This window comes from Streptomyces sp. CNT360 (assembly GCF_000424785.1).
This window is the reverse complement of sequence record NZ_AUKO01000001.1, coordinates 288,356-344,934: the sequence shown is the minus strand read 5'-3', so window position 1 is coordinate 344,934 and position 56,579 is coordinate 288,356. Positions and strand designations below refer to the sequence as shown.

The following is a 56,579-nucleotide window of genomic DNA, read 5'->3' as shown; positions in this document are numbered from 1 at the left end:
CGGTCACGCTACTTGACGGGCGCACCGGCGCGCGATTCGCCCCCGGATGCGGCGTTCGACAGTGGCGCGAGTATTCCCATTCCCGTCCTCTTCCCACCCCGGGAGCCGTACCGTGAAGCTGGGCGTCGCCGTCCGAGGTTGCGCGACTACACGGTGATGTCCTTTCACCCCCAAGAGATCCGGCTCCCCGGCCGGGTCGCGAGAGGAGAAACCCATGTCGCTCGACGTCCCACCTGCGCTGTTGGAACAGGCTGAACGTGGCGAGGTGGATGAGGCGGCGTTCGTCGACTGCGTCCGCACGTCCCTCCCTTACGCGTGGGAGATGGTCAGCTCGCTCGTCGCGCAGTTGAAGGTCGACGGCGGCGAGTTCGCCGACAACCAGACTCCGCCCCCTGACGAGCAGCACCGTGGCCAGTTGCTCCGTGCGCTGGCGAGCGATGCGATACGGGGCGCACTGGAACGCCACTTCGGGGTGCGGCTCGCGTTCCAGAACTGCCACCGGGTCGCCGTCTTCCCGCTCGACTCGTCGGTGGACGAGCGCCTCGCCCGCTTCACGTCCGTGCGCGGCCAGTTGCTCAACCAGTCCCCGGAACTGCGTGACTGCTGACCGCCACCCCGTCGCCTGACGCGAACGGGACGGCGGACGGGGCATGCATCGTTGCGGCGGTGGGCGGGCCACCGCCGCAACGGCTTGCGGCCTCTTGCGGCGGTTTTCAGCCTTTACCCGTCGCCCCCGTGAACCGCACGGCGGCTCCCCGGCGAGCGGAAGAACCCTGTCTCACCGGACGAGCGGAAGCACCTCGTCGCCCAGCCGGTGGATGTTGCGCACCGTGGCGTCGCGGTCCCCGGTGCCCTCCACCAGCAGAGCGAAGCTTGCGATGCCCGTGCGCTCCGCGGTCGCCGCGAGCCGGTCCGCGCACAACCGGGGCGCACCGACCGGATGCAGCTCGCACAACAGCTCCGTGTAACCCATCGGATCACGCATCCGGCGCGGTCGCCCGTCGACCGTCACATGCTGCCCCAGCCCCTCGCGCAGCCAGCCGGGCATGGCTTTGACCAGCGCCTCCTGTGCCTCGCTGGAGGAGTCCCCCACCTGCACCACGCCGGCCGAGACGTGCTGCGCCGCGGCGGCCTCGACCTCCTCGTACGCATGGCCCGCCGCGAGTGCCTCCCGCCGCCACATGCGCACCATCTCCGCCTTCTCCTCGTCCCCGGCGTGCATGCCCAGCAGCATGGGCAGCAGCCGGGCCGCAGCCAACCGCACCGTGCCCGGCGAGGTACAGGCCACCACCACCCCGGGGGCGCCCGCCTCCGGGGCCTCGCCACCACTCGCCGCGACGGCGCAGTCGGGGCGCGGCACCACCGGCACCTCACGGAACCGGTACCGCCCGCCGTCCGCGCCCACCCGCGGCTCGCGCAGCCACCGCAGCAACAGATCGAGAGCCTCGGGGAAACCCTCCTCGAACGCCTCCAGCCCGCCGCCGAACACCTCCAGGTCCACCCACGGTCCACCCCGGCCCACCCCGAGGGTGAAGCGCCCCTCGGACAGCAGGTGCAACAGCGCGGTCTGCTCACCGAGAGCGACCGGATGCGCGGTGGGCAGCACGCTCACGGCCGTGCCGACGCCGATCCGCCGTGTGCGCCCCAGCAGCAGAGCCGCGAGCGTCACCGCCGAGGGGCACACGCCGTACGAGACGAAGTGGTGCTCGGCCAGCCAGACGTCCGACAGCCCCGCCGCCTCCGCCTCCTCGCCGGCCCGCAGCGCCCGCTCCAGCGCCTCTCCCTGCCCCTGACCCGGGAACTGCGCACCCAGGACGAAAGCTCCAACTCGCATTGCCCACCGCTTCCGTGTCCGCCCGCGGCCGACGGCCTGGCCCGGGACGAGGCGCCCCGCGGAGCCGGACACCTCCTCACCCGGCACTAACGCGTGACACGTGCCGAAGGCACGGCCCGCCTCCCTGTTCATGTGATGAACGCCAATCAGCGCCCTCCTGTGGACAACCCGGACCGGCCCCCTCACCCATGCGTAGGCTGGAACGCACACAGCCACCGCCGCGCCCGCCACCCGGCGTCCGCACGGCGCCGCGAGCGGCTGCCACCTTGTCCACTGCCGCCGACCCCTCCCGAGGTGACCACGTGTCCCCGCGCCGTAACCGCTCCCGCAGCGGTGCCGCCCCCTCAGCCAAGGCCGCCCGCACCGGCACCGCGGCGTCCCGTGACGGGGACGGCCGCGACGGTCGCCCGCGCTACGGCCTGGAGCGCACCGAGGAGTGGCGGGGCGAGGAGTGGGCGGTCCGCCAGATAAGCGGCGGAGCGGCACTCAAGCACTACCGGTGTCCCGGCTGCGACCAGGAGATCGCCCCCGGCGTGCCGCATGTCGTCGTCTGGCCTCTGACAGGGGACGTCGCCGACCGGCGCCACTGGCACCGCGCCTGCTGGAACGCCCGCGACCGCCGCAGCGCCAGACTCCAGCGGTCCCGCAACGCCCCCCGCTACTGAGGGGCGTTGCGGCGAGGGCGACATCGGGGAGGGGCGGGAGGGGGAGGGGGAGGGGGAGGCCCCGGAACCTAGACGTCCCGCTTGCTCAGCAGGGCGTATGCCGCGCCCAGAACGACCAGGGTGACGAGCGCCAGACCGCTTAGCAGGGGCCAGCCCGTGGCGTCCTGGTCCGTGGACATCGGGATGCGGTAGAGGGAGGCCAGGCCGTTCAGCGGGGAGTACTCGATGAGCATCTCCCGGATGTCCCGCAGGGCCTCGCCCGCCATGAACACCGCCATCAGCAGCGGCAGCAACACGATGCCCATCATGGTGGTGATGGCGCCCGCCGAGTGCCGCAGCAGCGCGCCGACCGCCAGCGACAACAGACCCAGCAGCGCCACGTACAGGCCCGCGCCGATCGTCGCACCGAGCCATTCACCGCCGGAGGCGACGAGCTTCCCTCCTTCGAAGGAATCGGCGAGCCGGCCGTGGGACCCGTACGAGGGAGGCGTCTGGTCGCTCAGCAGCACGGAGTTGAGCAGCGCCGTCAGGGTGCAGGCCAGCGTCGTCGTCACGAACGCCAGCACGAAGAAGACCGCGGACTTGGCCAGCAGGACCCGGCCCCGCTGCGGGCAGGCGGTCAACGTCGAGCGGATCATGCCGGTGCCGTACTCGGAGGAGATCGCCAGCACGCCGAGCGTGATCACACAGATCTGTCCGAGCATCAGGCCGAACAGTCCGCTGGAGAGCAACGGCATCCCGGTGTAGTCCTCACCGCTGAGGGCGAGAGCGGTCAGCAGGCCGACGCCCACGACGAGCGCGAACATCACGCCGAGCGTCCACACCGTGGAGCGGACCGTACGGATCTTCGTCCACTCCGAGAGGAGCGCGTGGCCGAGGTGGGTGCGCGCCATTGGAATGGGGGAGCTGTACGGGGCGATGCCGCCCGGCCAGTCGGCCGCGGGGTTCGGCTGCCCGGCGGCCACACCGGTGCCCGTTCCCGTGCCGGGGCCCGCGCCGGGTGCGGCGGGCGGGGCGGGGGTTGCCTGGCCGTTGTGGTGCTGGGTGCTCATCAGGCGTCCTCGCCTTCGTTCTTCGCGTCGCTGGGCGTGCCGGGAGTCGCGCCCGGTGCGGTGCCGGGCTGGGCGCCTTGGCCGTCGCCGGGCGGCTGCGGGCCGGTCCAGGGTGCGGTGGGTGGCGGGACGGGAGCGTCTGTGGCGTACGGGTTGGCGCCCGGCTGCGGCGCCCGCATCTGCATCGTGCCGCCCTCCGGCCTGCTCGGCGGGGGCGCGTCCTGCGGCGCCGCGGGGTACCCGTGCGGTGCCGCGGCGTAGCCCTGCGGGGCGGGGGCGCCCTGCGCTGCCGGCCCCTGGGGCGTCGGCATGCCGTACGGGGCGGGACCCTGGCCGGCGGACGGGGCCGGCCCGGCAGGCGGCATCTGGGGGGCGGCGGCCATGCCGGGCACGGCCGCGGCCTGCGGGGCGGGTGCGCCCATCGCGGGGGCCGACGCCGGTGCCCCTTGCATGGCACCGCCGCCCGGCCCTGCGGGGGTGCCGGGCTGCTGGAGGCCCGTCCGCAGGTCGGTCGTCGAGCGGTAGTCGACGGAACCCTGGGTCAGGCGCATGTATGCCTCTTCCAGCGAGGCCTGGTGCGGGGAGAGCTCCCACAGCCGCACGTCCGCGCCGTGCGCCAGGTCGCTGATGCGGGGGAGCGGCAGCCCGGTGACGCGGAGCGCACCGTCCTCCTCCGGCTGGGCCTGGCCGCCCGCCTCGTGCAGGGCGGTGAGCAGCTTCTCGCGCTGCTCGGGCTCACCGTCGGGTGTCCGCACGCGGGCGAACCCTATGGAGTTGCGCTCGATGAACTCCCGTACGGACATGTCGGCCATCAACTGGCCGCGCCCGATGACGATGAGATGGTCGGCGGTCTGCGCCATCTCGCTCATCAGATGGCTGGAGACGAAGACGGTGCGGCCCTCGCTCGCCAGGCGCTTCATCAGGTTGCGGACCCACAGGATGCCCTCGGGGTCCAGGCCGTTGACCGGTTCGTCGAAGAGCAGGACCTGCGGGTCGCCGAGCAGCGCTGCGGCGATGCCCAGGCGCTGGCCCATGCCGAGCGAGAACCCTTTCGAGCGCTTCTTGCCGACGTCCTGCAGCCCGACGACGCCCAGCACCTCGTCGACGCGGCGGGCCGGGATGCCCGACAGCTGTGCCAGCGAGAGCAGGTGGTTGCGTGCGCTGCGGCCGCCGTGCACGGCCTTGGCGTCGAGCAGTGCGCCGACCTGGCGGGGTGCGTTGGGCAGCCCGCGGAAGGAGTGCCCGCCCACGGTGACCTGCCCGGACGTCGGTGCGTCCAGCCCCAGGATCATGCGCATCGTGGTCGATTTCCCGGAGCCGTTCGGCCCCAGGAACCCGGTCACGGCCCCCGGCCGCACCTGGAAGGACAGGTTGTACACGGCCGTCTTGGCGCCGTAGCGCTTCGTCAGGCCGTATGCCTCGATCATCCGTTGTCCCTGGACGCAGTTCGGGGCTTGCGTGCCCCCGGACATGGCCTAGGAGGTTACGAGGCCGCGGATCGGTTCCATGAGGCGGCCCCCGGGTGGGCGCACGTCGCCGCTTCCCGGGGGCCGGGGGTGTCAGGCGTCGCGTTTCTTGAGGACGACGAACCCCGCGATCAGCGCCGCCGCCGTCCACGCCGCCATGATCAGCAGCCCTTCCCAGGGCCCGTAGGGGCGGTCCAGCGTGCCGGGGACCACGGACATCACCGTCGTACCCGCTTGGTCGGGGAGGTACTGGCCGACCTTCTTGGTGGCGTCGACCGTGCCGAGGATGTTGGAGACGAGGAAGAAGAACGGCATCAGGATGGCGAAGGCCAGCAGGGGGCTGCGCAGTACGAAGGTGATGCCCACGGCGAACAGGGCGATCAGTGCCATGTAGATGCCGCCGCCGACCACGGCGCGCAGCACGCCGGGGTCGCTGATGCTCACCCCGTGGTCGCCCAGCAGCGCCTGCCCCAGGTAGAACGCACAGAAGCTGGTGATCAGGCCGATGACCAGCACGAGTGGCCCGGCGATCAGTACCTTGCACCACAGGAACGTGCCGCGTTGCGGTACGGCGGCCAGCGAGTTGCGGATCATGCCGGTGCTGTACTCGGCGGAGACGACGAGCACGCCGAAGGCGATCATCGCGAGCTGGCCGAGGCCCATCCCGGCGAAGCTGGTGTAGGTGGCGTCGAAGGTGCGCTGGTCGACGGTCGACATGTCGCCGAAGGTCGACGCGGTCACCGCACAGATCAGGGCGCCGAGACCGACGGACACGAGCACGGCTGCGGCGAGTGTCCACAGGGTGGAGCGGACGGAGCGGACCTTGGTCCACTCGGACTTGAGTACGCGGGTGGTGTGACTCATCGGCGGCGCCCCCTCTGCTTCCAGCTCTCACCCCAGGCGGACGGCTGCTGCGTACCTGGTGCCGGCGCCTGTCCGCCGCCGGGCGGCGCCTGTCCGCCCGGCGGTGGCTCCGCTCCCGGCGGCGCCTGTCCGCCCGGCGGCTGCGTACCGGGCGGCATCTGTCCGCCACCGGGCGGCTGCGTGCCCGGCGGGACCTGGCTGCCGGGAGGGGCCCCGGCTCCGGGAGGCACCTGGGCGCCGGGCGGGACCTGGGGTCCGGGAGGGGGCTGTGCGGCGCTCGGAGCGGCGCCGTGGTACTCGACGCTCTGTGCCGTCAGCCGCATGAACGCCTCCTCCAACGAGGCCCGCTGCGGGCTCAGCTCGTGCAGCACGAGGCGGTGTGCGGTGGCGAGCTCACCGATGCGGGCAGCCTCGTCACCGTCCACCTCGATGACCCCCTCCGCACCGCCGGCCGGGCGCAGCCCCTCGCGGGTCAGGAGGTCCAGCAGCCGTTCGGGCTCAGGCGTGCGGACGCGTACCCGGGTACGGGAGTTCTCCGCGATGAACTGGGACATCGAGGTGTCCGCCAGCAGCTTGCCCTGCCCGATGACCACGAGGTGTTCCGCGGTCTGCGCCATCTCGCTCATCAGATGGCTGGAGACGAAGACCGTCCTGCCCTCGCGGGCCAGATGCTGCATCAGGGTGCGGATCCAGTGGATGCCCTCGGGGTCGAGACCGTTGACCGGCTCGTCGAACATCAGGATGCGCGGGTCGCCCAGCAGGGCCGCGGCGATACCGAGGCGCTGGCCCATGCCGAGCGAGAAACCCTTGGGCCGCTTGCGGGCCACCTCGCGCAGGCCCACCATCTCCAGCACCTCGCTGACGCGGCGTTCCGAGATGCCGTTGGACTGCGCCATGCACAGCAGGTGGTTGTAGGCGCTGCGCCCGCCGTGCACCCCCTTGGCTTCGAGGAGGGCGCCGATGCTGTTGAGCGGTTCTTTCAGTTCGCCGTAGTGCTTGCCCTCGATGCGTACGTCGCCACGGGTGGGGGCGTCGAGGCCCAGCACCATCCGCATGGTGGTCGACTTCCCGGCACCGTTCGGCCCCAGGAAGCCGGTGACCATGCCGGGGCGTACGGTGAAACTGAGACCGTCGACGGCGGTCTTGTCGCCGTACCGTTTGGTGAGGTCCCGCAGCTCGATCATTCTTCGACGCTAAGCGGCCCGTGTCTCCCCCGCCACTCGTGCGCATTATCCGCACACCACTCACACATGTGAGATTCCGGATGCCGCTGCGCGTCCCGCGCGCAGTCCCTGCCGCCCCCCTTCGCCTGCTGCACGGAACTTCGCTGTACGTCTGTACGGACTCCGTGCGGACCCCCGAGGCGGCAGCCCCGGCCCCGCACAGGCGCCCGCCCCGCGCACGCGCCGACTCCGCACGCGCGGCGCACACCCCCGTACCCGGCCTCGCCCCCCGTCCCGGCGCGCCCCCGGTACAGGCGAACGCCCCCGCACCGCGAAGGGCGGGGGCGTTCCACAAGCAGCCGCACCGGGCCGCAGCGCACCGGGACCGCGTAGGCGGCCCCGCAGCTGCACCGGCGGGCCACGGCCTGCCGGAAGGGCGGCGAGGCGGCCCGGTGACGGCGAGGGACCTGCGGGGAGCCGTCAGCGGGACTGCTGGGCGGGCACCGAGCGGCCGGCCGCCTCCTCGTCGGCCGCCTCGTCCCCGGCCTGCCCACCGGCCGCCACGGCGGCACCGGTGAGGGTGGCCAGCATCTCGCGCACGTTGGTGAGCTGTGCGTTGATGCTGTCGCGGCGGTTGGTCAGGGCGGCCAGCTCGCGCTCGGACTCGCTGCGCACCCGGTCGGCCTTGGCGTTGGCGTCGGCGACGATGTCCTCCGCCTGGCGCTGTGCCGTCTCGACGGTCTGGCGGGCGCGGCGCTCCGCGTCCGTCCGCAGCTTCTCGGCCTCCAGCCGGAGCTGCTCGGCGCGGTGCTCGATCTCTGCGAGCCGCTTCTCGGCCTTGGCCTGACGGGAGGCCAGGTCCCGCTCGGACTGCTCGCGCCGCTTGGCGAGGTTGGTCTCGAAGTCGGCAGCCGCCTGAGCGGCCTTGGCCCGGGTGTCCTCGAAGAGCGAGTCGGCTTCCTCGCGCTTGGACTGGGCGTCCTTCTCGGCCTCGCTGCGCAGCGAGGCCGCCTCACCCTTGGCCTTCTCGACGATGCGGGAGCCCTCGTCGTCGGCCTTCTGCTTGCGCTCGGCGGCGAACTGCTCCGCGTCGTTGCGCACCTGCTGGGCGGCGCCCTCGGCGAGCTCACGGTGCTGCTCGGCGGCGCGTCGGGCCTCCTCGCGCAGGTCCTTGGCCTCCTCCTCGGCGAGGCGGAGGATCTTCTCGACACGGGCGCCGAGGCCGGCGTACGACGGCTCCGCGTCGTTGACCTGAGCCTGGGCGTTCTGCGTTTCGAGGTGGAGCTCCTCGATGCGCTTTTCCAGAGACGTGATCCGGGCCAGTGCGCTGTCACGGTCGGCGACCAGCTTCGCGATGCGGTCGTCAACCTGTCCGCGGTCGTAGCCACGCCGCACGAGCTCGAAGCCGTAGGGGGAGGAAGTGTCGCTCATGGGGTTCCTGTCGAGTCAGACGGGTTATCAGACGGGGAGTGATAGAAGGAATCCTAGGGGTCCAAGCGGCGTGTCATCGAGCTTATGCGCGTTTGATCTGGAGAATGTGCCCTCGTTCGAGTGGCTAAGCCTCCGAACCCTTGCCATTCGAACGAGTGGTACCCGCGCCAACTCCCGCTGCCACGCCACTGTTCGCGCCGGAGGCGCGGGCGCCCTTCTTGCCGGACCCCGACCCCCGTCCGGAGCCCCCGCCGGACCCGGAGCCCGGTCCGGAGCCCGAACCGGAACCGGAAGCGGAATCCGATCCGGAGTCGGAATCGCCGCCGTCCTTGCCGCCTGACGCGGCGGCACCCGGCGTCTCGAACGACTCCAGCGCCTCCAACACGTCCTGCACGCGGGAGATCTCCGCGTTGATGTCCTCCTGGCGGCGCATCAGAAGGTCGAGCTCGTGCTGCCCGGCCTCGACCGTGCGCTGCGCCTCCTCGGCGGCCTCCTCGCGCAACTGCTCGGCCTCGCGCAGCATGGCGGCCTTCTTCTGCTCGGCCTCCTTCAGCAGGCCCTCCGCCTTCTTGACGGCGGCGATCCGCACCTTGCCCGCCTCCGCGTCGGCGTCCGCGCGCAGTTCCTCGGCCTTCTTCCGCGCCTCGGCCAACTGCTCCTCGGCGGCCTGCACCAGCTTGTCGCAGCGTTCACCGGCGGACTGCATGGCCTCGGCCGCCTCCCGGCGGGCCCGCTCGTGCAGTTCCTCGACCTCCGCCTCGATGCGGGTGCGCAGCTCCTCGGTGCGCTCCCGGATCGCGCTGGAGTCGCTGCGGGCCTCCTCCAGCAGGGTGTCGGCGTCGGCACGGGCGGCTTCGACCAGTTCGCGGCCCTCGTCCCGCGCCTCCTCGACCAGTCGTTCGGACTCGGTGCGCGCGGCGCCGACCATGGCGTCCACCCGCTCCTCGGTCTCCGCCTGGGTGCGCAGGGCCTCCTCCTGGGCCTTGGCGAGGAGTTGGTCGGCCTGCTCGGCGGCCTCGGTGCGTTTGGCGGCCGCGTCCTCCCGGGCCTGGTCGCGCAACTGTTCGGCCTCGGCGCGCAGTTCCTCGCTGTACCGCTCGGCGGCCGCACGGGTGTCCCGGTCGTACTGGTCGGCAGCCGCACGGGTCTCCTGGTCGAACTGTTCGGCGGCGGCACGCACTTCCCGGTCGTACTGCTCGGCCTCCGTGCGGATCAGACCGGCGGCACGCTCGGCCTCCGCCCGCGTCTCGGCGCCGGCCGCCTCGGCCTGGGCGCGGGTCCGCTCGCCGAACTCCTCGGCCTCCGCGCGGGTGTGCCGGCTGTACTCGTCGGCCGCGCCCCGTACCTCCTGGTCGTAGCCGAGTGCCTGGGCCCGCGTCTCCTGGTCGAACAGCTCGGCGGCCGCGCGGGTTTCCTGGTCGTAGCTCTGGGCGGCGGCCCGGGTCTCCTGGTCGAACAGTTCGGCGGCCGCGCGGGTCTCCCGGTCGAACCGCTGGGCCTCGGCGCGGACGTCCTGGCCCGCCTGCTCGGCCTCCTCGCGGGTGCGGTCCGCCTCCTCCTGGGCCTTCGCCATGAGCTGGTCGGCCTGCTCGGCGGCCTCGGTACGTTTCTGCGCCGCCGCCTCGCGGGCCTCGTCCACCAGCCGGTCGGCCTCCGCGCGGGACTCCTCGGCGCTGCGCTGCGCGTCGGCGCGGGTCCGCTCCGCCTCCGCCGTCGCCTCCGCGACGGCCTGCTCCGCCAGCGACCTGGCCGCCTCCGCCTCCTCCTGGGCCTCGCGGCGCACCGTCTGCGCGGCGTGCTCGGCGGCCGACCGGAGCCCGGCGATCTCGGTCTCGGCCTCCTCGCGCAGGCCGGACACCGAGTCCCGCACCTGCTGTGCCGTCTCCTCGGCGGCGGCCACCAGCTCCGCGGAGCGGCGCTCGGCCTCCTCCGTCAGCTGCTCGGCCTCGTGCTGGGCCTCGGCGACGCGCTTGCGGGCCGAGGCCAGCAGCTCCTCGCTCTGCTCGCGGGCCTGCGTGCGCTCCTGGTGGCTCTCCTCCCGCGCGGCGGCCAGCAGCTCCTCGGCCTCCCGGCGCCGCCGTGCCGCCTCCTCCTGCGCGGCGGTGAGCGCCTGGGCGGCCTCCGTGCTGGTCCGCTCGGCCGCCGCGTCGGCCTCCGCGCGCACCCGGTCGGCCGTCGCCTGGGCCTCCTCGCGCAGCTGCTCGGCTTCGGCGGTGGCCTCGCTGCGCAGCTGGACGGCGAGCGACTCGCCCTCCGCGCGGGCCTGCGAGGCGTCCGCCGCGGCCTCCGCGCGCAGCCGCTCGGCCTCCTCCTCGGCCTGCTCCCGCAGGGCGCGCACCCGCTCGGCGGTCTCGGTGCGGAGCTGCTCCGCCTCCGACCTGGCCTCGTCGCGGAGCTGCTCCGCCTCGGTACGCGCCCGGGTCAGCCCCGACTCGGCCTCGGCGAGCTTGGCCTCGGCCTCCTCGCGGAGCCGCGTCAGCTCCGCCTCGGCCTCGGCCTTCCGTGCGCGGGCGGCCTCCTCGGCCTCCTCGCGCGTCGTACGGGCCGCCTCCTCGGCCTCGGAGCGGGTCTTGTCCGCCGCCTCCTCGGCCAGCGAGTGCAGCGCCTCGGCCTCCGTGCGGGCCCGCTCCAGCGCCTCCTCGGCCTGTTTGCGCAACGACGTGGCGCGCTCGATGGCCTCCGTGCGCACCCGCTCGCTCTCCGTGGTGGCGTCGGTGCGGGTCTCCTCGGCGTCGGCCTTGGCCTTGCCCAGCAGCTCCTCGGCGCGGCTGGCGGCCTCCTCGATCTGCTGGACGGCGTCGCGGCGGGCCTCGCCGCGGATCTTCTCGCCCTCCTCGACGGCCTCGGCCCGCAGCTGCTCGGCCTCGCCGCGCAGCCGGCGCGCCTCCTCCTGGAGCTCGACCGTCTTGGCCCGGTACTCCTTGGTGTCGTCCTTGGCGGCGCCCTTGAGCTCCGTGGCCACGTCGTGGGCCTCGGCGCGCAGCCGGTCGGCCTCCTCCTCGGCCTCCCGGCGCAGCCGCTCGGCCTCCTCGCTGGCGGACCGTGTGGTGGCCTTGGCCTCCTCCGAGGCCTTGGTCAGCACGTCCTCGGCGGTGCGGGCGGCCTGCGCGAGCTGGTTGGCCGACTCCTCGGCCGTGGTGGTGCGCGCCTTCTCGCGGGCCTCGGCGACCAGCCGCTCGCCCTCGGTCCTGGCCTCCTCGCGGGCCTGCTCGGCCTCGGCCCTGATCGCCTCCGCCTCGGTGGTGGCCTGGCCCACCAGCCGCGCCACCTCCGCCTTGGCGGTACGGGTGCGCTGCTCGTTCTCCGACTCGGCGTCCGTGAGCCGCTTGCCGGCCTCCTCCTCGGCCTCCGCGAGCTTGCCGGCCGCCTCCTCGCGGGCCGTCCGCAGGGCCTCCTCGGCCTCCCGCATCCGCTCCTCGGCGCGGCGGGTCAGCTCGGCGGCCTCCCGGCGGCTGGTCTCGGCCTCGTCGGCGGTGGAGGTACGCAGCTGCTCGGCGTGGTCGGTGGCCTCCTGGGCCTGCGTGGAGGCCGCATTCAGCAGCCGCTCGGCGTCCGCCCTGGCCCGGCGGAGGATCGACTCGGCCTCGCTGCGGGCGTTCTCCGCCTCGGTGCTGAGCCGCTGCCGGGCCTCCTCCGTCAGCCGCTGGGCCTCGGCGCGGGCCCGGCTCAGCGACTGCTCCGACTCGGCCCGGGTCTCCTCCATCAGCCGGCGGGCCTGCTGCTCGGTGCGGGAGCGCAGCTGCTCGGCCCAGGCGATGTTGTCGTTGACGTGGCTCTCGACCGTGGAACGGCGCTCGGCCAGCTCCTGGTCGAGCTGCTGGCGGCGGCGCACCGCCTCGGCGTGCAGCTCGGACTCCAGGCGGGCCTGTGCCTCGGTCTGCTCCTGGAGGAGCCGCTGCGTCTGGGCGCGCGCCTCGCGCAGCTCCCGCTCCGCGTCGGCGCGCATCTGGTCGGCCTGGAGCTGGGCGTTGCGGAGCAACTGCTCGGCCTGGTGGGAGAGGTTGTCGTACCCCGCCGGGCGCGTGGCCAGCGCGCGGCGCGCCTCGTGCAGCTTGGCGCGCAACACTTCGACCTGGTAGCCGAGGTCGTCGGCGTGCTCGACGGCCTTCTCCCGCTCCTTCTTCAGCCGATCCATCTCGGCCTCGAACTGCGAGAGGTGATCGTCAGCCTCGTAGCGGTCGTAGCCCCGCACTGCGCGGTCCCATCCGTCCCCTGGTAGTCGTGGAGATGATCCGAACCCTCTCCCCGGACTTGATGACACGTCCCGACGGAAATGGTGTCAGATCGTCGGCGGAACGTGGACCGAGCCCCCAGTCCGGAGACCTCCTCGGGTGGGGAGGGCCCGCCCCGGCCGAAAGGCCACTCTACCGGGCGCGGAAGCGGACGTCAGTGGTCCGTTGGTGCGGCCGGGATTTCCCGGGGTGAGGGGCCGGGCACAGCCGGTCGCCCGCGGGGTCAGTGCGCGTCGCCGTGCCGGGGGGCGGCCGTGACCAGTTCGGTGAGCACCCCGTGGCAGTCCTTGGGGTGCAGGAAGGTGATGCGGGAGTCCATGGAGCCGCGGCGGGGCTCGTCGTAGAGCACGCGGACGCCCTTGTCGCGGACCGCTGCGGAGTCACCGTCCACATCGGCGGTGCCGAAGGCGATGTGGTGGACGCCCTCACCGTTCTTGGCGAGCCACTTGGCGACCGCGGAGTCGTCCCGGATGGGCTCCAGGAGCTGGAGGTAGGAGGAGCCGCCGTCGTCCGTCCCGTTGATCCGCAGCATGGCCTCGCGGACGCCCTGTTCCTGGTTGACCTCGGTGTGGAACACCGTGAAGCCGTACGTGCGAGAGTAGAAGCCGACCGTGGCTTCCAGGTCCCGGCAGGCGATTCCGATGTGGTCGATTCGCGTCAGCATGGGCAACAGTGCAGCGTTCCTCGCCCGGTTACGCAACGTGCGCACGGTCACACTCATCGACCGGTGACCAAGACAGGTACCGCTCAGTATCTTGAGTGATAACCCTCGTTAACTTCCCGCCGGAAGGGAACCTCATGACTGCCACTCCCAGCAGCACCACCTCCGTGATCGTCGCCGGCGCCCGTACGCCCATGGGGCGGCTGCTCGGCTCGCTGAAGTCCTTCTCGGGGGCCGACTTGGGCGCGTTCGCCATCAAGGCCGCGCTGGAGCGGGCCGGTATCGGCGGCTCCCAGGTCGAGTACGTGATCATGGGTCAGGTGCTGCAGGCCGGCGCCGGCCAGATCCCGGCCCGCCAGGCGGCGGTCAAGGCGGGCATCCCGATGAACGTCCCCGCGCTGACGGTCAACAAGGTCTGCCTGTCGGGGCTGGACGCGATCGCGCTGGCCGACCAGCTCGTCCGTGCGGGGGAGTTCGACATCGTCGTGGCCGGCGGCCAGGAGTCGATGACCAACGCCCCGCACCTGCTGCCGAAGTCCCGGGAGGGCTACAAGTACGGCTCCCTGGAGGTGCTGGACGCCATGGCGCACGACGGGCTGACCGACTCCTTCGAGGGCATCGCCATGGGGGCCTCCACCGAGAAGCACAACACCCGGCTGGGCATCCCCAGGGACGCCCAGGACGAGATCGCCGCCCGCTCCCATCAGCGCGCCGCCGCCGCCCAGCGGGACGGGCTCTTCGCGGCGGAGATCGCCCCGGTGGAGGTCCCGCAGCGCAAGGGCGACCCGGTGCTGGTCTCCGAGGACGAGGGCATCCGTGGCGACTCGACGGCGGAGTCCCTGGGCAAGCTGCGGCCCGCGTTCGCCAAGGACGGGACGATCACGGCGGGTTCGTCCTCGCAGATCTCCGACGGCGCCGCGGCCGTCGTCGTGATGAGCAAGGCCAAGGCCCAGGAGCTGGGCGTGGAGTGGCTCGCCGAGATCGGGGCGCACGGGAACGTCGCCGGGCCCGACAACTCGCTCCAGTCGCAGCCCTCCCACGCGATCGAGCACGCGCTGAAGAAGGAAGGCCGCGCCGTGGCCGATCTCGACCTGATCGAGATCAACGAGGCCTTCGCCGCCGTCGCCCACCAGTCGATGAAGGACCTCGGCGTGGGCCCCGAAAAGGTGAACGTGAACGGTGGCGCCATCGCTCTGGGCCACCCGATCGGGATGTCCGGGGCGCGGATCGTGCTGCACCTCGCGCTGGAGCTCAAGCGCAGGGGCGGCGGACTCGGCGCGGCGGCGCTGTGCGGTGGCGGCGGCCAGGGCGACGCCCTGATCGTCCGTGTCCCGTAGGAGCGAGCCGCCGAAGAGAGCTCACCGGCAGGGAGCTCGCCCGCGACAGGGAAGGGAACCGTAGGAGCAATGGTGGATGTCGCAGCGCTGGTGGCGGCGGCCCGTGAGGGGGCGCCGCGCGCGGTGGCGCGTCTGATCTCCCTGGTGGAGGGCGCCTCGCCGCACCTGCGCGAGGTCATGGCCGCCCTCGCCCCCCACTGCGGCAACGCCTGTGTGATCGGCCTGACGGGGTCCCCGGGGGTGGGCAAGTCGACGACGACCTCCGCGCTGGTGACCGCGTTCCGCGCGGCGGACCGGCGGGTGGGGGTGCTGGCGGTGGACCCGTCCTCGCCGTTCTCCGGCGGGGCGCTGCTCGGCGACCGCGTCCGGATGGGTGAGCACGCCTCCGATCCGGGGGTCTACATCCGTTCCATGGCCACCCGCGGTCACCTGGGGGGCCTGGCCTGGGCGGCGCCGCAGGCGATCCGGGTGCTGGATGCGGCGGGGTGCGACGTGGTGCTCGTCGAGACCGTGGGCGTGGGCCAGTCGGAGGTGGAGATCGCCGCGCAGGCCGACACCAGCGTGGTCCTGCTGGCGCCCGGCATGGGGGACGGCATCCAGGCGGCGAAGGCCGGAATTCTGGAGATCGGCGACGTGTACGTCGTGAACAAGGCCGACCGGGACGGCGCGGACGCGACCGTGCGGGAGCTGAACCACATGCTGGGCCTGGGCGAGGCCCGCCGCCCGGGCGACTGGCGGCCCCCGGTGGTCAAGGCGGTGGCGGCCCGCGGCCAGGGCGTGGAGGACGTGGTCGCGGCCCTCGACAAGCACCGCTCCTGGATGGAGGAGCACGGGGTCCTCGCCCAGCGCCGTGCGGCTCGGGCCGCGAAGGAGATCGAGACCATCGCGGTGACCGCACTGCGGGAGCGGATGGACGAGCTGCGGGGCGGCAAGCGGCTGGACGCGCTGGCCGGGCGGGTGTGCGAGGGGGAGCTGGACCCGTACACGGCCGCCGACGAACTGGTGGAGGGCGTCACCGAGGGGTGACGCCCTCCCGTCCGTCCGCAGGAGCGGGGGAGCGGAGGCCGAGGGGGACCGTCCGGCCCCGCCCTCCCCGGTAGCACGCGAGTTCAGTCGTCGTCGTGCTCGGTCTCCTGGTGCACGACCTTGCCGGAGGTGCCGTCCAGGACGAGCTCGTGCTCGGTGCCCTGCTTGGTCACGGTCTCGGCCTCCCAGGTGCCCTGGCCGGCGCCGTCGTCGGAGTCGGCCTCCAGGCTGACGGAGGTGACGGTGCCCTTGCTCGCGGCCGCGGCCTTCTTGCCCACCTCCGCGGCGTCGAGCTTGGCGGAGCGCACCACGGAGCGGTCGTCGTCCTTGTGGCTGTCCACCCGGTTGCCCAGGACGTTCCCCTTGGTGGCGTCCAGGGTCACCTCGTGCCACTTGTTGTCCTTGCCGAGGACGTCGGCCTCCCACACGAGCTTGTTGTTGTCGGTGTCCAGCTCCAGCTCGGTGATGCTGCCGGGGACCTCCTTGAGGACGGAGCGGGCCGCCTGGCCGAAGGAGACCTCGCTGCCGCCGTTGCTCTCGGCCTTGTCGGCGCGGTCACCGTCCTTGCCGTCGTCGTCGTGGTCCCCGCGGTCGTCGTGGTCGGCGGTCCGGACCTGCGACGAGGAGGCGGAGGCCGGCTGGGCGTCCGCGCCGCTGCCGCTGTTCGCGATCCCGAACGCCGTCGCCGTACCGCCTCCGATCAGGGCGGCGGCGGTGACGGTGGCGATGGTGATCTTGCGCTTCATGGCGTTCGACTCCTCGGGTCTGTCGGTGCTTGCGCTTGCGATGACTCCAAGGTGGCCGACCGCTGCTGAACGTGAGCTGAAGCTGCCTGAAGCCCTCTTCAGGCGCGATTTGGCATGGTGGGCGCATGCGCCTGTTGATCGTGGAGGACGAACGGCGACTGGCCCGGTCGCTCGCCGGTGGCCTGGCGGCCGAGGGCTTCGCCGTGGACGTCGTGCACGACGGCGCGGAGGGCCTGCACCGGGCGGTGGAGAACGCGTACGACCTGATCGTGCTGGACATCATGCTTCCCGGCATGAACGGCTACCGGGTCTGCGCGGCGCTGCGGGCGGCGGGCGACGAGACGCCGGTGCTGATGCTCACCGCCAAGGACGGCGAGTACGACGAGGCCGAGGGCCTGGACACCGGCGCCGACGACTACCTCACCAAGCCCTTCTCCTACGTCGTGCTGCTCGCCCGGGTGCGCGCCCTGCTGCGCCGCCGCACCCGGGGGGCCCAGGCCGCGCTGCGCGTCGGCGAGTTGACCGTCGACCCGGCGGCCCAGCGGGTGACCGTGGGCGAGCGGGAGGTCGAGCTGACGACCAAGGAGTTCGCCGTACTCGAACACCTGGCCGTGCGGGCCGGCGAGGTCGTCTCCAAGACGGACATCCTCGAACACGTCTGGGACTTCGCCTACGAGGGCGACGTCAACATCGTCGAGGTGTACGTGAGCGCCCTGCGCCGGAAGCTGGGCGCCGAGTGGATCGCCACCGTGCGTGGCGCCGGGTACCGGCTGGCGGGCGGCCCCCGGGGCGAGCGCGGCACGGGCGGGCACGGTGCGTAGGGCCTCGGTACGGGTACGGGCCGCGCTCGGCGCCACGGTCGTGGTGGCCCTCGCCCTCGTCGCCGCGGGCTTCTTCGTCGTCGCCACCCTGCGTGGCGGCCTCGCCGACACCGCCCGCCTGAACGCCGAGAACGCCGCCCGCTCCACGGCCGCGCAGCTCGCCGACGTGTCCGACGCCGCGGTCCCCGACGTCGACGGGCTGGACGGCGACGACCCCGTCCAGGTCGTCGACGCGCGGGGCCGGGTGCTCGGCGCGAGCGACCCCCTCCAGGGCCGCGCCCCCGTCGCCGACTTCTCCCGCCCGGACGAGCCCGACCACGACGCCGACGACGGCGGGGACGCCGACGACCCCGATGACCTCGACACCGACAGCGAGGACCGGACCCGCGCCCTCCCCGTCGACGACGACGGCGAGGTCACCTACGACAAGGACGACATCACCGGCACCCAGGACTTCAGCCTGGCCGCCGTCCAGGGCCGCACCCACGACGGCACCCCGGTGACCGTGTACGCCGGTGCCTCGCTCGACGCCCAGCAGAAGGCCGTCTCCACGGTGACCCGCTCCATGCTGTTCGGGCTGCCCGCACTGCTGGTCGTCGTCGGCGGCGTCACCTGGCTGGTGACGCGGCGTGCGCTGCGGCCCGTGGAGGGCATCCGACGGGAGATGGGCGCCATCACCGCCAGCACCGATCTGACGCGACGGGTGCCGGAGCCGGACGCGCGGGACGAGGTCGCCCGGCTGGCCCGCACCACCAACCAGACCCTCGCCGCGCTGGAGGCGTCCGTGGAGCGGCAGCGCCGCTTCGTCGCGGACGCCTCCCACGAACTGCGCAGCCCCATCGCCTCGCTCCGCACCCAGCTGGAGGTCGCCGCCGCCCACCCCGAGCTCCTGGACGTGGACGGTGCCGTCGAGGACACCGTGCGGCTCCAGGCGCTCGCCGCCGACCTGCTGCTGCTCGCCCGGCTCGACGCGGGGGAACGGCCCGCCGATACGCGGGTGTCCCTGGCCGCGCTGGTCCGCGAACAGGCCGGCCAGCGTACGGGCGACCGGCACCCGGTGCGGGTGCTCTCCCTCGACGAGGGCGAAGTGCGCGGCTCGGCGAACCAGTTGGGCCGCGTGCTGGGCAACCTGCTGGACAACGGCCAGCGGCACGCGGACTCCCGCGTCACGGTCCAGGTCCGCCGGCAGGGCGAGGCGTTGGAGCTGATCGTCGGCGACGACGGGGAGGGCGTGCCGGAAGGGGAGCGGGAGCGGATCTTCGAGCGGTTCGTCCGGCTGGACGCGGCGCGCTCCCGCGACGAGGGCGGGGCCGGTCTGGGCCTGGCCATCGCCCGTGACGTCGCTCAGCGGCACGGCGGCACGCTCCGCGTCCACGACGCCGAGGGGGGCGGCGCCTGCTTCGTCCTGCGGCTCCCGCAGGCGCGGGACTGACCCCGGCTCTCCCCGGGTGCGCGCCCCTCCCGGAAGCGGGCCGGGCTGCGCCGCGCGGCCCGCACCGGCCGCCCTCACACCCGGCCGCGCTCCGCCCGCAGCTTCTCGGCGACCGGCCGGAGCGTGCGCTCCAGCCGGTCGAGGTCCTGGGGGCTCATGCCGTCGATGAAGTGGCGCCGTACGGAGGCGACATGGTGCGGTGCGACGTGCCGCATGGTGTCCCAGCCGTGCTCGGTCAGGACGGCGAACAGTCCGCGCTTGTCGGACTCGCACGACTCGCGGCGCACCAGCCCCGCCTTCTCCATCCGGGTGATCTGGTGGGACAGCCGGCTCTTGGACTGGAGGGTGGCTGCGGCGAGGTCGGTCATCCGCATCCGGTGCTCCGCCGATTCCGACAGGTTGACGAGTATCTCGTAGTCGTTGAGCGTCAGCCCGAACGGCTGGAGGTCCCGTTCGAGCTGGTGGCCGAGCAGCCTGCTGACGTCCAGGTGGGTGCGCCAGGCGCGCTGCTCGTCCTCGGTGAGCCAACGGGTGCCGTCGTCGGTGTCCATGTGGTGAGACTTTACCGACCGTCGTACAGGCGTGCTCACGCGGTGTGGTGTGAAGGTGCCGCTCTGTCGTCGGCGGGACCGTCCGCCCCTCGCGGGCGCGCGGTCAGAGGCCGAACCGCCGCTGGAGACCGCCGAACTGGCCGGGCGACTGCGGCGTCTGCTGTCCGCCGTGGCTTCCGGGACCGCCCCCGGGCACTCCGGCCTGCTCCGGGACCTGGCCGGTGGCCCGTTCGTCCATCAGCACCTCGGACGACTGGAGCAGTATGGTCCCGGCCCCGACGAACTCGAACTGGTGCTCCTCGCCGGACGCGCCTCCCAGCCCCGTCAGAGCCCGTACGCCGCCCAGGACGCCCTTCATGTACTGGTGGTCGTAGTGGTGGCAGGGCGAGGGGCAGTCCGCCCAGCCGACCAGCGCCTGCGGGTCGACCCGCACCGGCGGCTCCACGAAGTGGACCTCGCCGTTGGAGGCCGCCACGAACTTGCCCGTGCCGATCAGGGTGAGGAAGCCGGGGATGATCGACTGCTTCAGCGAGAGCGCCGGATCGAAGGCCAGCAGGTTGCCGGAGCGGACGGTCAGATTGCCGTCCTCCAGGTCGAAGGAGTTGACGTGGAACGCCCGGTCGGCCAGCAGCAGCTTGCCCCGCCCCTCGGCGACGACCCAGTCGGCGGCGTGCAGCGGCGAGTGGAAGCTGGAGGCCACCAGGTGGTCGAACCGGCCGTGCCCGACGCCCTGGAAGTCGATCTGCCCGTAGTAGGCGACCATCTTGCCCTTCTGCAGGAACCAGCGGCCGTCCAGGTCGACGGAGAAGGCGTACGGGTTGGCGTTGTCGTTCGAAGGCAGCGTCGCGGCATCGAACACCTGGTAGTCGACAGAGCCCTGGGACGTCACAGCTTCTCCTCACTGGCCTGCACGAACACGGCCCCGCTGCCGGACAGTTCGAGCTGGAACGCCTCGCCCGAGCCGCGGCCGACCATGTCGCGCCAGCCCAGGGCGGAGGACAGTTTGTTGCGTACGTCACCGTAGTGGGCGACATACGCCTGCGGATCGACATGCACCGGGTGGCCGGGGGACACGGGTAGCTGGACGATCCCGCCGTGCGCCATCACGGCCACCGAGCCCTTGCCGGTCAGCGTCGTGGTGAACAGCCCCTGCCCGGAGACCTGGCCGCGGACCATGCCCATCACCCCGCCGTCCCGGCCCAGGAAGAGAGTGCCCTGCTGGAGACTGCCGTCGAAGGCGAGCAGGCGGTCGGCCTCCACGCACAGGGTGTCGCCGTCCAGCTCGATCACCTCGACGTGGTGGCCGCCGTGCCCGAACATGACCAGTCCGTCGCCTTCGACCGTCATCAGCGGCGCGGCCTCGCCCGCCACCCGTCGGCCGATCATGGACATCATCCCGCCCTGGCCGCCCTGGATGTTGGGCGTGAAGGTGACCTCGCCGCGGTAACCGATCATGGCGCCGCGCTGGCTGTAGAGCCGCTGCCCCGGCGCCACCCGCGCCTCGACGAGCTTGTCGGAGATCTCCCGGAACGGCATCAGACGTCCCCTCCCAGGGTGTTGCGCTCGCTCGGCTGCACGTACACCAGGCCCTCGCCCTCGAAGCGGATCTGGAACGACTCGCCCGATCCCTCGCCCATCAGCGTGCGGAAGTTCACACCGGACTGGAAGCTCTGCCGTAGCCGGCCCTGGTGGGCGACGTAGGCGCCCGGATCGACCTGGAGCGGGGTGTCGCGGGTCACGCGCAGCAGCACCGCGGGGCCGTCCGACATGAGCGCCGCCCACCCGGTGCCCTCGACCGAGGTGGTGAACAGGCCGTTGCCCTGCGAGGCACCGCGCAGCCCGGTGAACGTCGTGCCGGTACGCAGGCCGCTGTCCGTGCACAGCAGGTTGCTGGCCTCGACGTACAGGGTCTCGCCCGTCAGCCGGACGAGGTTGATGTCGCTGGCGCGGTCGGCGAAGTAGCAGGTGCCCTGCCCCTTCACCTCCATCACCGTCATCTGCTCGCCGGTCAGCCGGCGGGTGACCATGCCGCGCAGGCCGTCACCGCCGCCGGTCAACTTCTTGAACGTCATCTCGCCGTCGTAGGCGACCATCGAGCCGTTCTTCGCCTTGACCGCGTCGCCGCCCCCGCCCAGCGTGGCGGCCAGCACCTTGGTGCCCTGAAGTCCGAACTGAGCCACGCTCCGAACCTACCCTGTGGCCGGGGAGAGTCGGCAGTGCTGCCACAATGGAGGAGCTTGTGCTTCCCTTCACAAACGATGACGCAAACGATCTGAGGACCTGCCGTGGCCATACTGGAAACTCCTAGCGGCCTGCCGCCCAAGTCGGTCTCCGCACTGCGCCGCCTGCGACTCACCTCGGTGCCCGAGGGAGTCTCCTTCCTCCTCCTGCTGGTCTGCTCGGTGCTCAAGCGGACCAGCGACTTCAATGCCGTACCCGTCATGGGGGCCGTGCACGGCATCCTCTTCATCCTGTACGTGCTCTTCTGGGCGGACGCCTGGAACCGCACCAAGTGGCCGCTGCGCCGCGCGGCCCTCTACTTCGTGCTCTCCGTGCTGCCGACCGGCGGCTTCTTCGCGGACCGGATGCTCCGCGAGGAGGAGAAGGCCGGCGTCATCGCCGCCCGCGCCCGCAAGGAGCGGGCCGGTACCGTGACCAGCAGCGGCGGCAGCGCGGTGCGCTCATGATCGTCGCCTTCTCCGTCACTCCGCTCGGCGTCGGCGAGGACGTGGGGGAGTACGTGGCCGATGCGGTACGGGTGGTCCGCGAGTCGGGGCTGCCGCACCGCACGGACGCCATGTTCACCTCGCTGGAGGGCGAATGGGACGCGTGCATGGACGTCGTGCGCCGCGCCGTCGCCGCCGTCGAGGCACGGGCCCCGCGCGTCTCGCTCGTCCTCAAGGCGGACATCCGGCCCGGTGTCGAGGACGGCCTGACCGCCAAGGTCGCCACCGTCGAGCGCTACCTCGACGGGAACTGACCCCTTCCGGAGGGGACGGCCCGGGCGCGGCGGCTCCCTCCGGGGCACGGTGCCCGGGAGGGGGCCCGGAACGTGAGACGGCTTCGGTCCGTGTCCGACCGGCCGATAGGGTCGAGGTGTGCCGAAGCCTCTCAGTCTGTCGTTCGACCCGATCGCCCGCGCCGATGAGCACTGGAAGCAGCGATGGGGTTCGGTGCCGTCCATGGCCGCCATCACCTCGATCATGCGGGCCCAGCAGATCCTGCTGGCCGAGGTCGACGCGGTGGTCAAGCCCTACGGGCTGACCTTCGCGCGGTACGAGGCGCTGGTGCTGCTGACCTTCTCGCAGAGGGGCGAGCTGCCGATGTCCAAGATCGGCGAGCGGCTGATGGTGCACCCGACCTCGGTGACCAACACCGTCGACCGGCTCCAGACCGCGGGCCTCGTCGAGAAGCGGCCCAACCCCAACGACGGCCGCGGCACCCTGGCCGCCATCACCGACAAGGGCCGCGAGGTGTGCGACGCCGCGACCCAGGAGCTGATGGCCATGGACTTCGGCCTCGGTGCCTACGACGCCGGGGAACTGGACGAGATCTTCACCATGCTGCGCCCGCTGCGGGTCTCCGCCGGCGACTTCGCCCAGGACCCTGACGCCGCTGACCGCTGACCGCTGACCGCTGACCGCTGACCGTCCGCGGGCCGCCGCCCGTGCGTGGCGGGATCAGGCCGCGGCCCGCACCCGGCGCCCGGACAGCGCCAGGTAGACGGCGGCCGCCACGAGGATCGGCAGGAACCACGACAGGTCGGCGCCGCCGAGCCGGACGCTGAGCCAGCTGTGCAGCAGGGGCGAGTTGATGGTGAGCAGGCCGGTCGCCATGCTGCAGGCCAGCGCGAGGATGCCCCGCGGATTGACGCCGCCGGTGCCCCAGTACGGGCTGCTCGGTCCCGTGGTGTGGACGGCGTGGGCGTCGTACCGCCAGCGCCGCAGCACCCCGTCGGTGATCCAGACGGCGGCGAACGGCCCGGCCCACACGTTGACCAGGGACAGGAAGTCGTTCAGGGCCGTCTCGAAGTCGTAGACGAACAGGATCAGCAGCACGGCCGCGAGCGCGAGGACGGCGTCCAGCGCGGTGGCCAGCCAGCGGCGCAGGGGGATGCCGACGGCCTGGACCGCCAGGCCCGAGGAGTAGAAGACCGAGGCGTTGTTGGAGATGGAGCCCAGGAAGCAGGCCGCGATGTAGAGGACGAACACCCAGCCGGGCACCAGCGGCTCCACCCCGGCGACCGGGTCGGACAGGTCGGTGCGGGTGGCGACGACGACGCCGGTCAGTCCCAGGTACACCGCCATGCCCGCCCCGCCGCCCAGCACGCGCGGGAACACCTTGCGCACCGGTGTGTCCGAGGGCAGATAGCGGGCGTAGTCGGGGGAGACCACCAGGTACGACAGCGATCCGGAGGCCACCAGCGCGGCGGCGGACAGGATCAGCGCCGTGCCGCCCGTACCGCCGCTGTGCGCGGGCCGCCAGCTCCAGTCCACCTCGCCGACGGTCCAGGCCAGCAGCAGGGCGAAGACCACGGCGACGGCCACCGCGAAGTACGGCTGCACCCTGATCAGCAGCCGGTGCCCGGTGACGGCGATGACGATGGCCGAGCCGAGCACGAGCACCGTGGCCAGCACCTTGCCCGCGGCGCCCGGACGGTGCCAGCCGAGCTGCTGGAAGAACGCCAGCACGGCGAAGACGCCCAGCAGCCCGTTGACGGTCTTGAAGCCCAGCGACATGGCCCAGGTGAACAGGGCGTTGACCCGGTTGCCCAGCACACCGAACGGTGCCCGGCTCAGCGTCAGCGCGGGCAGCCCGGCGCGCGGCCCGGCGATCGAGCTGTAGGCGACGAGGGCGAACAGCGCGTTGCCGAGCACCACCGCCACCACCGCCTGCACCAGGGAGAGGCCCAGCCCGACGGCGCCCGCGCCCAGCACGAAGAAGAACTGGTAGGAGTTGATGCCCGCCCAGAAGAAGCCGAGCTGCCGCAGGCTCATGTACCGCTCGGACTCCGGAATGAAGTCGTAGCCGTGCTGTTCGAGCGTGCCGCCCGCCGAGGACGTACCGCCCGCCGAGGAGGCGACCTGGGCGCCGTCGGGCGCCGTGCCGGCGCCCATCAGCCGTGCTCCTTCGCGCCCGACGCGTCCCACACGCGGTCGCCGCCGATCCACGTCTCGCTGACCTGGAGAGCGGCGAGCCGGTCGGTGTCCTCGATGCCGAAGGGGTCCTCGGCCACGAGGACGAAGTCGGCCAGCGCGCCGGGGAACAGGGCGCCGACGGCGTGCTCGCGGTGCAGCGCGGTGGCCCCGCCGACGGTGTGTGCCCGCAGCCCGTCGGCCACGCTCAGCCGCATCTCCTCGGTGCCCAGCCGGGTGCCCAGCACGGTGCGGCGGCTCGCGGCGGCGGCCACGGCCTCGAAGGGGCGCGGCGGTGCGACGGGCGCGTCCGAGCTGAGGGCGAAGGCGGTTCGGGCGCGCTGGAGGAGGCCACAGGGGTTGTACCGGTGGCCGAGCTCGCCGATCGCGGTGAGCGTGCCGTCGCCGGTCCGCAGGTGGTGCTGCGGCTGGAGGACCGCGTGCACCCCCAATTCCCGCATGCGGGCGATCTCCTCGTCGGTGGGCAGTCCGCAGTGCTCGACGCGGTGGCGCCGGTCGGCGGCGGGGGTCTCGGACAGCGCCTTGTCCACGGCGTCGAGCATCATGCCGATGGCGTACGGGGACTGGGCGTGGGTCGCCGTCTGGAGGCCCGCGCGGTGGGCGCGCACCAGCAGTTCCTCGTACTCCTCGGGGGAGTGGTAGAGCTGCCCGTGGTGGCAGCAGTCGGCGGCGTAGCCGTCGGGGAAGTAGGCGGTCCAGCCGCCGAGGGTGCCGTCCGCGTACAGCTTGACGCCCTGCACCCGCAGCAGGTCGTCGCCCAGCGGCCGGGTCAGGCCGAGGGCGAGCGCGTCGTCGAGCAGCGCGGAGGTGAGGTAGACGGAGGTGCGCATGCGCAGGTCGCCGCTGTCGCGGGCCCGCAGGTAGGTGTCCAGCTCGCGGCGGGAGGCCTGGGCGTCGCCGATGGTGGTGACCCCGGCGGCCAGGAACCTGGCCTGGGCGCGCAGCAGGTGGCCGCGCATCACGTCCTCGGGGTCGTCGAGGTGGAAGTTGGGGCCGTGATTGGTGATCTTGACGCCGTCGGGGCCGGTCAGCAGGTCGCAGGCGCCGTCCCACAGTTCGCCGTTGGGCTGTCCGGACGCGTCCCGCCCGATGCGGCCGCCTACCGGGTCGGGGGTGTCGGCGCTGATGCCGTACCGGCGCAGGGTGTGGCTGTTGACGACGCCGCCGTGTCCGGAGGCGTTCATCACGTAGACCTCGCGGTCGGCGGCGACGCGGTCGAGATCGTGCCGGTCGGGGTGGCGGCCCTCGGCCAGCCGCCGGTGCTCGTAGCCGAATCCCCGCACCGGGGCGTCGGCGTGCAGACCCTCGGCGTGGGTGCGCAGGGCCGCCACCATGTCGTCGATACCGGCCACCGCCTCGGGGCGTACGTCGGCCCAGGCGAGGTTCTGGCCGTACATCACCGGATGGCAGTGGGCGTCCACGAAGCCGGGCAGCATGTGCTGCCCCGCCAGGTCGTGGACCGCGTCCACCCGGCCGTCGAGCGCCGCCCGGCAGTCCGCCTCCGCTCCCGCGTGCACCACGCGGCCCGAGCGGACCGCGAGCGCCGGTACGGCGCCCGCCGCGGTGAGGGTGTGGACGGTGCCGCCGGTGACGAGGAGGGTGCGGTCGGCGCCCGTCGGGGAGGTGCTGGGCATGGGGGACTCCTGTGATGCGCAAGAAGGAGGATGTCGCCGACGTATCGATGGTCCGATGCGTCATGCACAACTGTTTCGCTCGCACAGAGTCTAAGAAGCAAGCGAACGGATGGCCAGAGGTGCGAGGAAGTGAGTATGCGTCGGCCTGAGCAGGGCTGTGCGAACGATGCGTCGGCCGGACCGCTTCCGGGCCGCCGTGTACAGCGGACGGCTCAGCGCGTCGCGGAGTCGTACCGCTCCTGCACCAGCTCCAGGTGCAGCCAGCTCTCCAGTGCGTGCACCCCCGCGCTCGCGCGCAGCTTCTCCAGTGCCGTCAGCACCTGACCCAGGGTCGCCCCGCCCACGGTGCCGATCACATCGGCCCGGCCCACGCACTCCGCCGCGAACTGCACCGAGTCGGCGGCCACCAGCTCCGCCACGTCCGGTCCCGTCCCGTCCCGGCGCAGCGCGAAGCCCGCGAGGTGGCCGAGACCCACCGCGCCGGGCCGGGTCAGCGCCACCACCCGGAAGACCCCCGCCTCCAGCAGCCGCAGGGACCTCGCCCGCGTCGCCGCCGGGGACATGCCGATCTGTTCGGCCAGTACGGCGTACGACATCCGGCCGTCCGACTGGAGAGCCCGCAGGATCGCGTGGTCCGTGTCGTCCAGCTCCAGCGGCTGCGGCGGCTCGGTCGGCAGGTACGGGTCCTTGACCACGCGGGTGTAGGGGGTGGTGTCCACCGCACGGACCCCCGGCAGGCGCGCCAGGCCGGCCAGCAGTGTGCTCAGCGCCCCGAAGCTTACGGTGCGCAGCTCCGCGATCACCGGCCGCCGGCCCGCCGCCAGGGTGACGAAGACCGCTTCGGGCAGGTCGGCCAGCGCGCGGGCCGTCGGCGCCGCCTCGCCCTCGACCGCGACCGCCACGTGGGCGGACACGGTGCGCCCCAGCAGCGCGGGATGCACGATGCCGACGATCCGCACGACGCCGTCCCCGGCCAGCCGCAGCACCCGGGCGCGGGTCGCGGCCCGGGAGAGGCCGATCCGCGCGGCCAGCGCCTCGTAGCTGGCCCGCCCGTCCTGCTGGAGCAGCCGGACGAGTGCCAGGTCCTTGGGGTCGAGGGAGGGCGCCGGATTCATCGGGTGGTCAGTCTGCCACGGTTGGTGCGGCCGCCCGCCGCCCGGCCGACGACCCGGAGGGGGCCGCGGTGGGACGGGTGCGGGGACCCGGAACGGCGCGGGGACGGAGCGGTCGCGAGCGCAGGGGGGTGGGAGGAGCGCCCGCGCGCGAGGGCTACGCTCGGTCCCATGAAACGAAGCGTGCTGACCCGCTACCGCGTCATGGCGTACGTCACCGCCGTGCTCCTCGTCCTGCTCACCCTCGGGGTGATCGCCAAGTACCTGCTGGGGATGGACGGTGCGGCGGGCTTCACCAGTGTGGTCGGTATCGCGCACGGCTGGCTCTACATCCTGTACCTGATCTTCGCCTTCGACCTCGGCCAGAAGGCGAAGTGGCCGCTCGGCAAGCAGATCCTGATCCTGCTGGCGGGCACCGTCCCCACCGCGGCCTTCTTCGCGGAGCGGAAGGTCACCCGTGAGGTCGAACCGCTGGTCAAGGAGCGGGAGGCCGCGCCGGTCGGCGCCTGACGGCACCGCGGCTCCACCTCGGCGGGCAGCGCCGGGGCCACACCGGCCCCTTCTGCCATCGACTTTTACTTGGACGTCCGAGTAAATTCGACGGTATGGATGCTGACGCCATCGCACAAGGCCGCCGTCGCTGGCAGGAGCGCTTCGACTCCGCCCGCAAGCGGGACGCCGACTTCACCACGCTCAGCGGCGACCCCGTCGAGCCGGTCTACGGGCCCCGGGACGGCGACACCGTCGCCGGGTTCGAGCGCATCGGCTGGCCGGGCGAGTTCCCCTTCACCCGGGGGCTCCACCCGACCGGCTACCGGGGCAGGACCTGGACCATCCGCCAGTTCGCCGGGTTCGGCAACGCCGAGCAGACGAACGAGCGCTACAAGATGATCCTGGAAGCGGGCGGGGGCGGGCTCTCCGTCGCCTTCGACATGCCCACCCTCATGGGCCGCGACTCCGACGACCCCCGCTCCCTGGGCGAGGTCGGCCACTGCGGCGTGGCCATCGACTCCGCCGCCGACATGGAGACCCTCTTCGCGGGCATCCCGCTCGGGGACGTCACCACGTCGATGACGATCTCCGGCCCCGCCGTCCCGGTCTTCTGCATGTACCTGGTCGCCGCCGAACGGCAGGGCGTGGACCCCGCCGTCCTCAACGGCACGCTGCAGACCGACATCTTCAAGGAGTACATCGCGCAGAAGGAGTGGCTCTTCCAGCCGGAGCCCCATCTGCGGCTCATCGGCGACCTGATGGAGCACTGCGCGCACGGCATCCCCGCCTACAAGCCGCTGTCCGTCTCCGGTTACCACATCCGCGAGGCGGGGGCCACGGCCGCCCAGGAGCTCGCCTACACGCTGGCGGACGGCTTCGGCTACGTCGAACTGGGCCTCTCCCGCGGCCTGGACGTCAACCGCTTCGCCCCCGGTCTGTCCTTCTTCTTCGACGCGCACCTCGACTTCTTCGAGGAGATCGCCAAGTTCCGTGCGGCCCGCCGCATCTGGGCCCGTTGGATGCGGGACGTGTACGGCGCCACCAGCGAGAAGGCGCAGTGGCTGCGCTTCCACACGCAGACCGCCGGTGTCTCGCTGACCGCGCAGCAGCCCTACAACAACGTCGTCCGCACCGCCATAGAGGCCCTCTCCGCGATCCTCGGCGGCACCAACTCGCTGCACACCAACGCGCTCGACGAGACCCTGGCGCTGCCCAGCGAGCGGGCCGCGGAGATCGCGCTGCGCACCCAGCAGGTGCTGATGGAGGAGACCGGCGTCACCAACGTCGCCGACCCGCTCGGCGGCTCCTGGTACGTCGAGGCGCTGACCGACCGCATCGAGGCCGACGCGGAGAAGATCTTCGAGCAGATCCGCGAGCGCGGCCGCCGCGCCGTCCCCGACGGCACCCACCCCATCGGCCCCATCACCTCCGGCATCCTGCGCGGCATCGAGGACGGCTGGTTCACCGGCGAGATCGCCGAGTCCGCGTTCCGCTACCAGCAGGCGCTGGAGAAGGACGACAAGAAGGTCGTCGGCGTCAACTGCCACACCTCCTCCGTCACCGGCGACCTGGAGATCCTGCGGGTCAGCCACGAGGTCGAGCGCGAGCAGGTACGGGACCTCACCGACCGGCGGGCCGCCCGCGACGATGCGGCCGTCCGCCGTGCGCTCGGTGCGCTGATCGAGGCGGCACGGGGCACCGGCAACATGATCGAGCCCATGCTGGAGGCGGTCCGCGCCGAGGCGACGCTGGGCGAGATCTGCGGCGCCCTCCGGGAGGAGTGGGGCGACTACACGGAGCCGCCCGTCTTCTGAGGCGGCTCCTCGGCCACCCGGCCGGGGCCGCCCGCGGTGCGGCGCGAGCGGTCGGCCTTCCGGCGACGTGCGTGCAGCCGGGTTCCGAGGCGGGAGGGCCGGCTGCGCGCCGGTTCCGCCACCGCCGGGCGGCCCGCGGCGGGCGCCGGCTCGGGGGTGCCGCCCGGCTCCGCCCCCCGCGCGGCCAGCAGCGCGAGGGTGTCCGAGACGAGGTCGGCGCGCTGCTGGTGGATGCCGTGCAGCAGGAGCCGTTCGTGGGGCTTCAGGCGGCGCCGCACCCCCTCGGTCGCGTAGTCGGCGACCAGCGGCGCGGCCAGGGCGAAGCACGCACGCCAGGTCTCCTGCGACTGTTTGCGCATGCGTGGGCCGAAGGTGCGCAGCACCTTCAGCCGCAGGGGCCGCACCGAGAGCAGGTCGCGGTCGTCCCCCGGTGGCAGCAGATCGGCGATCAGTTCGAGCTGTACCTGGGCGGCGAGGATCCCCTCGGTGATGCTGGAGGCGCTGGTCAGGTTCCCCCCGTCGGTGCGGCGGACGATGTAGAGGCACGGGTAGTCCGCGACGACCGAGATGCCGTCGGCTCGGATGTACGCCTCCAGGGTGAAGCAGGTGTCCTCGCCGTGCAGCACCCCCTCCTTGAACCGCATGCCGTGCCGCTCGACGAGCTCCCGCCGGAAGAGCTTCTCCGCGCTCATGGTCTGCAGGGCGTTGCTGCGGTAGGGGTCCGTCCTGCCCACGTTCTCGGTGAACATGGAGCGGGGCGCCTTGCGGTTGATGCCGGTGATCCTGCCGAGCACGACGTCGGTGCCGTTGGCGTCGGCCGCGGCGACCATCCGCTCCAGCGCCTCGGGGCCCAGGTGGTCGTCGGCGTCCAGGAAGAACACGTAGCGGCCGCCGGCCATGCCGAGCCCGACGTTGCGCGGGCCGCTGGGTCCGCCGGAGTTGGCCTGGTGCACCACCCGCACCGTCAGGCGTGAGCGGCGGGCGAACCGTTCCGCGTAGGCGCCGCTGCCGTCCGTGGAGCCGTCGTCGACGACGACGACCTCCAGCCGCCCGGCAGCGAGCGACTGCTCCTCCAGCGACGTCAGGCACTGCCGGAAGTACGGCAGTCCGTTGTAGACACCGACGATCACGGTGACGTCCGGCTGGGCCACGGGTCCTCCTGAAGGGGCGGTGCGAGGCGGCGCGTTGCGGGGGTGTGCGGTACGGGGCGTGCAGGCCCCGGCGCGAGCAAGGGCCTGCACACGAGCGGGGGTTACGACGCGGACACCGACGTCGGCGCGTCCGGATCGGTGGGCTCGTCGGCCGGGCGCGGGCCCGTGTCGGCCGGGTGCGGGCCCGCCGTGGTGATGACCACCCTGTCGGGCGTCTGGAGGAGCTCGCCCATCGCGGCGTGGAACCGGGTGGCGGCGTCCGGGGTGTCAGGACCGAGGAGGTAGCGGCGCAGCCGCCGGCGCTCCGCGGCCAGCGGGTCCTCGCCGGGCTCCGCCACCCGGGCCACGACCTCGGCCACCTCGTGCACGTCCCGGGAGAGCAGGTAGGCGGCGCCGGCCGTCGGGTAGCGGCGCCGGAACTCCGCCTCGCCCAGCCCGACCACGTCGGTGATGGCGTACGGCTTCTCGCTGGCCATGAAGTCCGACACGACGCTGGAGACGTCGGAGACGAGCAGGTCGCACGCGTTGAAGCAGGAGTACAGATCGGGCCCCTGCGCCGTGATGTACCGGTGCTGCCACAGGTCGGCGCTGCTCCAGTACAGCGCGTCCCGCCTGCGCCGCAGCTCCTCGCGCCGTGCGGCGTCCGCCCTGGTGAACTGGGCGTCGCGGGAGCGTTCCGCGTCGTCCGCGCCCGCCCTCGCCCGGTTGGACAGGGCCGTGAGCTCCGCGGTGACGCGCTGGAGTTCGGCCTGCGCGGCCTCGACGGCCGAGCCGTCACGCGCCCCCTCATTCCGCTGGTCCGCCCGCTGTGCGTTCGCCCGGTCCAGCGCCGCGACGACGGCCTGGTGGGCCTCGCGTGCCTCCGGGGCGCACATACCGGTGTAGGGGTGCGGACGGTAGAGCACGCGCACCGGCTGTTCCAGCGCGAGCAGCGCCTTGATCAGGGCCTCGCCGGAGGAGATCAGGGAGGTGTCACCCGGTTCGTTGGTCCAGCCCTCCCAGGTCGGCGCGTACAGCACCGTCAGCGGCGCACCCGGCTCCCGCTGCCCGGCCCGCTCCACGCCGGCCAGTTGGGGCCGCCCCACCTCGAAGACGGCGCTGTCCCGCACGCCGACACCGGCGTCCGCCCACCGGTCGCGTCCCGCGCGGCCTGCGGTCCACACCTGGTCGTACACCTTCGCGTAGGGGTTGACGGAGGCGACCTTGTCGCTGTCGCCGTGGCCGATGAAGACGTGCTTGGCCTGCCGCATCCGCAGCACATGGATGTTGGGGCCCACGTTCGCCGGATAGAGCACCAGCTCGACCGAGGAGAAGTCCCGGTTCATCACGTCCTGGGCGGAGGGCAGACACAGGACGGGCAGCGGGGTGGGGTCGAGCTGCTCCAGTATGTGCCGCTCCCGCAGCACCACCAGCGGCCTGCCGCCCGACTCGGCCAGCGTGCGCAGCCACATGTTCGCCTGGTAGGCGCTGCCCTTGGTGCCGGAGAAGTAGAGCATGACGGTGGGCTCGTACCTGCGCAGCCAGGCGTCCACGTGACCGAACACCGCGCCCTTGCCGGGCATGCCGCGCCCCCGCACGTGGGCCACCGCGAGCAGCAGCGCGTAGCCGAGGCAGTAACCGACCATCGCGCCGCAGCCCAGATAGCCCGGCCAGCGGGTGCCGGTCGCCGCGCCGGCCAGCAGGCCCGCCATGGCGGGCACGTCGGCGTGCATGGACTTCGCGAAGGCGTTGGAGGTCAGCGCGCGCGGCGGGGCGTCGCGCAGCCGCAGCGCGGTCCAGTCGATGTTCCGGGTGGCCAGCGGCAGCTTCCGCGCGTTCTGCACCCGGTGCAGCAGCACGCTCTGCGGAACCTGGAGGAAGTAGTACGCGACCAGGGCCACCACGGCCGCCGTCAGCAACTCGGCGGAGGCGCCCGCCTGCACCAGGAGCAGCAGGAGCATGACCTGCCGGAGCGCGAACCGCACCGTCGCGGGGAAGCGGGCGTTGCGCAGCGCCTTGTCGAGCCCGCCGCCGTTCCCGCTGAGCTTCCAGTCCGAGACGTAGGACAGCGCGAGGGAGCAGGTGAACAGGGCGACGCTGCCCCACAGCGCGCCGACCAGCATCAGCGGCCAGCTCAGCAGGAAGAACGTGGCCGCGCCCGGGCGGCGGAGGAAGAGGCTGAAGGAGCGTCCCGTGATGGTCGGAGGCATCAGACCTGGCCCTCCATCTGGTCGTCGAGCCGTACGTCGATGACATGGCCGGTGAGGGGGGAGAGCAGCACGTCCAGCGAGGTTCTGGCGACGGATTCGGAGGTGAGCAGCGAGCTCGGGGGCTCCTCCCCGAACGCCTGGAGACGCATCGGTGTACGGGTGCGTTCGGGGTTGACGCAGTTCACTCGCACGCTGTTCTCCGACCACTCGTCGGCGAGGGCCTGCACGAGGTTGACCACGGCGGCCTTGGTGGAGGAGTAGAGGCTGTAGTCGGCCCGCCCCCGCGTGTAGCTGCTGGAGGTGAAGAGCAGGAAGTGTCCGCCTGTCTCCGCGAGATACCGGTGTCCCGCCTTGGCTATGTGCACCGGGCCCATGTAGTTGACGTCGAGGGCCTCGCGCACCAGGTCGTCCTCCATCTCGGCGAGCCTGCCGATGCGCAGCACGGCCGCCGTGTTCACCAGGTAGTCGATGCGTCCCGTCTCCTGGTAGGCGGCCGCGAGCGCCTGCTCGATGTCCTCGTACCGCTCGACCCGGGTGCCGGTCGTGGAGCGGCTGTAGGAGAAGACCTGGGCGCCGTGGTGCTCGGCCAGCTTCGCGAGGTCGGCACCGATGCCGGAGGAGCCGCCGAAGACGACGACGGTCTTGTCCTCCAGCAGCTTCCGGTAGGCGGCCTCGTCCCGCCGGGCCGGAACCGTCTGCGAGGAGAGCTGGAAGAGCCGGTCCACCAGGTGCAGGTCCACCGGGTCGGTCACCTTCATGTTGTGCTCGTCGCCGGTGACGACGTCGACCGCGACCTCCGGCATGTAGGTGAGGACGACGGAGCAGTCGTCGGTGGCCACGAAGTTGGGGTCCTTCTCGGCACGCGCGTACGCCTCGCACAGGGTGGACAGCCGGAAGGCCTGCGGGGTCTGGCCCCGGCGCAGCCGGCTGCGGTCGGGGATGTCGGTGATCCACTCACCGTCCTCGCCGTGCGGGCGGGTGACGATGATGGTGTCCGCCGAGGGGATCGCGACGTCCACGGCGCGGTACGTCTCCAGGGCGCCGAGGCACTCGCCGATGATCCGCTGGGAGACCAGGGGGCGGGCGGCGTCGTGGAGGATGACGTTCTGGTCCTCGCCGTCGGGCAGCCGGTCGGACAGGGCGGTCAGGGCGCGCCGGGTGGTCGCGCTGCGGGTGCTGCCGCCCTCCAGGACGTGCGACACCTTCGTCAGCCCGGCCTTCTCGACGATCCGCTCGGCCTCGTCCGTGTAGCCGGGTGTCATCATCACGACGATGTCGTCGATGCTCGGTGCCAGCTCGAAGGCGGTGAGCGTGTGTTCGAGGATCGTCTTGCCTGCGATCTTCACCAGTTGCTTCGGAGTGCCGAGTCCCACCCGGACTCCCGTGCCGGCCGCGAGTATCACGGCGGTGTTGTGCAACGGCTCCATGGACGTGGTCATGGGCAGCTCCCTTTCCTCCAGCGGGGCGGCCGTCGCGGGGACGGCCGCGGCCCCGCTGTGGACTCGACGCCGGTACGCGTGAGCCACACCGGCGTCCGCAACCGAGCGAGTGTTCCGTTGCCATCAGCGTGTGAGGCGAACAGGCGTCCCGCTACTCGGTCGGGGCCCAGAGCCCGTCAATACCTGCCGTTCGAGTGAAGTGGGGGTCGCCACGGCCCGCCCGAGGGGGCGCTGCGGACGCGGCCCGCCCGGGGTGCCCGCGCCGGTTACTTGCCCTTCCCCTGGAGGACGGCGATGCTCTCCTGCGCCGCCCGCAGTTCCTTGTGGAGGCTCAGCATCTGTTCGCGCAGCCAACTGATGCGGTACCGCAGGGCGCCGTCGTCGGAGCCGTCCCAGCGGCGGATCGAGTCCGGCAGCCGGAGTTCGGCGAGGCGGGCGTCGAACGCGGCGCCGCCGTCACCGTCCCGGAAGGTGTTGTGCAGGTCGTGCCGGTCGAGGAAGCCCACGAACCGCTCGAAGCGCTCCCGGTGGTTCGTCAGCAGCCCCGAGAAGTCGGCCTTCTCGTACAGCTCGGCCGGGTCGGTGTCGGCCGCCAGGTCCCCGAGCATCTGGTACGGGATCTCGAAGTAGCGGCACAGCTCCAGGGTGCGGGAGTCGTGGCACAGCACGGTTGCCGGGGTGCCGGCCAGCAGCGCGGCGATGTTGCCGTGGATCCGGGTGCCGAACGAGAAGTCGAAGCCGCGCAGGTCCGCCAGCCAGGTCGCAGGGTCGATCGGTACCCGGGCGCCGTGGTCGCGCAGCAGGGGGTGCGAGCCCACGGTCGGCATGGCCCGCTTGCCGGCTCGGGCCGCTTCGGAGGTGTCCCCCCAGAACAGCAGTTCGGCGTCCACGAGGTTCTGCGCGAAGTAGGTGGTGTCCGGGTAGCGGCGGCAGGTGCGCGCCATGATCTCGGCGACCGGACCGACCTTGCCCGCGCCGCGCGAGACGTTGACCGCCAGCCGTGCGGCCCTGGTGAGCTCGGGCCTCGCGTCGAAGCTCGGCAGGGCGGGGAAGGTCTCCCCGTGCAGGAACATCGAGGGGCAGCCGATGATCTCGATGTCCCGGAACCCCAGCCCGCGCAGGTAGTCGTAGGTCATCTCGCCGCGTACCCCGACGGTCGCCGACCGCTTGAGCACCGCCTTCATGAACCGCTTCACCGAGGGCCGCATGCCCTCGATCACGGCGGTGTCGCAGTCCGCACCGGCTTGGGCGCCGACGCCGAGGACGACGACCGGAATGCGCAGCTGCTCGATGAGCTGCGTCAGCCGGTCCAGCGCACCCTGGAAGGAGGGACGAAAAGCGTTGGCCAATGGAATGACGAAGACGTCGTAGCGCTCGTTGATGCGTGCGGCGTTCTCCGGCGAGGCATCGCTCTTGATCCCGTTGGACGTCACCTCGGTGTCCGGGGTCAGCAGAATCTTGTGGGCGGCGTCGCTGAACAGCAGGTTTCCGGCATTCGTCCCCAGCAGGTCCTGATGGATCACCTGCTCCTGGGTGGCGACATGGAACGGGCTTTTCCCGGAGCGGAGAAGAATGCGCTTCATTTTTCCACCTAACGTCCATGGACCGCGGCACCGGAGAACCACTGCGACCGCGGGCGCATCGTTCCAGCACCCATACGCCCGGAAACGTGCCGTCCCGCGCCCTGCGTAAGCCTTCTACCTGAACGGGTGTCAGCCCACAGCCCGGGTTCCGAGGGCGCCCGGCACCCCGGCAAGAGGGCTGCTGTGAGATGCTCTCACGTAAACTCGACGGTGTAGCCGTACGGCCGGGGCGGGCCCGGACGACCGGGGGAGAACCGGGGAAGACCGGGGGAAGGTGGCAGATCGTGGCGAAGGCGGACGCGAGGACTCCGCGGGAGCGCTACCGTTCCCAGGTCCGCGCGGAGATCAAGGAGTACGCCTGGGAGCAGATCGCCACGGCGGGGGCGTCCGCGCTCTCCCTCAACGCGATCGCCAAGCGGATGGGCCTGAGCGGACCGGCGCTCTACCGCTACTTCGCCAACCGGGACGAACTGATCACCGAGCTCGTCCGCGAGGCGTACCGGAGCCTCGCCGACACCCTCCGCGCGGCCGCCGACGCCGGCGCCGACCTGGCCGGACTGGCGCACGCCCTGCGCGGCTGGGCCCTGGCGGACCCCCAGCGGTACCTCCTCCTCTACGGCACCCCCGTCCCCGGCTACCACGCGCCCGAGGACATCACCGCCATCTCCTCCGAGATCATGGCGACCCTGCTCGACGCCTGCGCGCCGCTCGCCCAGCAGGGCTCCACGACGCCGTTCGGTGCCCATCTCGCGGACCACCGGGACTGGGGCGACGGCCGCCCCGCCCCGCCCCCGGTTCTGCAGCGGGCCCTGTCGTTCTGGACCCGGCTGCACGGCGTCCTCTCCCTGGAGGTCGCCGGCCACTTCACCGGCATGGGCTTCGACCCCGCCCTGCTGTTCGAAGCCGAGTTGAGCGAGCTCACACGGTGAGCCGCAGCCGGAAGAGCGCACCTCCGCCCTCGGGGTTCTCCGCGGTCAGGCGGGCGTGGTGGGCCCCGGCGATCTGCTGGGCCATGGCGGGGCCGGGCCCGGAGCCGGGGTGGGCGCGGGCCGTCTCCGCGCGGTAGAAGCGGTCGAAGACGTGCGGCAGGTCCTCCGGGCCGGCCCGGACCCGTGGTCGCGTACGGTGCTCTCCGTACCGCCGTCCACCGTCGGCACCGCACCCCGACCGCCCTGTCGCTGGACTTCGCGGCGCTGCCCAGCAGGTTGGACGGCAGCCGGGACAGCCGTGCGGGCACCCCGGGAGCAGTGGCGGTCTCCGCGCCGCCGGAGACGTCCAGTCGGAAGCGGGTGTCCGGCCAGTGGTCGCGGGCCGCGGCGACGGCGTGCCGCACCAGCGGCGCCAACTCCACCTGCTCCGCCGGCGGCTGCGGTTCCTGGTCGCGGGCCAGTTCGATCAGGTCGTTCACCGGCGAGGTCACCTCGCGCAGTCGGCGGCCCGACGCGGCCGAGGCCCGCTCGCGGTGGGCGGGGGTCAGCCGGTCGGCGCGGCCCAGGAGTTCGGTGTTGGTGCGCGGCGAGGTCGGCGGAGTGCGCGGTGCGGGGGAGGCGTCGGCGACCAACCGGCGCTGGGCGGCGAGGGACTCCTCCAGCGGGGCCGGCATGGTGTCGAAGCTGACGGCCGGCCTGGTCAGTTCGTCCTCACGGGCCCGGACCGTCGCCAGGGGGCGGCCTCCGCGTTACGAGGCGGTCGCTCCTGGCGCGCCGGTGGGCAGCGGTTCGACACCCACCACATGCCGGACCCTCGTGGGCTCGACGAAGACGGTGACCCGCTCCTCCCCGGGGAAGAGCCACTCGTAGGCGGTGTCCAGGTAGGAGTGCGCCAGCCGGTCCATGGTGCGGTCGGCCTCCGGGCCCTCCTGGAAGCGGACGGCCCGGCCGCGGATCTGCACCCGGTCGAAGGGGTTGGTGACATCGGCGTGGGAGAGGAACACCCGGGGCTCGCGGCGCAGGTTGCGCTCCTTCATCCGCCCCATCGAGGTGTTGAACAGCACGAGGTCTTCGTCGAGCCCCACCCACATGGGGCTCACGTGCGGCGAACCGTCGGGGTTGACGGTGCCGACGTGCCAGATGTGCGGCGCTCCGATGCGGGAGCGCAGGTCATGCGGAATGTCGCTCATGAGTCTCTGCTGCCCGTCCGGGCAGCACGCATGCCCGAGCGGGCATGCACGGGTGGGTGATCCGGCTTACGGCGCGGGGGCCGACGCGGCGCCCAGCCCCTCCAGCAGCAGGGTGGTGAAGCGGGCCGCCCATGCGTCGTCCACCGGGCGGTCGCTGACCAGCGACCGGTGCACCACCGCGCCGGCGATCACGTCGAAGATCAGGTCGACGACCCGGGCCGTCTCGGCGGGGTCGTCGAGGTCGTCGGGGAGCTCTCCGCGCTCCTGGGCCCGGGAGCGCCCGGCCAGCACCAGCCGCTTCTGGCGGTCGACGACGGCGGTGCGGATCCGTGCGCGCAGCGACGGGTCGGTCGTGGACTCGGCGAGGACGGCCATCAGCGCCGTCTTGGCCTCCGGCCGGCGCAGCAGGGCCGCGAACGAGAGGACCACGCCCGCGACGTCGGCGCGCAGGCTGCCGTTGTCGGGGAGTTCGAGTTCGTCGAAGAGCACGGCGACGGCGTCCACCACGAGCTCGCTCTTGCCGCCCCAGCGTCGGTAGAGGGTGGTCTTGGCGACGCCGGCCCGGCGGGCGACCTCGCCCATCGTCAGCTTGCTCCAGCCCACCTCGACGAGCGCGGTACGGGTGGCGTCGAGGATCGCGCGGTCCGCCGCGGCGCTGCGGGGGCGTCCGCGTCGTGGAGCGGGGCAACCGGCCATGCGCCGACCATACCGATCGGTAGGCAGGAGCGGGACGGCGCCGTGAGAGGGATCACCGGCCCGCGCCCGGGGAAGGCCCTTGCGGGGTGGCCGCCCCGGCGAGTTACGCTACGACCCGTAGCGGAATGGGCGGCGGACCGGCCATCGCGCCGACCCGCGACGACCACCCGCCAGGTGGGGACCTGGCGACCACTGCACACGCAGCCGCGCGAAGGGGGGAGACTGGTGCCATGCAGCCACGCAACATGTCCATGAGCGGAGTGGTCGACCTCGCCGCGGTGAAGGCGGCCGGAGAGGCCAAGCAGAAGGCGGAGCAGGCGCGGGCCGACGCCGCGGAGGGCCACGGTGCCCCGGCTCCGTCCGGCCTGGTGATCGAGGTCAGTGAGGCGACCTTCGAGGCGGAGGTGCTCCAGCGCTCCGCCGAGGTCCCGGTCGTCATCGACTTCTGGGCCGAGTGGTGCGAGCCGTGCAAGCAGCTCTCGCCGGTGCTGGAGCGCGTCACCCAGGAGTACGCGGGGCGCGTGCTGCTGGCCAAGATCGACGTCGACCAGAACCAGATGCTGATGCAGCAGTTCGGTGTCCAGGGCATCCCGGCGGTGTTCGCCGTGGTGGCCGGGCAGGCGCTGCCGCTGTTCCAGGGCGCGGCGCCCGAGCAGCAGATCCGGTCGACGCTGGACCAGTTGGTCCAGGTGGCCGAGCAGCGCTTCGGCATCACCGGCCTCCAGGGGGTGCCGCAGGAGCCCGCCGAGGAGCAGGAGGACGCCGAGCCGCAGGTGCCGGAGGACGCGGTGCTGGCCGCCGCCCAGCAGGCGCTGGACGCGGGGGACCTGTCGGGTGCCATCCAGGCGTACCGCAACAAGCTGACCGACGAGCCGGCCAACGTGGAGGCGAAGGTCGGGCTGGCCATGGCCGAACTCCTCTCGCGGGTCCAGGAGCTGGACGCCCGGCAGGTCCGCAAGGATGCCGCCGACCGGCCCGGCGATGTGACCGCCCAGTTGCGCGTCGCGGACCTGGACATGGCGGGCGGCCATGTCGAGGACGCGTTCGGCCGGCTGGTGGACACGGTCCGGCGGACGGCGGGGGAGGACCGCGACGCGGCTCGGGTGCGACTGCTGGACCTGTTCGAGGTGATCGGGCCGGAGGACCCGCGCGTCGTCACTGCGCGTGCGGCGCTCGCTCGCGCCCTGTTCTGACCTGCCCGTACCGACGGTCACACGCGCCGCGGTACTCATGGATTTAGCGACAACAGCGGCCGCGCTTTGCCAAAACTTGGCAAACGCGGCCGCTGTTACTCTTCGTGACGACATCTCGCGGAAACATTCCCCGATGCCCGTTTGCTCCGCGTCTGTCATCGGCGGGTGTTCTGACTCTCCGTCAACCGGGTTACGCTCTGGGCGGCCTTCCGGTTATCTCGCCGTTACTCGTAAGTAACGAACCCCCTTGTGCCACGGGCCCAGATGCACGACGATCGGCCACGCTCGGTCCATTGCCCGCAGCCCGGCAACCATTCGGCGCCCCGCAGGCGATGGGTCCCCACCGAGCGGGCCGGCACCGCACCATCCGCACCCGTACCACCTCGTCCCACCCGCCGGCCCCCAGGACAGGGGGGTCTCTGCCGTGAGGCAGGGCCTGTCCTGACAAAAGCAAGGTTGCGCGAGAGCGTGGCCCGTGGTTGTCGCTCGGGGGTGATCGTCGGCAGCTCGGACGTGACGTGCCAAGGTCGCCGCGTGCGGGCGTTGTCGGCGCTCTCCGTTCCGAGGACGTAGCTCTTCTCCCTCCCCAGCCCCGTGGCCGGGAGGTACCCCCACGGCAGGAGCGGCCCGCTGAGTACAGGCGGCACGGCTCTCCGAGCCGGAGATGTACGTCCGAGAAGGAGGAAAGTCATGGAGTCCCTGGCTCGTGGCGGGACCAGATGGAAGCGGTTCGCCGTCGTCATGGTGCCGAGTGTGGCCGCTACGGCGGCGCTCGGTGTCGCCCTGTCGCAGGGTGCGCTGGCGGCGTCGTTCAGCGTCTCCGGCCAGCAGTTCCAGGTCACCGCTGATTCGCTCGACGGCAGCGGTTTCGTCCAGTACGGGGCGATGGACAGCACGCAGAAGGGCAACAAGCCCGTCGCTGTCGTCGGTCTGAACTCGGCGAACATACGGAACCTGTGCCAGTCCGTCGTCGTTCCGGTGCCGGTCTTCGGCGACGTGTCGATGAAGCTGAGCGCCGGCGGGGCGGGCGGCCCCAAGGTCGAGGCGAAGAAGCTCTACATCGACGCCGACGACCTGCACACGAACGCGACGTTCAAGAACATCGACATCGGTGTGAACGTGGACAAGACCACCAAGGGTCCTGGTCCGCACACCGGCGACAAGTACGTCAAGGGTTCGTTCTCGCAGCAGGCGGACACCGTCCACTTCACCGATGTCAAGCAGCGCGCGTGGGCGACCACCGCCGGCACGTTCAAGCTCAGCGGCCTGCACATGGCCGTCAAGAAGGGCAAGAGCGAGTGCTACTGACGTGAACCGGACTGCGGGCACGGGGAGTGGGGGCGACCGCTCCGCCGGCCCTCCGTGCCCGTAGGGTCCGCTCCACCCAGCAAGTTTTGTGCCAGTTCCGAGGAGCCCCGTACCCATGAGTGCCGACACGCGAGCCAGCACGACGACCGGATTCGGCCACAAGCGGCAGGTCTTCCGCGACTGGCGCGGCCAGCGCCCGTTCTGGGGCGGGATGCTGACGCTGCTGGCGGGCATCCCGATCATGTACGTCCCCTACCAGAACCTCACCCTGGGGTCCTTGACCATCCGCATGTCGACGACCGCCGGCGCCGGCTCGCTGATCATCGGCGTCCTGCTGGTCGTCCTCGGACTGACCATGTGGTTCCAGCCCCAGTCGCGGGTGTTCGCGGGTATCGCAGCGATCCTGCTCGCGCTGGTCTCCCTCGTCGTGTCCAACTTCGGCGCCTTCCTGATCGGGTTCCTGCTCGGACTCATCGGTGGTGCGCTGGCCGTCTCCTGGGCCCCGGGCAAGCCGGAGCGGACCGAGGACGGCCCGTCGGACGCGGCGAAGACGGCGAGTGCACGGACGACCGCCGACGCGGACCCGGCACCGCCCGCACAGGACCCGGCCGCCCCCGACGCGGGCCCCCGGGACGACACAGCATTCTCCGAAGCGTCCCCCGCGGCCGGGGCCGACGCGCATGACGGGAACGGGAGGCACCGTGCCGGGTGACGAGGTCCACGAGGGGGAGGGCGCGTTCACGGACGCCGCGCCCGGCGCCCGGGGGAGAACCGGCCCCCGGCACGCGGCGCCGCGGAAGCCGCTGCTGACCCGGCTCCACCTGCCGGCCGGCAAGGCCGTGGCACTTGCCGCGATGCCCTCGGCCGTCCTGATGGGCATGGGACTCATGCCCCAGTTGGCCAACGCCAAGCCGCTGCCCAAGAACCCCTTCAAGGGCGACTCCTGCGTCTCGATCTCCGATCAGCAGGAGACCGAGGCGGAGAAGCAGGACCGCAAGGAGCGCGCCGAGAAGCTCAAGCGGGACCTCGCCAAGGCGCAGGCCGAGCGGGAGAAGAAGGCTGAGAAGGCCAAGGAGGCCGCAGAGGCCAAGGAGAAGGCCCGCGGGAAGAGCGCGGGCGGCAAGGGCGGCTCCGGGGACGAGGGCTCCTCGAAGACGCCCTCCGGCAGCGGCAAGGGCTCCTCCACCCCCTCGGACGAGCCCTCCCCGTCGGACGGGTCCACCGGCTCGTCCTCGGACTCATCGAACTCTTCGGATTCCTCGGCGTCTTCGGGCTCCTCCGACTCCTCCGAGGAGGGGAAGAAGAACCCGTGGTACGACCCGCTGGGGCTCGGCGACAAGATCGACGACGCGTTCAACCCCGACAAGGACAAGGACAAGGACGCGGACGATCCGGCCGACGGATCCGACTCCTCGCCCAGCCCCGACCCGACCCCCTCCGCGCCGTCCCCGGGCTCCGGCTCGGACGACGACAGCAGCGGGCAGGACGGCAACGCCGGGAAGTCCGGGGGAAAGAGCGGGACTTCGGGCGACTCCGGGTCCTCGTCCCGGAACACGCCGGGCTCCGGCACGGGCGGGAAGACCGACGGCGCACAGGGCTCCGGGAAGCAGGAGAAGGGCTCCGCAGGCTCCGACGCCAAGGACGGCAAGGACACCAAGGACGGCGTCGACAAGAAGGACGGCTCCGCCAGGGACTACGACCCCGCCAAGGACGCGGGCAAGCCGTATCCCTGCCCCGAGAAGGCGGATGTAGCGGGCTCCGACGAGCAGACGCCCGCCCAGGTCCCCGACGACCCCTGGAATCTGGAGGCGTCCTCCCTCACCCTCAAGGGCCTCGACTACAAGGGCGTCGTCAACATCACCACGGCCAACGGGAAGACCAAGCAGGCCCTGAAGTTCACCGCCAGCGGCCTCGACATCGGCGACCTGCACCAGACCGTCAAGGGCCCCGGCGGCCTCACGTACCACGTCCAGGCCGCCAAGGGATCGACCTCCACCATCCGCGACGGCCAGGTGACGATGTACACGGAGGAGCTGAAGGGCAACCTCTTCGGGCTCATCCCCATCACGTTCAGCCCGGACACCCCGCCGCCGATCAACGTGCCCTTCGCCTACTTCACCGACGTCACGGTCAAGCAGGCCGGCCAGTTCGGCGGCACCCTCACGGTGCCCGGTCTGCACCAGTACGTGGAGCAGTAGGAGGAGCCGGGCCGTCGCACCCGCCGCTCCGACGCCGACGCCCTTCGGTCCGCCCCGCGAACGGGGCCGGGACCGGAGGGCGTCGCGCGTGCGGGCCGCGGAGCGGTCAGGCCGAGGCGTTGCCCAGGTGGTGGACCCGCACCATGTTGGTGGTGCCGGGCACGCCGGGCGGGGAGCCGGCCGTGATCAGCATGGTGTCGCCCTCCTCGAAGCGCTGCAGCTTGGAGAGCTCGGCGTCCACCAGCTCGACCATCTCGTCGGTGTGGTCGACGTGCTTGACCACGAAGGTCTCCACGCCCCAGGTCAGCGCCAACTGGTTGCGGGTGGCGACGTCCGTGGTGAAGGCCAGGATGGGCTGGCGGACCCGGTAGCGGGACAGCCGCCGTGCGGTGTCACCGGACTTGGTGAAGGCGACCAGCGCCCTCCCGTCCAGGAAGTCGGCCATCTCGCAGGCCGCACGGGCGACCGAACCGCCCTGGGTGCGCGGCTTCTTGCCGGGCACCAGGGGCTGCAGCCCGCGGCCGAGCAGCTCCTCCTCCGCCGCCTGGACGATCTTCGACATCGTCTTGACGGTCTCGATCGGGTACTGCCCGACCGACGACTCGGCCGAGAGCATCACCGCGTCGGCGCCGTCCAGCACCGCGTTGGCCACGTCGCTGGCCTCGGCGCGGGTGGGCCGCGAGTTGGTGATCATCGACTCCATCATCTGGGTCGCCACGATCACCGGCTTGGCGTTGCGGCGGCACATCTCCACCAGCCGCTTCTGCACCATCGGGACCTTCTCCAGCGGGTACTCCACCGCGAGGTCGCCGCGGGCCACCATGACACCGTCGAAGGCCATGACGACCTCCTCCATGTGGGAGACCGCCTGCGGCTTCTCGACCTTGGCGATGACCGGGACGCGCCGCCCCACCTCGTCCATCACCCGGTGCACGTCCCGCACGTCGGAGGCGTTGCGCACGAAGGAGAGGGCGACCATGTCGCAGCCCATCCGCAGCGCGAACCGCAGGTCCTCGACGTCCTTCTCGCTCAGCGCCGGCACGTTGACCGCGGCGCCGGGCAGGTTGATGCCCTTGTGGTCGGAGACGACACCGCCCTCGATGACGATGGTGCGCACCCGCGGGCCCTCGACCTCGACGACCTGGAGCGCGACGTTCCCGTCGTTGATCAGCACCGGGTCGCCCTTGGACACGTCGGCGGGCAGCCCCTTGTAGGTGGTGCCGCAGATGGTCTTGTCCCCGGGCACGTCCTCGGTGGTGATGGTGAACTCCTCGCCGCGGACCAGCTCGACCGGTCCCTCGGCGAAGGTCTCCAGGCGGATCTTGGGGCCCTGCAGGTCGGCGAGCACGCCGATGGCGCGGCCGGTCTCCTCCGAGGCCTTGCGGACGCGGTGGTACCGCTCCTCGTGCTCGGCGTGGGTGCCGTGGCTCATGTTGAAGCGGGCCACGTTCATGCCCGCCTCGATCAGCGTCTTGAGCTGATCGTAGGAGTCGACGGCGGGACCCAGGGTGCAGACGATTTTGGAACGGCGCATGGTGGCGATCCTATCGTTTTGTTTACGTACTGAACGAATCGGGGCGGGCTCAGCCAGGGGTGCCCCCGGGCCGGTGGTCGGGGGAGGTGACGAGCGCGTAGCTCTGCTCAGCGATCTCCAGTTCCTCGTCGGTCGGTACGACGGCCACCTTGACCCGCGCGTACCCGGGTGAGACCAGCCGTGCCTCCTTCCCGCCGGCCGCGTTCAGCTCACCGTCCACGGCCAGCCCGAGTTCCTCCAGGCCCGCCACGGCGGCCTCCCGCACCGGGGCGGCGTTCTCCCCGACGCCCGCGGTGAAGACCACGGCGTCCACCCTGCCCAGCACGGCGTAGTAGGCGCCGATGTACTTCTTCAGCCGGTGGATGTAGATGTCGAAGGCGAGCCGGGCCGCCCGGTCGCCCTCCTCGACGCGGCGGCGGATCTCTCGCATGTCGTTGGCGCCGCACAGTCCCAGCAGGCCGCTGCGCTTGTTGAGCAGCTCGTCCACCTCGTCCATGCTCATCCCGGCCACCCGGCCCAGATGGAAGACCACCGCCGGGTCGATGTCCCCCGAGCGGGTGCCCATCACCAGGCCCTCCAAGGGGGTCAGCCCCATGGAGGTGTCCTCGCAGCGGCCGCCGCGCACCGCGGACGCCGAGGCGCCGTTGCCCAGGTGCAGCACGATCAGGTTGACCTCGGACAGGTCCCGGCCCAGCAGCTCTGCGGTCTTGCGGGAGACGTACGCGTGGGAGGTGCCGTGGAAGCCGTAGCGGCGCACCCGGTGCCGGTCGGCGGTCTCCGCGTCGAGGGCGTAGCGGGCCGCGTGCTCGGGCATGGCGGAGTGGAAGGCGGTGTCGAAGACGGCGACCTGCGGCAGGTCGGGGCGGAGCCGCTGCGCGGTGCGGATGCCGGTGACGTTGGCCGGGTTGTGCAGCGGCGCCACCGGCACCAGCCGTTCGATCTCCGCCAGCACCGCGTCGTCGACCACCGTCGGCTCGGTCAGCTTCAGCCCGCCGTGCACCACCCGGTGCCCGATCGCGGCGAGCTCGGGCGAGTCCAGGCCGAGGCCGTCGGCGGACAGCTCCTCGGCGACGGCCGCCAGCGCGGCGTCGTGGTCGGCCAGCCTGCCGGACCGCTCGCGTTGCCCGCCGCCGGTGGACAGCGGCTGATGGAGCACGAAGGAGGTCTCCTCGCCGATCCGCTCGGCGATCCCGACGGCCAGCCGTGACCGGTCGGCCATGTCGATGAGCTGGTACTTCACCGACGACGAGCCGGAGTTGAGGACGAGGATCCGGGTGGGTGCGGTGGTCGGGGAGGTCACGTCGGGAAACCTTCTGCAGGGAGCACGGGGAAACAGGAAAACGGGAAAACGGGAAAACGGGAAAGGGGCCGAGGGCGGTGTCAGGCGCCGGGCGAGGAGGACTCGCCCTGCGCCTGGACGGCCGTGATCGCGACGGTGTTGACGATGTCCTGCACCAGCGCGCCGCGGCTCAGGTCGTTGACGGGCTTGCGCAGGCCCTGCAGCACGGGGCCCACGGCGACGGCCCCGGCCGAGCGCTGCACGGCCTTGTAGGTGTTGTTGCCGGTGTTCAGGTCCGGGAAGATCAGCACGGTCGCCTGCCCCGCCACCTTCGAGTGCGGCAGCTTCGTGGCGGCTACCGAGGGATCGACGGCCGCGTCGTACTGGATGGGGCCCTCCGCCAGCAGATCGGGGCGGCGCTCGCGGACCAGCTCGGTGGCCCGCCGTACCTTGTCCACGTCGGCGCCGGAGCCCGAGGTGCCCGTCGAGTACGACAGCATCGCGATCCTGGGCTCCACCCCGAACCGGGCCGCGGTGGCGGCGGACTGGACGGCGATGGCCGCGAGCTGTTCGGCGTCCGGGTCGGGCACCACGGCGCAGTCGCCGTAGACCAGCACCCGGTCGGCCAGGCACATGAAGAACACCGAGGAGACGATCTCGGTGTCCGGCCCCGCCCGCCCGTCTCCCGGCACCGCCCCGTCCGCCGTGCTGCGCGCGGCCCCCTTCGTCCTGATGATCTCGAAGGCCGGGCGGATCGTGGCGGCCGTGGAGTGCACCGCGCCGGAGACCATCCCGTCGGCCAGCCCCTCGTGCACCATCATCGTGCCGAAGTAGGAGACGTCCGCGACCACGTCGTGGGCCAGCTCGTAGGTGACGCCCTTGTGGGCCCGCAGCCCGGCGTACGACGCGGCGAAGCGCTCCCGCAGCGGCGAGGTCTGCGGGTCGACGACGCGGGCGGCGGCCGAACCGGTCACGGGCGGCTCACCGTCCGCGAGCAGTTCGAGGCCGATGCTCAGCTCCGCGGCGCGCTTGCGGACGGCCACCGGGTCGCCCAGCAGCGTCAGGTCGCACACGTTGCGGCGCAGCAGCACCTCGGCGGCCCGCAGCACCCTCTCCTCCTCGCCCTCGGGCAGGACGATGTGGCGCCGCTTGCCCCCGGCCCGGGAGCGCTCCACCAGCTCGTGCTCGAACATCATGGGCGTGACCCGCTCGCTGCGCTCCACCGACAACTGCGCGGTCAGGCGTGCGGCGTCCACATGGGTCTCGAACAGGCCCAGTGCGATCTCCGCCTTGCGCGGGGTGGCCGCGGTCAGCTTGCCCTCCAGGGACAGCAGGGCGTCCGCGGTCTCCATGGAGCCTTCGGGCACCACCAGCACGGGCGTGCCGGGTGCCAGCCGGGCGGCCAGCGTGAGGGTCTGCTCCCCGGGGTGCTCGTCCAGGGTGAGCAGGACCCCGGCGATGGCGGGGGAGCCGGCCGAGTGGGCGGCCAGCGCGCCGATGATGAGGTCGGAGCGGTCGCCGGGGGTGACCACCAGGGCGCCCTCGGTGAGGGCGGGCAGGAAGGCCGGCAGGTGGGCGCCGCCGAAGACCAGATGACGTACGTCGCGGGAGAGGCCCGCGTGGTCGCCCAGCAGCACCTTCGCGCCCGTGGCCTCCTTCACCTGGGCGACCGTGGGCGCGGCCAGCGCGGGCTCCTCCGGCAGGACGTACACCGGCTCAGGCAGCCGTTCGGCCAGGCCCCGCACCGCCTCGGCCGCCGCCGGGTCGGCGACCCGGTTGGCCACCATCGCGATCAGGTCGGCGCCCAGGGAGGCGTAGGCGTGGTGGGCGTTGCGCACCTCGGCGACCACGGCTTCGGGGGACTGCTCACGGGCCGCGACGACGGGCAGCACGGCCGCGCCGAACTCGTTCGCCAGCCGGGCGTTGAGCGCCAGTTCGGCGGGCAGCCCGGTCTCGGCGAAGTCGGTGCCCAGCACGAGGACGGCCTCGTACTCCTCGGCCACCTGGTGGTAGCGCTCCAGCAGCCGGGATATCAGCTCGTCGGTGCCCTGCTCGGCCTGGAGCGCGGCCGCCTCCTCGTAGCCCATGCCGAAGACGGACGAGGCGGGCTGGGAGAGCCGGTAGCGGCTGCGCAGCAGGTCGTAGAGGCGGTCGGGGCCGTCGTGCACCAGGGGGCGGAAGACCCCCACGCGGTCCACCTGCCGGGTGAGCAGTTCCATGACGCCCAGCTCGACGACCTGGCGGCCGTCGCTGCGTCCGATGCCGGTCACATACACGCTGCGCGTCACGCGCTGTCTCCTCCGGTCGCGGTCGGGAACAGGGCGGCCGGTGCCGGGCCGGCCCTGCCGTTTCGGATGGCCCCGGCGAGAAACCGCCGGTGGGAGTACGGCTATATCCTTGACAATACCTGCGCCTATGGATATACGGCTCGCCCAGGTGGCAGCCGGGGCGGGACCCCGGCACGACGGCCCCCCGGCGCCCTGGCGGCGGGGACCGGATGGTGGGCAGGGCCAATGCCCTCGCTTTCAGGACGTGAAACAATCGCACCGGCTCACACGGACCAGCGGCACCGGACAGTGAGGTCCGACCGTGCCCTACGCGGCCCCTCGACATGCGGGCACCCGTTCCCAGGCGGGCATCTACGGAGCAGGAGAAGCGAACCCCATGCGCATCGGAGTCCTCACCGCAGGCGGAGACTGCCCCGGTCTCAACGCCGTGATCCGATCCGTCGTGCACCGCGCCGTGCACGACCGCGGCGACGAGGTCATCGGCTTCGAAGACGGTTTCAAGGGCCTGCTGGAGGGCCGCTACCGACCCCTCGACATAAACTCCGTCAGCGGCATCCTCGCCCGCGGCGGCACCATCCTCGGCTCCGCCCGCCTGGAGCGGGCCCGGCTGCAGGAGGCGTGCAACGACTCCGAGGAACTGATCGAGCGGCTCGGCCTCGACGCGCTCGTCCCCATCGGCGGCGAGGGCACGCTGACCGCGGCCCGGATGCTCGCGGAGATCGGCCTGCCGGTGGTCGGCGTCCCCAAGACCATCGACAACGACATCTCCGCCACCGACCGCACCTTCGGCTTCGACACCGCTGTGACCGTGGCCACCGAGGCCATGGACCGCCTCAAGACCACCGCCGAGTCCCACCAGCGGGTCATGGTCGTGGAGGTCATGGGCCGGCACGCGGGCTGGATCGCCCTGGAGGCGGGCATGGCCGGCGGCGCCCACGCCATCTGCATCCCCGAGCGCAACTTCGAGGTCGACGACCTGGTCAAGATGGTCGAGGAGCGGTTCGCCCGCGACAAGAAGTTCGCCATCGTCTGCGTCGCGGAGGGCGCCCATCCGGCCGAGGGCTCCATGCCCTACGAGAAGGGCTTGATCGACCAGTACGGGCACGAGCGGTTCGCCGGTATCGGCAACCGGCTCGCCGTCGAGCTGGAGCACCGGCTCGGCAAGGAGGCCCGCCCCGTCATCCTCGGCCACATCCAGCGCGGCGGCACCCCCACCGCCTACGACCGGGTGCTGGCCACCCGGTTCGGCTGGCACGCCGTCGAGGCCGCCCACCGCGGCGACTTCGGTCAGATGACCGCCCTGCGTGGCACCGAGATCGCCATGGTGCCGCTCGCCGACGCGGTGACCGAGCTCAAGCGCGTGCCGCAGGACCGCATGGACGAGACCGAAGCCGTCTTCTGAACCGGCGCCCGAGCAGGCCGCCGGCCCTCCGGCCCGCGGCCTGACGGCTTGCGGCCTCGCCGCCCGAAGCCCCGTCGTGGCACGGTCCGTCCGGTGCGGGGGCGTGCGGCGCCGGGGGGGCTACTTCGGTGTGGAGAGCGTGCGCACCCGGTGCCACGCACCGTCCTTCCGCTCATCGACCCAGACGGGGCGGTCCGCGTCGCGCCCGTCGGCCAGCCGGTAGTGGCCCAGCAGGCCCTCCGTCGCACCGCCGGTCAGCCCGCTGCGGACGCCCGCGCGGGCCTGACCGACCGTCGGCGCGCTCCGCAGCACGGGACCCAGTTGCTCGGCGGCCAGCAGCGTCGCGTCGTACAACTCGGCGGCACCGCGCAGCCGCAGCAGCTTCTTGAGCGAGGCGGGCGCGGCGCACAGCTTCGGGGTGTGCGCGCAGTCCGGTTTCTGCGTCTCGTCGTGGAAGGAACGGAACCGCAGGGTGCCGTCCGGCAGTTGCCGGTCCCTGCCCGCCTCCTCGGCGACGTCGTCGGACGGGTCGCAGGCCGCGTACCTGTCGCCCTGGAGTACGACCTGTTTCCCCTCCGCGCGGGTCGCCCGGGCCCACGCCGCGGTCCTCCCGTCGTCCGCGGACACGTCGTTGGGCACCACCACGGCGTCTGCGTGGGACCTGCGGATCGCCCGGCGTACCGCGGAGTCGCTCTCCAGCGGCTCGTCGGCCACGACGGCCCTGACTCCCGAGGAGTTGAAGCCCTCATCGTCCGCGGCCGCCTGGCCGGCCACGAGCAGTGTGCGGACGCCGTGCTCGCGGTGCAGGTGGTCGCCTGTGACACCGGCGACACCGGTCTCGGAGACCGCGAGGGATGCGCCCGTCACCGGCCAGTCGGCACGGCAGGAGTCCAGCGTGGGGAGCCGGTTGCGCGAGTCGCCGGTGTCGCCGGTGTCGCCGAAGAGATCGGAGCTCTTGCCGACCAGTGTCACCATGGACGGGTGGTCCCGCAGGACGTCGGAGCCGGTTGCTCCGTCCGCGCCGACCGGAGCGACACGGACAGGGAGCTTCTTCCCGCTCCGGCGCTCCGCCTCGTCGACCGCGGCCTCGGCCACCCGGGTCAGTTGCCGGGTCGCCGTCTGTGAGCCCCCGTAGGGCAGCGCGATCCCGACGCCCAGTTCGTACGTGTCCGGGGTGAGTTTCTCCGCGATGTCGAGGGCGGAGCTTCCGTGCCGGGGCCGGGCCGGGCCGTCGTCCTTCGCGCCCACGGCGAGGGTGGAGCCGAAGGCGGCGAGCAGCGCGGCGACCAGAGCCCCCCGCCTCCACAGCGCCCTCCGCTCGCGGGGCGTTCTGCGGACCCGCGCCCGCGTCGCGCGGTTTTTCCGCCACCTGTACGGAGCGGTGACCCGACGCCGGGTTTCGAGTCCCCCGCGCCTCCCCGTTGCCCGCTCCGGCCACCCCGGCTCTGCCGAACCCGCTTTCGCCGCACCACGATTCGCGGCCTTTGCTTGCGGTGCGGCCGGCGACTCGGGCGTGCTCGGGGCGGGGCGCCGGGGTGCGCCCGGGGCCGCCTCTGCCGCGGCGCGCGCCTCTCCGGCTTGCGAGAGGCCGCCGGTCTCGCCCGCGCCGCGGGCCGCCGTGGCCTCTTCCGCGCTGCCGGTCTCCGTGGCCTCTTCGACGTGGCGGGCTCCGGCGGGCCCGGTCGCGTTGCGGACACCGGTGGAACTGGTCGCGTCGGCGGCCCCGGCAACCCCGGTCTCGTCGGGGGTTCCCGAGGCGTCTGTCGCGTCGTCGCTCTCCGTGTGGTCGCGGGGGTGTGTGCCGGTGCCGGAGCCGGTTGCGGCGACCTCCCGGATGCGCGTCAGTCCCTCGGACGCGTCCGAGGGGCGGTCCGCGGGGTCGCGGGCCATCAGGTCGAGGACCAGTCGGTCGACGGCGGGGTGCAGGGCGGCGCGGGCGCGACTGGGGCGCAACGGGACGTCGTTGAGGTGGTTGAACATGACGCCGGCTGCCGAGCCGGTGTACGGCGGGCGTCCGACGAGGAGTTCGTAGAGCACGCAGCCGAGCGCGTACAGGTCGGTGCGCCCGTCCACGCCGGACTGGCGGAACTGTTCGGGCGCCATGTAGAGGACGCTGCCGAAGGGCATCTGCCCGGTCGTGGTCAGTTGCGGGTCGCTCGACCGGGCCTCGGTGAACTTGGCGATGCCGAAGTCGACGACCTTCGCGCGGCTGTGTCCCTGCGGGTCCTCGACCATGATGTTGGCCGGCTTGATGTCGCGGTGGACGACGCCTGCTGCGTGCGCGGTCTCCAGGGCGCGGCACACGTCCGCGCTCCAGCGCAGCGCGTCGGCGAGGGGGACGCGGCCGGTGTCGCGCAGCACCTCGTGCAGGGAGGGGCCGTGCACGAGTGCCATGACGAGGAACGGGACGGCGGCTCCGTCGGAGGTGTCGGTGCCGTGGTCGTGGACGGCGGCGATGTGCGGGCTGTCCAGCGCGGCTGCCGAGCGGGCCTCGCGCCGGAAGCGGCCCAGCAGTTCGTCGAGCCCGGCGTCCTGGGTGGTGCCGTGCTGCGGCCTGAAGACCTTGACGGCGACCTCGCGTGCCAGCTCCGCGTCCCGCGCCCGCCAGACCTCCCCCATGCCGCCGGAACCCAGCGGCTCGATCAGCTCGTAACGTCCGTTCAGCCGCCGCCCTCGCATGCGCACATGCTAGAACGTGCATGCGAGACTCCGCCTCCTCGGCGCCGCCTGGCACCGTGGGCCCGGGGCGGCCGGTTCCGGTGCGGGGCGGGAGCTGTGCCGGCGGGGCGGCGTTGCCGTTCCCGCCGCCCGGGCAGCCTGCGTCGCGGGGGACGTGCGCGGCCGACGACCGGCTGCGCCGCTACGTGCCGGAGCCGGAGCAGGTCGCGGTGGGGCGAAGAGCCGGTATGCAGGCGGCTGTTGCCGCGAGCGCTGCGCCCACCCACAGGACGGCGGGCAGCGGCGCGGTGTCCGCGACGCGCCCGCCCGCCAGTGCGCCGAGGGCGATCGAGGCGTTGAAGACCGCGGCGAACAGCGCGCCCGCCGCCTCCCGGGTGCCGGGGCCGTCGTCAGCACGTATGCCTGGCTGCTGACCGAGACCCCGCCGTAGAGGACACACACCCCACAGCAGCAGCACGACGGTCGCCGCGGGGGGCGCGCCCGCCCAGCAGGGCCAGCAGGGCCATCGTCGCGGCCATGCCGGTGCTGAGCACCGGAACGCGGCGCGGGGCGCGTGAGGCCCCCGTACCAGACACATGCCCGCGCGGACCTGGCCTTCTCCCGGTTCCGGTCCTCCGCTTATTCGAACTGACCCTGGTGCGGGACGGTGAGACGGCCGTGGTCCGTGCCTTCGTACGGGCCGTCACCGAGAGGGCCCGGAAACCCTCCCGGACCGGCGAAGGGCGGGCCGGTCCGCATCGGGTGCAGACCGTCATCGAACTGCAACCTTGCCGGGGACGGCGCCCGGCCAGGGCCGCGACCTGGGCTCCTGCGGCTGTGCGGGAACGGTGTGGAACTGTCGGCTCCGGTGGAGGAGTTGGATGTCCAGGGGCGGGTGTGTCACGGGTTGTGGGGACGAGTACCGTGCTGTCACCCGCCGTGTGGGTTCGGTGCGCGGCGTGGTCCTACCGGAAGGAACAAGATGACAGCACTGCGCCTCAGATGGCAGCGGTCGATCGCCATCGCGGCGACCGGTGCCGCGGCGTTCGTCGGCACCGCGATAGCGGCCGCGCCCGCCCAGGCACACACCCCCCAGTGGTCGGTCACCTGTGACTCGGTCTCGATCGACCTGAAGGCTTACGCGCAGCAGGGCAACAAGGTCACCGTCAAGGCGGGCGACAAGGTCCTGGTCGACGAGACCTTCGGGGCGTCCTTCAACAAGAAGGTGGACCTGCCCGAGCACGCCAAGCCGCTCGACGTCACCGCCCAGGTCGTCGCGTCGGACGGCGAGCAGTACAGCTGGGGTCCGGAGACCAAGAGCTCCCCGGTGTGCGACACCCCGTCGCCCTCGCCGACCCCCACCGCGTCGGAGTCGACCTCTCCCTCGCCCAGCCCCTCGCAGAGCGCCAGCGAGAAGCCCGAGCCGAGCGCGCCGGAGTCCAGCAGCAGCGCCCCGGCCGCCAAGCCGCAGGGCAGCGACCAGGACCTGGCCGAGACCGGCTCCTCCAGCAACACCCCGATGATCGCCGGGATCGCGGCCGCAGTGGTCGTGGTCGGTGGCGGCCTCGTGTTCGTCGCGCGCAAGCGCCGTTCGGCCCAGGGCTGAACCGCCTGACGTCGACACACCCGCACCGCCCTGCCACGGCCTCAGGCCGTGGCAGGGCGGTGGCGTCGGGACAGGCGGTCAGCCGCCGTAGCCGGCCAGGATGGTGGAGAACTCCCAGTCCTTCTGGTCGATGCCGCTGCACGAGTCGCCCGGGCTGCCGCCGCCCGCGCAGGAGCGGTCACGGTTGACCGCCCAGAAGCTGACGCGCGAGAGCCCCTTGCCGGTGGCGTAGTCGACGATCTGACGGAAGCCGTCGGGCGTGACCTGCTCGCCCTCCTGGTCCGTGGTGCCGTTCATCGAGGAGAGCCCCGAGGCGTGGTACGCGTCCGCGTCGGAGAGCCCGTAGGCCTCCTTGACCTGGTCCTTGAGGCCGTCGACGGCGGACTTGGTGGCGGCCACCATGTCCGTGGTGCCGTCGCCGAAGTCGAAGGGCATCACCGTCCAGGCGTCCACGTCGAGTCCGGCCGCGGCGCCCTTGGCGATGAGGTCCTTGCCGTTCTCGTTCGGGCCCTGCGGGGTGGTGCCGAAGGTGACGTAGACCCGGATTCCGTCGTTCTTCTCCTTGACGATCTTGAGCGCGTCGACGACCCGCTGCCGCACGTCCGCGTTCTCGATCTCGCTGGCCTCGATGTCGATGTCGATCGACTTCAGGCCGTAGGCGTCGATGACCTTCTGGTAGGCGCCGGCCAGGGACTCGGCGTCCGTGCACGCCTCGCCCAGCTTGTTGCCGCTCCAGCCGCCGATCGACGGGGTGACGTCGCCGCCTGCCTGCTGGACGGCCTTGATCGCCTGCTCGTCCTGGCCGCCGGCGAGCGGGCGTTGCCCGTCCCAGGCGGGCGAGCAACCGCCGTCGGAGAGGATGAAGGCCATGGTGAGCTGCTTGGTGCCGGTCTCCTCCATGAAGGAGACCGGATCGGGCGGGTTGCCCCAGCCCAGGTACAGGTAGGGGCCGTTGGTGCCGCTGGGCGCTGCGGCGTCTGCCGCCCGGTGGGCTGCGGGACGGCCGGTCGCCTGCGCGGTGACGGCGGGCAGTGCGACGGCCAGCAGCGCAGCCGTCGCACCCAGACCGACGGCAAGTCTGCGGTGGGCACCGCGCGGACGGCGGCGTGGGGTGTGGGGGGACACGCAACTCTCCCTTCGGGGGAACCGGTTGCTGATGCCGCCGCACGCTAGCCGCGTCCCATTGGTCTGGACAATATGCGGGACGGAAAATGAACAGGAAGCTTTACTGTCCGGCTCCCGGTCCCGCCGGGGCGGCCCGCCATGTGTAGCAGTGCTCCGGGCGCCCCACCTGCCCGTACCGCTGCTGCCGGTCCGCGCGCCCGCTGGTGACCAGGTGCTCCAGATACCGCCGGGCCGTGATCCGGTTGATGCCCAGCGCGCCGCCCGCCTCGCTCGCGGTCAGCCCACCGGACTCCGCCCGCCGCAGGTGAGCGGTCACCCGGGCCAGGGTCGGGGCGCTGAGCCCCTTGGGCAGCGCGGAGGAGGCGGGGGCGGCCCGCAGCACCGAGAGGGCGCGGTCGACCTCGTCCTGGCTGCCGGCCTCGCCGCGCTCCTCCGCGGACGTACGGAAGTCGGCGTACCGCAGCAGCCGGTCGCTGAGGGTGCGGAAGGTGAAGGGCTTGAGCACGTGCTGGACGACGCCGAGGGAGACGCCCTCCCGGATGACGGTCAGATCGCGTGCCGAGGTCACGGCGAACACGTCCGCCGTGTGGCCCGCCGCGCGCAGGGAGCGCAGCAGATCCAGACCGCTTCCGTCGGGCAGGTAGAGATCCAGGAGGATCAGATCGACCGGCCCGTCCTCCTCCAGCATCCGCAGCGCCTCCGCCCGCGAATGCGCCGTGGCCGCCACGGTGAAGCCCGGCACGCGGCCGACGTAGAGGGCGTGGGCGTCCGCCGCGACGGCGTCGTCCTCGACGACGAGGACCCGCAGCGTCATACGGGCACCTCCGCAGCCGGTGCAGGGTGCGCCGTGCCGGCCGCCAGCGGGAGGCGGACGCTGAACTCCGCGCCCCCGTCCGGCAGATCGCGTGCCTGCGCCGTGCCACCGTGCCGCCGGGCCGCCTGCCGCACGAGGGCCAGCCCGATCCCACCGCCGCCGGGCCGGGTGGTCCAGCCGCGGGTGAACAGGGCGTCGCCCGCGTGCGGGGGCAGGCCAGGGCCGTTGTCCGCCACCCGGAGGGTGAGTTCGCCGGCACCGGCGCGCACCGTGACGGTGACGCGGGGCGCGGCCCCCGGCTCCGCCGGCCCGTCGGGCGTCTGCTGCCCCAGGGCCTGGGTCGCGTTGTCGACCAGGTTGCCCAGGATGGTCACCAGGTCGCGGGGCGGCACGCCGCGGGTGTCGTCGAGGTGGCTGTCCGGGGAGAGCGTGAGATCGATGCCGCGCTCGTGCGCCTGGGCGGCCTTGCCCAGCAGGAGCGCGGCCAGGACGGGCTCGTGCACGGCGG

49 protein-coding genes (1 of these 49 cut by a window edge) are annotated in these 56,579 nt (G+C 72.4%); 18 read left to right on the top strand and 31 right to left on the bottom strand.

The features are described 5' to 3' along the window. Positions 1-214: 214 nt before the first annotated feature. Positions 215-607 (top strand): SCO5389 family protein, encoded by a 393-nt coding sequence (locus H297_RS0101420; RefSeq protein WP_027735590.1) that lies wholly within the window; start codon positions 215-217, stop codon positions 605-607. Positions 608-778: 171 nt separating this feature from the next. On the opposite strand, the gene H297_RS0101415 is transcribed toward H297_RS0101420, so the two are convergent. After that, on the bottom strand, positions 779-1,834 hold the full coding sequence (locus H297_RS0101415; RefSeq protein WP_027735589.1) for an LLM class flavin-dependent oxidoreductase: 1,056 nt from the start codon (positions 1,832-1,834) through the stop codon (positions 779-781). A 302-nt stretch (positions 1,835-2,136) separates the two neighbouring features. Between H297_RS0101415 and H297_RS0101410 the strand changes: the two genes are divergently transcribed. Next, entirely contained in the window at positions 2,137-2,499 is a 363-nt protein-coding gene (locus H297_RS0101410; RefSeq protein ID WP_027735588.1) for a hypothetical protein, read from the top strand. A gap of 68 nt (positions 2,500-2,567) precedes the next feature. Here H297_RS0101410 and H297_RS0101405 read toward each other — a convergent pair whose 3' ends face one another. The 7 genes from H297_RS0101405 to mce all read right to left on the bottom strand — a co-directional run bounded on the left by H297_RS0101405 (position 2,568) and on the right by mce (position 13,371). Next, positions 2,568-3,551 (bottom strand): ABC transporter permease, encoded by a 984-nt coding sequence (locus tag H297_RS0101405; RefSeq protein WP_027735587.1) that lies wholly within the window; start codon positions 3,549-3,551, stop codon positions 2,568-2,570. Next, on the bottom strand, positions 3,551-4,978 hold the full coding sequence (locus H297_RS33865) for an ATP-binding cassette domain-containing protein (protein WP_037792470.1): 1,428 nt from the start codon (positions 4,976-4,978) through the stop codon (positions 3,551-3,553). The genes H297_RS0101405 and H297_RS33865 overlap by 1 nt, the downstream gene beginning before the upstream one ends. Positions 4,979-5,110: 132 nt before the next feature. Further along, on the bottom strand, positions 5,111-5,881 hold the full coding sequence (locus tag H297_RS0101395; RefSeq protein WP_027735586.1) for an ABC transporter permease subunit: 771 nt from the start codon (positions 5,879-5,881) through the stop codon (positions 5,111-5,113). Further along, positions 5,878-7,065, bottom strand: a complete 1,188-nt coding sequence (locus H297_RS33860) for an ABC transporter ATP-binding protein (protein WP_078513657.1) — start codon at positions 7,063-7,065, stop codon at positions 5,878-5,880. Before H297_RS33860 ends, H297_RS0101395 begins: the two co-directional genes overlap by 4 nt. Positions 7,066-7,524: 459 nt before the next feature. Then, the gene (locus H297_RS0101385; RefSeq protein WP_027735585.1) at positions 7,525-8,475 is read right to left on the bottom strand and encodes a cellulose-binding protein; all 951 of its coding nucleotides are present in this window, start codon (positions 8,473-8,475) and stop codon (positions 7,525-7,527) included. A gap of 124 nt (positions 8,476-8,599) precedes the next feature. Beyond that, positions 8,600-12,667 carry a polarized growth protein Scy gene (gene scy, locus H297_RS33855; RefSeq protein WP_037792468.1) on the bottom strand — a complete coding sequence of 1,356 codons (4,068 nt, stop codon included), beginning with the start codon at positions 12,665-12,667 and terminating at the stop codon, positions 8,600-8,602. 263 nt (positions 12,668-12,930) lie between these two features. Continuing rightward, positions 12,931-13,371, bottom strand: a complete 441-nt coding sequence (gene mce / locus H297_RS0101370) for a methylmalonyl-CoA epimerase (protein ID WP_027735584.1) — start codon at positions 13,369-13,371, stop codon at positions 12,931-12,933. A gap of 134 nt (positions 13,372-13,505) precedes the next feature. Between mce and H297_RS0101365 the strand changes: the two genes are divergently transcribed. Next, positions 13,506-14,705 (top strand): acetyl-CoA C-acetyltransferase, encoded by a 1,200-nt coding sequence (locus tag H297_RS0101365; RefSeq protein WP_027735583.1) that lies wholly within the window; start codon positions 13,506-13,508, stop codon positions 14,703-14,705. A 69-nt stretch (positions 14,706-14,774) separates the two neighbouring features. After that, positions 14,775-15,731, top strand: coding sequence for a methylmalonyl Co-A mutase-associated GTPase MeaB (gene meaB / locus H297_RS0101360; RefSeq protein WP_027735582.1), 957 nt, complete (start codon positions 14,775-14,777; stop codon positions 15,729-15,731). An 83-nt stretch (positions 15,732-15,814) separates the two neighbouring features. Here meaB and H297_RS0101355 read toward each other — a convergent pair whose 3' ends face one another. After that, positions 15,815-16,477, bottom strand: coding sequence for a PepSY domain-containing protein (locus tag H297_RS0101355; RefSeq protein ID WP_027735581.1), 663 nt, complete (start codon positions 16,475-16,477; stop codon positions 15,815-15,817). Positions 16,478-16,602: 125 nt separating this feature from the next. On the opposite strand from H297_RS0101355, the gene H297_RS0101350 reads away from it, so the two are divergent. Together H297_RS0101350 and H297_RS0101345 are read left to right on the top strand one after the other, a co-directional pair. Continuing rightward, positions 16,603-17,298 carry a response regulator transcription factor gene (locus H297_RS0101350; RefSeq protein WP_027735580.1) on the top strand — a complete coding sequence of 232 codons (696 nt, stop codon included), beginning with the start codon at positions 16,603-16,605 and terminating at the stop codon, positions 17,296-17,298. Further along, entirely contained in the window at positions 17,291-18,730 is a 1,440-nt protein-coding gene (locus H297_RS0101345; protein WP_027735579.1) for a sensor histidine kinase, read from the top strand. Before H297_RS0101350 ends, H297_RS0101345 begins: the two co-directional genes overlap by 8 nt. A 74-nt stretch (positions 18,731-18,804) precedes the next feature. Here H297_RS0101345 and H297_RS0101340 read toward each other — a convergent pair whose 3' ends face one another. From H297_RS0101340 to H297_RS0101325, 4 genes are all read right to left on the bottom strand, one after another. Continuing rightward, positions 18,805-19,281: a MarR family transcriptional regulator gene (locus H297_RS0101340; RefSeq protein ID WP_027735578.1), complete on the bottom strand. Its 477-nt coding sequence runs from the start codon at positions 19,279-19,281 to the stop codon at positions 18,805-18,807. 103 nt (positions 19,282-19,384) lie between these two features. Further along, the gene (locus H297_RS0101335; RefSeq protein WP_027735577.1) at positions 19,385-20,170 is read right to left on the bottom strand and encodes an AIM24 family protein; all 786 of its coding nucleotides are present in this window, start codon (positions 20,168-20,170) and stop codon (positions 19,385-19,387) included. Next, complete coding sequence (locus tag H297_RS0101330) at positions 20,167-20,817, bottom strand: AIM24 family protein (RefSeq protein ID WP_027735576.1); 651 nt, start codon at positions 20,815-20,817, stop codon at positions 20,167-20,169. The genes H297_RS0101335 and H297_RS0101330 overlap by 4 nt, the downstream gene beginning before the upstream one ends. Then, complete coding sequence (locus H297_RS0101325; protein ID WP_027735575.1) at positions 20,817-21,461, bottom strand: AIM24 family protein; 645 nt, start codon at positions 21,459-21,461, stop codon at positions 20,817-20,819. Before H297_RS0101325 ends, H297_RS0101330 begins: the two co-directional genes overlap by 1 nt. A 105-nt stretch (positions 21,462-21,566) precedes the next feature. Here H297_RS0101325 and H297_RS0101320 point away from each other — a divergent pair, with 105 nt between their 5' ends. From H297_RS0101320 to H297_RS0101310, 3 genes are all read left to right on the top strand, one after another. Next, on the top strand, positions 21,567-21,968 hold the full coding sequence (locus H297_RS0101320) for a DUF3817 domain-containing protein (RefSeq protein ID WP_051351401.1): 402 nt from the start codon (positions 21,567-21,569) through the stop codon (positions 21,966-21,968). After that, positions 21,965-22,261: an MTH1187 family thiamine-binding protein gene (locus H297_RS0101315; RefSeq protein WP_027735573.1), complete on the top strand. Its 297-nt coding sequence runs from the start codon at positions 21,965-21,967 to the stop codon at positions 22,259-22,261. The genes H297_RS0101320 and H297_RS0101315 overlap by 4 nt, the downstream gene beginning before the upstream one ends. Positions 22,262-22,379: 118 nt before the next feature. Then, complete coding sequence (locus H297_RS0101310) at positions 22,380-22,907, top strand: MarR family transcriptional regulator (RefSeq protein ID WP_027735572.1); 528 nt, start codon at positions 22,380-22,382, stop codon at positions 22,905-22,907. 54 nt (positions 22,908-22,961) lie between these two features. Here the strand turns inward: H297_RS0101310 and H297_RS0101305 are convergent, their stop codons facing one another. The 3 genes from H297_RS0101305 to H297_RS0101295 form a co-directional block, all read right to left on the bottom strand. Beyond that, positions 22,962-24,398: a cytosine permease gene (locus tag H297_RS0101305; RefSeq protein ID WP_027735571.1), complete on the bottom strand. Its 1,437-nt coding sequence runs from the start codon at positions 24,396-24,398 to the stop codon at positions 22,962-22,964. Further along, positions 24,398-26,071 carry an amidohydrolase gene (locus H297_RS33850; RefSeq protein ID WP_106959525.1) on the bottom strand — a complete coding sequence of 558 codons (1,674 nt, stop codon included), beginning with the start codon at positions 26,069-26,071 and terminating at the stop codon, positions 24,398-24,400. Before H297_RS33850 ends, H297_RS0101305 begins: the two co-directional genes overlap by 1 nt. Positions 26,072-26,283: 212 nt before the next feature. Then, positions 26,284-27,186: an Lrp/AsnC family transcriptional regulator gene (locus tag H297_RS0101295; RefSeq protein WP_027735570.1), complete on the bottom strand. Its 903-nt coding sequence runs from the start codon at positions 27,184-27,186 to the stop codon at positions 26,284-26,286. Between the two features lie 168 nt (positions 27,187-27,354). Here H297_RS0101295 and H297_RS0101290 point away from each other — a divergent pair, with 168 nt between their 5' ends. Both H297_RS0101290 and icmA read left to right on the top strand, forming a co-directional pair. Continuing rightward, positions 27,355-27,693, top strand: a complete 339-nt coding sequence (locus H297_RS0101290) for a DUF3817 domain-containing protein (protein WP_027735569.1) — start codon at positions 27,355-27,357, stop codon at positions 27,691-27,693. 95 nt (positions 27,694-27,788) lie between these two features. Beyond that, complete coding sequence (icmA, locus tag H297_RS0101285; RefSeq protein WP_027735568.1) at positions 27,789-29,489, top strand: coenzyme B12-dependent isobutyryl-CoA mutase large subunit; 1,701 nt, start codon at positions 27,789-27,791, stop codon at positions 29,487-29,489. Here icmA and H297_RS33845 read toward each other — a convergent pair. The 4 genes from H297_RS33845 to H297_RS33830 form a co-directional block, all read right to left on the bottom strand. Further along, a complete protein-coding gene (locus H297_RS33845) occupies positions 29,465-30,640 on the bottom strand; it encodes a glycosyltransferase family 2 protein (protein WP_051351400.1) in 1,176 nt (391 codons plus the stop codon). The genes icmA and H297_RS33845 overlap by 25 nt on opposite strands. 101 nt (positions 30,641-30,741) lie before the next feature. Further along, positions 30,742-32,829 carry a hypothetical protein gene (locus tag H297_RS33840; protein ID WP_051351399.1) on the bottom strand — a complete coding sequence of 696 codons (2,088 nt, stop codon included), beginning with the start codon at positions 32,827-32,829 and terminating at the stop codon, positions 30,742-30,744. Next, the gene (locus tag H297_RS33835) at positions 32,829-34,268 is read right to left on the bottom strand and encodes a bifunctional cytidylyltransferase/SDR family oxidoreductase (protein WP_051351398.1); all 1,440 of its coding nucleotides are present in this window, start codon (positions 34,266-34,268) and stop codon (positions 32,829-32,831) included. The genes H297_RS33840 and H297_RS33835 overlap by 1 nt, the downstream gene beginning before the upstream one ends. Positions 34,269-34,534: 266 nt before the next feature. Next, the gene (locus tag H297_RS33830; RefSeq protein WP_078513656.1) at positions 34,535-35,851 is read right to left on the bottom strand and encodes a polysaccharide pyruvyl transferase family protein; all 1,317 of its coding nucleotides are present in this window, start codon (positions 35,849-35,851) and stop codon (positions 34,535-34,537) included. Between the two features lie 284 nt (positions 35,852-36,135). Between H297_RS33830 and H297_RS0101260 the strand changes: the two genes are divergently transcribed. Next, a complete protein-coding gene (locus tag H297_RS0101260; RefSeq protein ID WP_027735567.1) occupies positions 36,136-36,780 on the top strand; it encodes a TetR/AcrR family transcriptional regulator in 645 nt (214 codons plus the stop codon). Here the strand turns inward: H297_RS0101260 and H297_RS43930 are convergent. From H297_RS43930 to H297_RS0101245, 3 genes are all read right to left on the bottom strand, one after another. After that, positions 36,770-36,940: an ATP-binding protein gene (locus H297_RS43930; protein WP_486589398.1), complete on the bottom strand. Its 171-nt coding sequence runs from the start codon at positions 36,938-36,940 to the stop codon at positions 36,770-36,772. The genes H297_RS0101260 and H297_RS43930 overlap by 11 nt on opposite strands. A gap of 589 nt (positions 36,941-37,529) precedes the next feature. Beyond that, complete coding sequence (locus H297_RS0101250; protein ID WP_027735566.1) at positions 37,530-37,970, bottom strand: PPOX class F420-dependent oxidoreductase; 441 nt, start codon at positions 37,968-37,970, stop codon at positions 37,530-37,532. A gap of 66 nt (positions 37,971-38,036) precedes the next feature. Continuing rightward, positions 38,037-38,666: a TetR/AcrR family transcriptional regulator gene (locus H297_RS0101245; RefSeq protein WP_027735565.1), complete on the bottom strand. Its 630-nt coding sequence runs from the start codon at positions 38,664-38,666 to the stop codon at positions 38,037-38,039. A gap of 230 nt (positions 38,667-38,896) precedes the next feature. On the opposite strand from H297_RS0101245, the gene H297_RS0101240 reads away from it, so the two are divergent. The 4 genes from H297_RS0101240 (at position 38,897) to H297_RS0101225 (ending at position 43,365) form a co-directional block, all read left to right on the top strand. Beyond that, positions 38,897-39,859, top strand: coding sequence for a tetratricopeptide repeat protein (locus tag H297_RS0101240; protein ID WP_027735564.1), 963 nt, complete (start codon positions 38,897-38,899; stop codon positions 39,857-39,859). A 690-nt stretch (positions 39,860-40,549) separates the two neighbouring features. After that, on the top strand, positions 40,550-41,167 hold the full coding sequence (locus H297_RS0101235) for a DUF6230 family protein (RefSeq protein WP_027735563.1): 618 nt from the start codon (positions 40,550-40,552) through the stop codon (positions 41,165-41,167). Between the two features lie 115 nt (positions 41,168-41,282). Beyond that, positions 41,283-41,879: a DUF6114 domain-containing protein gene (locus H297_RS0101230; protein ID WP_027735562.1), complete on the top strand. Its 597-nt coding sequence runs from the start codon at positions 41,283-41,285 to the stop codon at positions 41,877-41,879. Further along, positions 41,869-43,365 (top strand): hypothetical protein, encoded by a 1,497-nt coding sequence (locus H297_RS0101225; RefSeq protein WP_027735561.1) that lies wholly within the window; start codon positions 41,869-41,871, stop codon positions 43,363-43,365. The genes H297_RS0101230 and H297_RS0101225 overlap by 11 nt, the downstream gene beginning before the upstream one ends. A 106-nt stretch (positions 43,366-43,471) precedes the next feature. On the opposite strand, the gene pyk is transcribed toward H297_RS0101225, so the two are convergent. From pyk to pta, 3 genes are all read right to left on the bottom strand, one after another. Beyond that, on the bottom strand, positions 43,472-44,899 hold the full coding sequence (pyk, locus tag H297_RS0101220) for a pyruvate kinase (RefSeq protein WP_027735560.1): 1,428 nt from the start codon (positions 44,897-44,899) through the stop codon (positions 43,472-43,474). A 49-nt stretch (positions 44,900-44,948) separates the two neighbouring features. Beyond that, a complete protein-coding gene (locus H297_RS0101215; RefSeq protein WP_027735559.1) occupies positions 44,949-46,199 on the bottom strand; it encodes an acetate kinase in 1,251 nt (416 codons plus the stop codon). Positions 46,200-46,279: 80 nt separating this feature from the next. Then, a complete protein-coding gene (gene pta, locus H297_RS0101210; RefSeq protein WP_027735558.1) occupies positions 46,280-48,466 on the bottom strand; it encodes a phosphate acetyltransferase in 2,187 nt (728 codons plus the stop codon). Between the two features lie 376 nt (positions 48,467-48,842). Here pta and H297_RS0101205 point away from each other — a divergent pair, with 376 nt between their 5' ends. Further along, positions 48,843-49,868 carry an ATP-dependent 6-phosphofructokinase gene (locus tag H297_RS0101205; RefSeq protein WP_027735557.1) on the top strand — a complete coding sequence of 342 codons (1,026 nt, stop codon included), beginning with the start codon at positions 48,843-48,845 and terminating at the stop codon, positions 49,866-49,868. 120 nt (positions 49,869-49,988) lie between these two features. Here the strand turns inward: H297_RS0101205 and H297_RS40095 are convergent, their stop codons facing one another. Then, a complete protein-coding gene (locus H297_RS40095; protein ID WP_051351396.1) occupies positions 49,989-52,547 on the bottom strand; it encodes a serine/threonine-protein kinase in 2,559 nt (852 codons plus the stop codon). Positions 52,548-52,728: 181 nt separating this feature from the next. Next, positions 52,729-52,986, bottom strand: coding sequence for an MFS transporter (locus tag H297_RS0101195; protein WP_158693625.1), 258 nt, complete (start codon positions 52,984-52,986; stop codon positions 52,729-52,731). Between the two features lie 522 nt (positions 52,987-53,508). On the opposite strand from H297_RS0101195, the gene H297_RS0101190 reads away from it, so the two are divergent. Continuing rightward, positions 53,509-54,132 carry an LAETG motif-containing sortase-dependent surface protein gene (locus tag H297_RS0101190; protein ID WP_027735555.1) on the top strand — a complete coding sequence of 208 codons (624 nt, stop codon included), beginning with the start codon at positions 53,509-53,511 and terminating at the stop codon, positions 54,130-54,132. Positions 54,133-54,210: 78 nt separating this feature from the next. Here the strand turns inward: H297_RS0101190 and H297_RS33820 are convergent, their stop codons facing one another. From H297_RS33820 to H297_RS0101175, 3 genes are all read right to left on the bottom strand, one after another. Continuing rightward, positions 54,211-55,257, bottom strand: coding sequence for a chitinase (locus tag H297_RS33820; RefSeq protein ID WP_051351395.1), 1,047 nt, complete (start codon positions 55,255-55,257; stop codon positions 54,211-54,213). 100 nt (positions 55,258-55,357) lie between these two features. Then, a complete protein-coding gene (locus H297_RS0101180; protein ID WP_027735554.1) occupies positions 55,358-56,071 on the bottom strand; it encodes a response regulator in 714 nt (237 codons plus the stop codon). Further along, positions 56,068-56,579 carry the 3' end of a sensor histidine kinase gene (locus H297_RS0101175; RefSeq protein WP_027735553.1) on the bottom strand. The gene runs 1,144 nt beyond the window's last position, so 512 of the gene's 1,656 nt are visible here — the last part of the coding sequence; its start codon lies off the right edge, out of view — the gene reads right to left on this strand; it ends in the stop codon at positions 56,068-56,070. Before H297_RS0101175 ends, H297_RS0101180 begins: the two co-directional genes overlap by 4 nt.

Excerpts from the sequence above, each read along its gene's own strand:
- H297_RS0101420 (WP_027735590.1), top strand. The coding sequence starts at position 215 with ATGTCGCTCGACGTCCCACCTGCGCTGTTGGAACAGGCTGAACGTGGC.
- H297_RS0101415 (WP_027735589.1), bottom strand. The coding sequence starts at position 1,834 with ATGCGAGTTGGAGCTTTCGTCCTGGGTGCGCAGTTCCCGGGTCAGGGG.
- H297_RS0101405 (WP_027735587.1), bottom strand. The coding sequence starts at position 3,551 with ATGAGCACCCAGCACCACAACGGCCAGGCAACCCCCGCCCCGCCCGCC.
- H297_RS33865 (WP_037792470.1), bottom strand. The coding sequence starts at position 4,978 with ATGATCGAGGCATACGGCCTGACGAAGCGCTACGGCGCCAAGACGGCC.
- H297_RS0101395 (WP_027735586.1), bottom strand. The coding sequence starts at position 5,881 with ATGAGTCACACCACCCGCGTACTCAAGTCCGAGTGGACCAAGGTCCGC.
- H297_RS33860 (WP_078513657.1), bottom strand. The coding sequence starts at position 7,065 with ATGATCGAGCTGCGGGACCTCACCAAACGGTACGGCGACAAGACCGCC.
- H297_RS0101385 (WP_027735585.1), bottom strand. The coding sequence starts at position 8,475 with ATGAGCGACACTTCCTCCCCCTACGGCTTCGAGCTCGTGCGGCGTGGC.
- mce (WP_027735584.1), bottom strand. The coding sequence starts at position 13,371 with ATGCTGACGCGAATCGACCACATCGGAATCGCCTGCCGGGACCTGGAA.
- H297_RS0101365 (WP_027735583.1), top strand. The coding sequence starts at position 13,506 with ATGACTGCCACTCCCAGCAGCACCACCTCCGTGATCGTCGCCGGCGCC.
- meaB (WP_027735582.1), top strand. The coding sequence starts at position 14,775 with ATGGTGGATGTCGCAGCGCTGGTGGCGGCGGCCCGTGAGGGGGCGCCG.
- H297_RS0101355 (WP_027735581.1), bottom strand. The coding sequence starts at position 16,477 with ATGAAGCGCAAGATCACCATCGCCACCGTCACCGCCGCCGCCCTGATC.
- H297_RS0101350 (WP_027735580.1), top strand. The coding sequence starts at position 16,603 with ATGCGCCTGTTGATCGTGGAGGACGAACGGCGACTGGCCCGGTCGCTC.
- H297_RS0101340 (WP_027735578.1), bottom strand. The coding sequence starts at position 19,281 with ATGGACACCGACGACGGCACCCGTTGGCTCACCGAGGACGAGCAGCGC.
- H297_RS0101330 (WP_027735576.1), bottom strand. The coding sequence starts at position 20,817 with ATGCCGTTCCGGGAGATCTCCGACAAGCTCGTCGAGGCGCGGGTGGCG.
- H297_RS0101315 (WP_027735573.1), top strand. The coding sequence starts at position 21,965 with ATGATCGTCGCCTTCTCCGTCACTCCGCTCGGCGTCGGCGAGGACGTG.
- H297_RS0101305 (WP_027735571.1), bottom strand. The coding sequence starts at position 24,398 with ATGGGCGCCGGCACGGCGCCCGACGGCGCCCAGGTCGCCTCCTCGGCG.
- H297_RS33850 (WP_106959525.1), bottom strand. The coding sequence starts at position 26,071 with ATGCCCAGCACCTCCCCGACGGGCGCCGACCGCACCCTCCTCGTCACC.
- H297_RS0101295 (WP_027735570.1), bottom strand. The coding sequence starts at position 27,186 with ATGAATCCGGCGCCCTCCCTCGACCCCAAGGACCTGGCACTCGTCCGG.
- H297_RS0101290 (WP_027735569.1), top strand. The coding sequence starts at position 27,355 with ATGAAACGAAGCGTGCTGACCCGCTACCGCGTCATGGCGTACGTCACC.
- icmA (WP_027735568.1), top strand. The coding sequence starts at position 27,789 with ATGGATGCTGACGCCATCGCACAAGGCCGCCGTCGCTGGCAGGAGCGC.
- H297_RS33840 (WP_051351399.1), bottom strand. The coding sequence starts at position 32,829 with ATGCCTCCGACCATCACGGGACGCTCCTTCAGCCTCTTCCTCCGCCGC.
- H297_RS33835 (WP_051351398.1), bottom strand. The coding sequence starts at position 34,268 with ATGACCACGTCCATGGAGCCGTTGCACAACACCGCCGTGATACTCGCG.
- H297_RS33830 (WP_078513656.1), bottom strand. The coding sequence starts at position 35,851 with ATGAAGCGCATTCTTCTCCGCTCCGGGAAAAGCCCGTTCCATGTCGCC.
- H297_RS0101250 (WP_027735566.1), bottom strand. The coding sequence starts at position 37,970 with ATGAGCGACATTCCGCATGACCTGCGCTCCCGCATCGGAGCGCCGCAC.
- H297_RS0101245 (WP_027735565.1), bottom strand. The coding sequence starts at position 38,666 with ATGGCCGGTTGCCCCGCTCCACGACGCGGACGCCCCCGCAGCGCCGCG.
- H297_RS0101240 (WP_027735564.1), top strand. The coding sequence starts at position 38,897 with ATGCAGCCACGCAACATGTCCATGAGCGGAGTGGTCGACCTCGCCGCG.
- H297_RS0101235 (WP_027735563.1), top strand. The coding sequence starts at position 40,550 with ATGGAGTCCCTGGCTCGTGGCGGGACCAGATGGAAGCGGTTCGCCGTC.
- H297_RS0101230 (WP_027735562.1), top strand. The coding sequence starts at position 41,283 with ATGAGTGCCGACACGCGAGCCAGCACGACGACCGGATTCGGCCACAAG.
- pyk (WP_027735560.1), bottom strand. The coding sequence starts at position 44,899 with ATGCGCCGTTCCAAAATCGTCTGCACCCTGGGTCCCGCCGTCGACTCC.
- H297_RS0101205 (WP_027735557.1), top strand. The coding sequence starts at position 48,843 with ATGCGCATCGGAGTCCTCACCGCAGGCGGAGACTGCCCCGGTCTCAAC.
- H297_RS40095 (WP_051351396.1), bottom strand. The coding sequence starts at position 52,547 with ATGCGAGGGCGGCGGCTGAACGGACGTTACGAGCTGATCGAGCCGCTG.
- H297_RS0101190 (WP_027735555.1), top strand. The coding sequence starts at position 53,509 with ATGACAGCACTGCGCCTCAGATGGCAGCGGTCGATCGCCATCGCGGCG.
- H297_RS0101180 (WP_027735554.1), bottom strand. The coding sequence starts at position 56,071 with ATGACGCTGCGGGTCCTCGTCGTCGAGGACGACGCCGTCGCGGCGGAC.